Source organism: Streptomyces sp. NPDC002896, assembly GCF_040295225.1.
Lineage (GTDB): Bacteria > Actinomycetota > Actinomycetes > Streptomycetales > Streptomycetaceae > Streptomyces.
Genome location: NZ_JBEOVA010000050.1, coordinates 1 through 41,983, shown reverse-complemented (window position 1 = coordinate 41,983; position 41,983 = coordinate 1). Strand labels below are relative to the sequence as shown.

Here is a 41,983-nt window from a genome sequence, read left to right as displayed (position 1 = left end):
CCACCACACAGTTGTGGCCGCCCCCCCCCTCGGGGTTTGGGGGGGGGGGGGGCCCCCCCCCCCCCGCAACGGGGCCGCGCGCCTACGGCGCGCTCGGCCACACCAGCAACATGTACGCACCGCAGTACGCCGACCCGAGCACCGCACAGGCGATCGCCACCGCTGCCCGGCGCCGGCTGGTGCGGGCGACGGCGAGCGCGAGCGGCAGCAGCAGGGGAAAGCCGGGCAGCAGGAAGCGGCCGCGCGGGAAGTAGACGCCGCCGCTGCCGACCACGATCACCAGCAGCACGCCGGTGAAGACCAGCAGCGGGAGCGGCTGCCGGTCCCGCACCGACAGCGCGAACAGCACGACGGACGCGACCAGCGTCAGCGAGACCATGACCAGGAACAGCTCGGGCGTCGAGTCGTACACGAACAGCTGGCGCAGCCGCTGCAACGTCTCGAGGCCGCCGTCCCACTGGTTGTGCCACAGCGCCTGTACGGCGAAGTAGCCGTCCCAGCGGCCGAGGCGCAGGCCCACCCACCCGACGTACGCGAGCCAGCCGAGGGGCGCGAGGACCGCGCCGGCGAGGACGCGTGCGGAGAAGCGCGGGCGGAGCGCGCACAGGGCCGACAGCGAGACCGCGGCCGCGAGCGCGATACCGGTCGGCCGCGTCAGCCCCGACAGCGCCGCGAGCGCACCGGCCCACACCCAGCGGCCGGTGAGCACCGCATACAGCGACCAGGCGACGAAGGCCGTGAACAGCGACTCCGTGTAGCCCATCCACTGCACGAGCCCGACCGGCAGCGCCGCCCACGCCACCGTGAGCAGCACGCCGACGCGGCTGCCGTGCAGCCGGTCGCCGACGGCGAAGATCCCCCACGCGGCGACGAACGAGGAAAGCACGGCGATGACGAGGCCGACGCTCGCGCGCGTTCCGGGCGTCACCCCGGCGACCGCCTTCACCAGCACGGGATACAGCGGGAAGAAGGCGAGATTGTTCGAGTCGTACTTGGTGCCCAGCTCGTGCACGTACCCGTGGTCGGCGATCCCCAGGTACCAGATGGAGTCCCAGTCCGCGGCGAGCATGTGCCAGACGTCCTGGTTCGCGGCGCGCGCCCACACGGTCAGCAGGACGAGTCCCGTGGCGCGGACCCCGGCGTACGCGAGCAGGGCGGGGGCCGCGCGCCGCAGGGACCGGCGCAGGCGAGCGCGGAGCCCGGCGGCGGACGGCGGTGCCGACCGCGGGCGCCGGGACCCCGGAAGGATCCCGCCGGACGGCTGGGTGATCGCTTCGGGCGGCACCGGGGAAGCGGTCGAGGACACTGCGGCAGCTCCAGAGACTTGTACGTGCGCTACCGGTCAACCGTCCCTCGGTCGACCGGGCGCGCGACATGTCGCTGCGTCAACTGCCGTGGGTAAATCACACTTCGGGGCTACTTCGGTTTGGGATCCGGGCCCGGGTTGGGATCCGGCCCCGGGCTTCGAGTATGTGCCCGTCAGATGCCCGCAGCCGCCGACAGATCCGTCCTGATGGCGCCGAGCAGCTCCGCGGCCCTCGCCCGCGCCGCGCCCAGCTCATCGCGGGAGCCCACCGGCACGACGACCTCCAGATAGCACTTGAGCTTCGGCTCGGTGCCGCTGGGCCGGACGATGACGCGGGCGCCCTCGAGCGTGTACCGCAGCCCGTCCGTCGGCGGCAGCGTCTCCGTGCCCTTCGTCAGGTCCTCGGTGCGCGTCACCGCCAGCCCGCCGAGCCGCGTCGGCGGCTGCTCCCGGAGCCGGTGCATGGCCTCCGCGATCAGCGACAGGTCCTGGACGCGCACGGACAGCTGGTCGGTCGCGTGCAACCCGTGCTCGACGGCGAGATCGTCCAGCACGTCCAGCAGCGTCCGCCCCTGCTCCTTCACCTCGGACGCCAGCTCGGCGACCAGCAGGGCGGCGGTGATGCCGTCCTTGTCGCGTACGCCCTCGGGGTCGACGCAGTAGCCGAGCGCCTCCTCGTACCCGTACCGCAGGCCGTCGACGCGGGCGATCCACTTGAAGCCGGTCAGCGTCTCCTCGTACGGCAGACCGGCCGCCTCGGCGATCCGGCCGAGCAGCGACGACGACACGATCGACTCGGCGAAGGTGCCCCGCGCGCCGCGCCTTACGAGGTGCGCGCCGAGCAGCGCGCCCACCTCGTCGCCGCGCAGCATGCGCCACGCGTCGCCGGCGCGCTCGGGCACGGCCATGGCGCAGCGGTCGGCGTCCGGGTCGTTGGCGATGACGACGTCGGGCCGGGCCTCGCGCGCCTTCGCGAAGGCGAGGTCCATGGCGCCCGGCTCCTCCGGGTTGGGGAAGGCGACCGTCGGGAAGTCCGGATCGGGCTCGGCCTGCTCCTCGACGAGCACGGGCTCGGGGAACCCGGCGCGCGCGAAGGCGGCGAGCAGGGTGTCCTTGCCGACGCCGTGCATCGCCGTGTAGACGACGCGCGCGGTCCTCGGTGAACCGGGGGCCAGTACGGCGTCCGTACGGGCGAGGTACGCCTCGAGCACCTCGTCCCCGAGCACGTCCCAGCCGGCCTCCGGGCGTGGCACGTCGTCGAGGCCGCCCACCGCGGCGATCTCGGCCGCGATCTCGCCGTCGGCCGGCGGCACGATCTGGGAGCCGTCCCCCAGGTAGACCTTGTAGCCGTTGTCGCGCGGCGGATTGTGGCTGGCCGTCACCTCCACGCCCGCGACCGCGCCCAGATGCCGGATCGCGAACGCGAGCACCGGGGTGGGCAGGGGGCGGGGGAGCAGCGCGGCGCGCAGGCCGGCGCCGGTCATCACGGCCGCCGTGTCGCGGGCGAAGTCGGCGGACTTGTGGCGGGCGTCGTAGCCGACGACCACGAGGCCGTCGCCCTGGCCCTTCCCCTTGAGATACGCGGCGAGGCCCGCCGCCGCGCGGATGACCACGGAGCGGTTCATACGCATCGGTCCCGCGCCCAGCTCGCCGCGGAGGCCCGCGGTGCCGAACTGAAGGGTGCCGCTGAAGCGGGCGGCGAGCTCGTCGAACGCCTTGCCGTCGATGAGCTCGCCGAGCTCCGCACGGGTCTCCGGGTCCGGGTCCTCGGCGAGCCAGGCCTGGGCCCGGGCGATGAGTTCGTCGTGCACGTTCTCTCTTGCCTCTCCGTGTCGAAAACGCGGAACTGTGGCGCGCCGCCTTGCTGTGGGCAGGCGTTCCGCAGGGGCGATGGGGGTCCCCCTTGCTCGATTGGAGCCGAGAGCTTGGGGCAGGGTGGGCACAGCCCACGACGGCGGGTGTCTCTCAGACTGCGGCCGGTCCGACTGCGACCGGTCGGGACGTGACCAGTCTGACGGCGGTCGGTCTGACCACCGTCAGATACGCCCCAGCACCTGCGCCAGCAACGCCCCCATGCGAGTCGCCGAGTCCCGCCCCGCCTGGAGTACCTCCTCGTGGTTGAGCGGCTCGCCCGTCATGCCCGCTGCCAGATTGGTGACCAGCGAGATGCCGAGCACCTCGGCGCCCGCCTCGCGCGCCGCGATCGCCTCGAGCACGGTGGACATGCCCACCAGGTCAGCCCCGATCGTGCGCGCCATCCGGATCTCGGCCGGCGTCTCGTAGTGCGGCCCGGGGAACTGCGCGTACACGCCCTCCTCGAGCGTGGGGTCGATCTCCTTGCAGAGCGCCCGCAGCCGCGGCGAGTACAGATCCGTCAGGTCCACGAAGTTCGCGCCGACGATCGGCGACGCGGCCGTCAGATTGATGTGGTCGCTGATCAGGACCGGCTGCCCGGGCCGCATGCCCTCGCGCAGACCGCCGCAGCCGTTCGTCAGCACGACAGTCTTGCAACCCGCGGCCACGGCCGTACGCACACCGTGGGCGACGGCGGCGACCCCGCGGCCCTCGTAGAAGTGGGTACGGCCCAGGAAGACGAGTGCCCGCTTCTCACCGATCCGGTACGAACGGATCGTGCCGCCGTGCCCCTCGACGACCGGCGGCGGAAAGCCGGGCAGGTCGGTGACGGGCAGCTCGTGCTCGGGTTCCCCGAGCGCGTCGACGGCCGGCGCCCAGCCGGAGCCCATCACGAGGGCGACGTCGTGGGTGTCGGCACCGGTGAGCGCGCGCAGGCGCGCGGCGGCGTCGTCGGCGGCGGCGTTCGGGTCGCCCTGGATGTCCGGATTAACAGAAGCGTTCACGCGATGAGCGTAGCCGGTCAAGCCCTACGCGCGTAGATGCTGATGCCAAGGAGCTGTGATCGTTGCCGTGTCGTTTCCAACCGCACGGTGTCTTTCCCGCCGGAGGGAGGTGGGCGACGGCCCCAGAAGCTTCAGCAGGGCCGCTTACGCAGCTCCATGACGTAGTCGTGGGGCGCCCCGGCCGACTCCGCCGCGTCCGCGATCTCGCCGAGGTAGCGCGCGGACGGCAGCCCGCCCTCGTATCCGTTGAGGACGTACACCCATGTGGGTTCCTCGCCGTCCAGCGTGTGCACCCGCACCCGCATGCGGCGGTATATGTCGAGCCCCACGCCCTCCCACCGGTCCATGGAGTCCTCGTCCATCGGCGCGATGTCGTACAGCGCGACGAAGACCTGTGAACGCGGTGCCTCCACGATGGTGGCGAGTGCGCCCTCCCAGCCCAGGTGCTCGCCCCCGAAGGTCAGCCGCCAGCCGTTGAGCCAGCCGGTTGCGCGCAGCGGCGAGTGAGGGGCGCGGCGGGACATGAGCCGCGCGTCGAGATTGCCGGCGTACGCGGCGTAGAGCGACATGGTCCGAGAGTACGGCAGTGGGCACCTTGCGCCCCGTGATGGACGTCATGCCTCATAAGGCCCCATGTGCCACGCAAAGACGGCCCCGGGGGAGAGGCCGACGAGGCGGTGCGGGACAATGGGGTACGTGACTCGGATCGTGATCATCGGTGGCGGACCCGGCGGATACGAGGCGGCCCTGGTGGCGGCCCAGCTCGGCGCGGAGGTGACCGTCGTCGACTGCGACGGCCTGGGCGGTGCGTCGGTGCTGACCGACTGCGTACCGTCCAAGACGCTGATCGCCACGGCCGAGGTCATGACGACCTTCGACTCCTCGTACGAGGAGCTGGGCATCATCGTCGCCGACGACACGCCCCACATCGACACCCCCGCGCGCGTGGTGGGCGTCGACCTCGGCAAGGTCAACCGCCGTGTGAAGCGGCTCGCACTCGCCCAGTCGCACGACATCACGGCGTCCGTCACGCGTGCGGGCGCGCGCGTGCTGCGCGGCCGCGGCCGCCTGGAGGGCGGGCAGTCGATCGACGGCTCCCGCAAGGTGATCGTCCGTGCCGCCGACGGTACGGAGGAGACGCTCATCGCCGACGCCGTGCTGATAGCCACGGGCGGCCACCCGCGCGAGCTGCCGGACGCCCAGCCCGACGGCGAGCGGATCCTGAACTGGACGCAGGTCTACGACCTGGAGGAGCTCCCTGAGGAGCTCATCGTGGTCGGCTCCGGTGTGACCGGTGCCGAGTTCGCCGGCGCCTACCAGGCGCTCGGCTCGCGCGTCACGCTCGTCTCCAGCCGCGACCGCGTGCTGCCGGGCGAGGACCCGGACGCGGCGGCCGTCCTGGAGGACGTGTTCCGGCGCCGCGGCATGAACGTCATGTCGCGCTCGCGCGCCCAGTCCGCCAAGCGCGTGGGCGACCGCGTCGAGGTGACGCTCGCCGACGGCCGTGTCATCTCCGGTACGCACTGCCTGATGGCCGTCGGCGCGATCCCCAACACCTCCGGCATGGGCCTCGAGGAGGCCGGGATCAAGCTCAAGGAGTCGGGCCACATCTGGACCGACCGGGTCTCGCGCACCAGCGCCCCCGGCGTGTACGCGGCCGGTGACGTGACGGGCATCTTCGCGCTCGCCTCGGTCGCCGCCATGCAGGGCCGTATCGCGATGTACCACTTCCTGGGCGACGCCGTCGCGCCGCTCAACCTCAAGACGGTCTCGGCGAACGTCTTCACCGACCCCGAGATCGCGACCGTCGGCTACTCGCAGGCCGACGTCGACGCCGGCAAGATCGACGCCCGCGTCGTCAAGCTGCCGCTGCTGCGCAACCCGCGCGCCAAGATGCAGGGCATCCGCGACGGCTTCGTCAAGATCTTCTGCCGCCCGGGTACGGGCATCGTGGTCGGCGGTGTGGTCGTATCGCCGCGCGCCTCGGAACTGATCCACCCCATCTCGATCGCCGTCGACAACAATCTGACGGTCGAGCAGATCGCGAACGCCTTCACTGTGTACCCGTCCCTGTCGGGCTCGATCGCCGAGGTGGCACGTCAGCTGCACACCCGGAAGGCCACGGGCGAGGGCTGAGCGGAGGGATCGGGCCGCTGTCCGGACGCCGGGCGGCGGCCCGACCGCACAGTGCGCAGCGGTCTGACCACGTCCAACTGCGCGAGGCAAGCCGTCGATTGCCGTCGCCGGCCGTCAATTCAGCGCGCTCGCGCGGGCGTCCCAGCGGCGACGGGCCGTATACCACTTTCCGTCCCGTCGTGCGAACAACTTCTGTTATTCGGCGCAAACTGCTGAAAGCAGACGGTCGTTGGGGTTACTGTCAGTTTCGTGTTCGCTGCAGAACGTCGCCAATTGATCCTCGAAATGGTGCGGGCCAACGGGGCGGTTTCCCTCCGTGAGCTCGCCCGCGTCGTCCAGACCTCCGAAGTGACCGTACGGCGGGACGTGCGGGCACTGGAGGCAGAAGGACTCCTCGACCGCCGGCACGGCGGTGCGGTCTTGCCGGGCGGGTTCACGCGAGAGTCCGGCTTTCCGCAGAAATCGCATCTCGCGACCGCCGAGAAGACGGCCATCGCGGACCTCGCCGCGAGCTTCGTCGAAGAGGGCGAGGCCATCGTCGTCGGGGCGGGGACCACCACGCAGGAGCTGGCCCGCCGGCTCGCGCGCGTGCCCGGCCTCACCGTCGTCACCAACTCACTCCTGGTGGCCCAGGCACTGGCGCACGCCAACCGTGTCGAGGTGGTGATGACCGGGGGCACCCTCCGCGGCTCCAACTACGCCCTCGTGGGGTCCGGCGCCGAGCAGTCCCTCCACGGACTGCGTGTCTCGCGTGCCTTCCTCTCCGGCAGCGGGCTCACCGCCGAGCGGGGCCTCTCCACCTCCAACATGCTGTCGGCCAGCGTCGACCGTGCCCTCGTGCAGGCGGCGGGGGAGGTCGTCGTCCTCGCCGACCACACCAAGCTCGGCACCGACACGATGTTCCAGACGGTGCCCACGGACGTGATCACTCGCCTGGTCACGGACGAGCCGCCCGCCCACGACGACCGTGCGGCCACGGAACTCCACTCCCTGGCCGACCAGGGCGTGCAGATCGCGGTGGCCGGAGCGTCCCCGGGGACCGACACCGTTCCGGCACCGGCTCGGCAACCGCGCCCCCTGCCCGGCCCTCGCCGGGGCCAGCACCACCCGGGCGGCGGCGGACCGGGGACGGCGTTCCGCGGCGCGACCGTCCTCGGCGGCGATCAGACGGGGACGGCGGCGGGGGACCGGGCCCGGGTGGCGGACCTCCGCCGCCGGTAGCCGACCGACGGTAGCCGGACGAGCAAGTGTGACGGCAGTCTCACCAGCGTGTCCCCTGTGTCCGCAATTGGTACGGGTGCTGGTGAGACGCAGACGTCAGTTACTGCCGCTCGGCGGCGGGGCCTGGTTCGGCTTCAGGCCTCGTAGCGTCAGATTCAGGAGGCGGTCGGCCAGTTGGGGGTCGTTCGGGGTTTCCTCCGCGGCGAGGGCGATCGCGTTGGTCAGCTGGAGAAGGTCGCCGATCGACACGTCGCGCCGCACGTCGCCGGCCTCCTGGGCGCGGACGAGCAACGCGCTGCCGGCCTCGCGCAGCGGCCGGCTGCAGCGGGCGAGTGCCGAACTCTCGTCGCGGGAGGCCGACATCAGCGCCCGCGACACGCCGCGGTACTCGCTCGCGTGCGTGATGACCGCGCGTAGCCACGTCACGAGCGCCGCGCACGGCTGCGGAGCGTCGAGCAGTTCCCGCGAGCGGGCCAGCAGGTCGGCGAGCGCATCCTCGAAGACCGCGCTCACCAGGGCGTGCCGGTTGGGGAAGTGGCGGTACAGCGTGCCGATGCCGACCTCCGCGCGGCGCGCGATGTCCTCCAGCGAGGCGCCGGTGCCGTGTTCGGCGAAGACGGTCCTGGCCTCGGTCAGCAGCCGCTCGTAGTTGCGGCGCGCGTCCGCCCGCAGGGGGCGCGGAGGAATCGTCGTCCCGGGCCGCTCCGGCCTCGCGCCCGCCATGGCATCCACCTGCCTTCTCCCACTGCGCCGGCTCGCCTCAACCAGCATGCCACCGCGCCCTGTGGCCGAGGGGGCCGCATGCCTTCGCGGCAGAGAAACGCCGGGCCGAAACGCTCGGGCCCGCCGAACGGTTCACGTTCGGCGGGCCCAGAGGCGTACTGATGCGGGGCGTCAGTCCATTGCTGATGCGGGCGTCAGTCCTTGATCTCGCAGATGACCGCGCCGGAGGTGATGGACGCGCCGACCTCGGCGTTGAGGTCCTTGATGGTGCCGCTGCGGTGGGCGTTGAGGGGCTGCTCCATCTTCATGGCCTCGAGGACGACGACGAGGTCGCCTTCCTTGACCTCCTGGCCCTCCTCGACCGCCACCTTCACGATCGTGCCCTGCATCGGCGAGGCGAGCGTGTCACCCGAGGCGACCGGGCCGGACTTCTTCGCCGCGCGGCGCTTGGGCTTGGCGCCGGCCGCGAGCCCGGTGCGGGCCAGCGACATGCCCAGGCTGGCGGGCAGGGAGACCTCGAGGCGCTTGCCGCCGACCTCGACGACGACGGTCTCGCGGCCCGGCTCCTCATCGGACTCCGCGTCGGCAGGGGCCGCGAAGGGCTTGATCTCGTTGACGAACTCGGTCTCGATCCAGCGGGTGTGGATCGTGAACGGGCCGGTGGAGCCGGTCAGTTCGGGACCGAAGGCCGGGTCGGTGACCACCGCGCGGTGGAACGGGATGGCGGTGGCCATGCCCTCGACCTGGAACTCGGCCAGGGCGCGGGCGGCACGCTGCAGGGCCTGCTGCCGCGTGGCACCGGTGACGATCAGCTTGGCGAGGAGCGAGTCCCACGCCGGGCCGATGACCGAGCCGGACTCCACGCCCGCGTCCAGGCGGACGCCGGGGCCGGTGGGCGGCGTGAAGGTCGTGACGGTGCCGGGGGCGGGCAGGAAGTTGCGGCCCGGGTCCTCACCGTTGATACGGAACTCGAACGAGTGGCCGCGCACCGCCGGGTCGTCGTAGCCGAGCTTCTCGCCGTCGGCGATACGGAACATCTCGCGGACCAGGTCGATGCCGGTGACCTCCTCGGTGACCGGGTGCTCGACCTGGAGGCGGGTGTTGACCTCGAGGAAGGAGATCGTGCCGTCGTTGCCGACGAGGAACTCCACGGTGCCGGCGCCGACGTAGCCGGCCTCCTTGAGGATGGCCTTGGAGGCGGCGTACAGCTGCGCGTTCTGCTCCTCGCTGAGGAACGGCGCCGGGGCCTCCTCGACGAGCTTCTGGTGGCGGCGCTGCAGGGAGCAGTCACGGGTGGAGACCACGACGACGTTGCCGTGCTGGTCGGCCAGGCACTGGGTCTCGACGTGGCGCGGCTTGTCCAGGTAGCGCTCGACGAAGCACTCGCCGCGGCCGAAGGCGGCCACCGCCTCGCGGACGGCGGAGTCGTACAGCTCGGGGACTTCCTCGAGGGTGCGTGCGACCTTCAGGCCGCGGCCGCCGCCGCCGAAGGCGGCCTTGATCGCGATCGGCAGGCCGTGCTCCTCGGCGAAGGCGACGACCTCCTCCGCCCCGGAGACCGGGTCGGGGGTGCCGGCGACCAGCGGGGCGCCGGCGCGCTGGGCGATGTGCCGGGCTGCGACCTTGTCGCCCAGGTCGCGGATGGCCTGCGGCGGCGGGCCGATCCAGATCAGGCCCGCGTCCAGGACCGCCTGGGCGAACTCGGCGTTCTCGGAGAGGAAGCCGTAGCCGGGGTGGATCGCGTCCGCGCCGGAGTCCTCAGCTGCCTGCAGCACCTTGGCGATGTCCAGATAACTGGACGCCGGGGTGTCACCGCCCAGAGCGAACGCCTCGTCGGCCGCACGGACATGTACCGCATCCCGGTCCGGATCCGCGTATACGGCCACGCTCGCGATCCCCGCATCCCGGCACGCCCGGGCAACGCGGACAGCGATTTCGCCACGGTTGGCGATGAGCACCTTGCGCACGATGGCTCCCTCCTTGAAACAAGCCGAGTTTAGGGACTGCCGACACGGCCTTTCGACCCGTCCCCAATGGTGAGCTTGCCCACACGGAGCGTGATCCGAGGCTCGCCCCGACCGCGAAACCCCACGTCGCACCGTGGTACGCAGGACTCCTTCACGGCACCCTAGTCCTCCTGTGTGGTCAAGGTCTCTGTGAGAGCGTGCCGCGCTGAATCCTGATTCTTTGTGGAGTCCCTACGAATGGCCCAATGAATCTTTGCTCTCCGACGAACTCTTGTCCCGGGCTTTACCCGTTAGTAGCGTTGGCGACCCGTAGGCGTACTAGCGGTAACAGCGGCTGGGAAGAGGGGTGGGGCGCCGTGGTGCGCAGAACGGTGGCGTGGGTGGCCGCGATAGTGCTCTTCGTGGAGGCGGTCGGTGTCGCCCTGCTGAACTGGTTCCTCGGCCACGTCGTCGACCGCCAGGAGATGTCGCTGGCCGGACTCGACCCGCATGTGATGTCGGTGTCCGCCTGGATCGCGGGCGGCGTCTTCGGCCTCTACCTCGCCCTGTGCGGCCTCGCGGCGCTGATTCCCGCCCTGCGCGGCCGCGCCCCCGCCGGCATCGGCCGCCTGCTGCTGATCAGCGCCGCGGTCGTGCACGGGGTGCTGGGGGCCTTCGTCGTCGGTCTCGTCGGGTGGGGCGCCTTCGTCTTCATGATGCTGGTGCTGGGTCTGATCGTGCTGACGCTGATGGCGTACGACGAGCGGGCCGGGGACGGGGCTGGGCCGGCTGCTCCCACTGCTCCTGGGGGCCCGCAGGACGCGGGGCCGGACCACGGCGACGGGGCATCGCCGCAGCCCGCGTGAGCGGTCGACTGAGCTGAAGGCTGAGCTAGTCGGCCCACAGGTCCGTGATGGCGACGCCCAGTTCGGCCAGCAGGCGGCGCAACAGCGGCAGGGAGAGGCCGATGACGTTGCCGTGGTCGCCGTCGATGCCGTCGATGAACGGTGCCGAGCGGCCGTCGAGCGTGAAGGCCCCGGCGACGTACAGCGGTTCGCCGGAGGCCACGTATGCGGCGATCTCCTCGTCGCTGGGGTCGCCGAAGCGGACGACCGTGGAGGCGGTCGCAGAGGCGTAGCGGCCGGTCTTCGTGTCGTACACGCAGTGGCCGGTCTGGAGCGTGCCCGCGCGGCCGCGCATCGACTTCCAGCGGGCCGTGGCCTCCTCGGCGTCGGCGGGCTTGCCGAGGGCCTCGCCGTCGAGTTCGAGGACCGAGTCGCAGCCGATGACCAGGGCGCCACTCATGATCACGTCCGGTCGTGCCGCGACGACGGACGCCTTCGCCTCCGCGAGCGCGAGCGCCAGCTCGGCGGGGGTGGGTGCGGACACGGCGTCCTCGTCGACCCCGCTGACGATGACCTCGGGGCTGAGCCCCGCCTGCCGCAGCAGTCCGAGCCGGGCGGGGGACTGGGAGGCGAGCACGAGACGGCGACGCTGATCACTCATGCGGCAAGCGTAGCGAGCGGCTGCGGGGTGCTTCCCGGGTCCCGCGATACGGGCTCTCCGGGGGATACGGAGGTCTCCGGCGGATACGGAGTCTCCGGGGCGACACGGGGGGCCTGCGGGGCGATACGGAGGCCCGTGGGGCGATACGGGGGTCTCAGAGTCCGATCACGAGCATCGCCAGCACCATCGCCACCGCCAGCAGGAAACCCGCGCGCCGCAGCTTCTGCTGCATGTCGCGGATTTCCTCGGGCGGCTCGTTCTCGGGGTCGGACCACAGCATGAAGCCGATCCTCCGCCGACGGCGGTCCGGGGCGCCTGAGTACGCGTACTCAACTTGGCGGAGGGCCGGGCGGCAGGAGCCGCGCCACAACGGCTGCGGCGCGGCACGGCACTACGCGGGCCAGTACGTGCGGCCCCACGCCTTCGGGCCCGGTGCCGGGAGGCGGCTCTGCGCCACCCGGGCCGGATCGGCCCAGGCGTCGGGTGCGGGGGGCGCGCCGGCCGGCCGGCCGCCCGCGGCCGCGGCGCGCGCCCTGACCACCGCCAGTGCGGCGGCCAGCTCCTCCGGGGTCGGATTGCCCCGTACGACCTTGATCATGACCGCTCCACAGGGTTGCATGGCTTACAGGGGGATGTTGCCGTGCTTCTTCGGAGGCAGGTTTTCCCGCTTCGTACGCAGCTGACGCAGGCCGCGCACGATGTGGCGGCGGGTGTCGGACGGCGTGACCACCGCGTCGATGTAGCCGCGCTCGGCCGCGATGTACGGGTTGAGCAGCGTGTCCTCGTAGTCCTGGATGAGCTGCTGGCGCACCGCCTCCTGCTCGGCCTCCGGCGCGGCCGCGATGGTGCGGCGGTGCAGGATGTTCACCGCGCCCTGCGCGCCCATGACGGCGATCTGGGCGGTGGGCCAGGCGAGGTTGAGGTCGGCGCCGAGGTGCTTGGAGCCCATGACGTCGTACGCGCCGCCGAACGCCTTGCGGGTGATCACCGTGATGAGCGGGACGGTCGCCTCGGCGTAGGCGTAGATCAGCTTGGCGCCGCGGCGGATGATGCCCTCGTGCTCCTGGCCGACGCCCGGCAGGAAGCCCGGCACGTCGACGAAGGTCAGCACCGGCACGTTGAAGGCGTCGCAGGTGCGCACGAAGCGGGCGGCCTTCTCGGAGGCGTCGATGTCCAGGCAGCCGGCGAACTGCATCGGCTGGTTGGCGACGATGCCCACCGGGTGGCCCTCGACCCGGCCGAAGCCGGTGAGGATGTTCGGCGCGAACAGCGGCTGCGTCTCGAAGAACTCGTCGTCGTCGAGGATGTGCTCGATGACCTCGTGCATGTCGTACGGCTGGTTGGCGCTGTCCGGGACTATCGAGTCGAGCTCGCGGTCCTCGTCGGTCACCGCCAGGTCGGCCTCCTCGGGGAAGGCCGGGGGCTCGGACAGGTTGTTGGACGGCAGGTACGACAGCAGCTGCTTGATGTACTCGATGGCGTCCTTCTCGTCGCCCGCCATGTGGTGGGCCACGCCGGATGTCGAGTTGTGGGTGCGGGCGCCGCCCAGCTCCTCGAAGCCGACGTCCTCGCCGGTGACGGTCTTGATGACGTCGGGTCCGGTGATGAACATGTGCGAGGTCTGGTCGACCATGATCGTGAAGTCGGTGATCGCGGGGGAGTAGACCGCGCCGCCCGCGCAGGGGCCGACGATCAGGCTGATCTGCGGGATCACGCCGGAGGCGTGGGTGTTGCGGCGGAAGATCTCGCCGTACATGCCGAGGGCCATGACGCCCTCCTGGATGCGGGCGCCGCCGGAGTCGTTGATGCCGACGACCGGACAGCCGGTCTTCAGCGCGAAGTCCATCACCTTCATGATCTTCTGGCCGAAGACCTCGCCGAGTGCTCCGCCGAAGACGGTGAAGTCCTGCGAGAAGACGGCGACCGGGCGGCCGTCGACCGTGCCGTAGCCGGTCACCACACCGTCGCCGTACGGGCGGTTCTTCTCCAGGCCGAAGTCGGTGGAGCGGTGCCGGGCGAACTCGTCCAGCTCCACGAACGAGCCCTCGTCGAGGAGCAGCTCGATCCGCTCACGCGCCGTCAACTTGCCCTTGGCGTGCTGCTTCTCCACCGCGCGCTCGGAGCCGGCATGCGTCGCCTCCTGGATACGGCGCTGCAGGTCCGCGAGCTTGCCCGCGGTCGTGTGGATGTCGGTCTCCTGTGGCTTCTGCGCCACCTGCGACTCTGCCGGCTCGGACATCGGGATGGGGCTCCCTGCCTGCTCAAAGGGGACGTGTGGGCTGGCTACTGCCTCGTAGCGTATCGGCGCGGCTACCGTTCAGCAGTGCGGTGTTTCCCACACCTAGTGTGGCTTGCATGACGCCGTCAGATGCATCAGACAGCCGCTGGTCCGACCTCGACCGGCCGCCCCTCAACGCCACCGCCCTGCGCCGCGCACTGCTGCGGCCGGGCGGGCTGTGGACCTCCCTCGACGTGGTCGCCTCGACCGGCTCCACGAATACGGACCTCGCGGGGCGGGCCGACGCCCTGGAGGAGGGCGCGATCCTCGTCGCCGAGGAGCAGAGCTCCGGGCGCGGCCGGCTCGACCGCCAGTGGACGGCGCCGGCGCGCTCGGGGCTCTTCTTCTCCGTACTCCTCAAGCCCGCGGAGGTGCCCGTGTCGCGGTGGGGCTGGCTGCCGCTGCTCGCCGGAGTGGCCACGGCGACCGCCGTGTCCGGCGCCGCCGGCGTCGATACGGCCCTCAAATGGCCCAACGACCTGCTCGTGACGGTGGGCGGCGAGGAGCGCAAGACCGGCGGCATCCTCGCCGAACGGGCCGGTGCGGACGGGATCGTCATCGGCATCGGCATCAACGTGACGCTGCGCGCCGACGAACTCCCGGTCCCGACCGCCGGCTCCCTGGCGCTCGCGGGAGCCGCCTCCACCGACCGTGATCCGCTGCTGCGCGCGGTGCTGCGTTCGCTCGAGCGGTGGTACACCGACTGGCGGGCGGCGGGCGGCGACCCGGCCGCGTGCCGACTGCAGGAGACGTACGCGGCCGGGTGCGCCACGCTCGGCCGCAGGGTGCGCGCCGAACTGCCCGGCGACCGCACGCTCAGCGGCGAGGCGGTCGCGATCGACGGCGACGGCCGCCTCGTCCTCGCCACGGAGGACGGGGTGCAGCAGCCGGTGGGGGCGGGGGACATCGTGCATTTGCGGCCGGCGTAGCCGTAGGAGGCCCGATCCTGACCCTCGATCCCGAGCCCCGTGCGAGGCCCCGGTCCCGAGCCCCGTGCGAGGCTCCGGTCCGGCTCCCGAGCCGACTCCGGTCCTGGGGCCCCATCCGCGGGTCAGGGTCTCGGCCCCCGTCCCGGTCCCGGACCCGTCCCTGGTCCTCCGATCCTCGTCCCGGGCCGGGGTCAGGCGGCCGGTACTCGCGACCCGTGCCCGCCTGGTTCAGGGCTCCGCCCGACTCCGTCCGCCGCGGGCACCTGCGAGGGGCGGGCGGCCGGAGGCTCGCCCCGGCCCCGGGGCGCCGGGCTCCGGGCGGCTCCGCACGGAGGCCCTCGGAAGTGGTGGTTCAGGGGGCCGTCGGGCCGAGCGAGTGGGCGCGGGCTCCGGTGGGGGCGGAGACTCGGAAGTGCGGGAAGGCTTCGGAGTGAGCTGCGGCACACCTGCCGTACTGTGTCATCAGTGTCTTCCCGGGGACCGTGACATCGGCGGCTCCACCGCGCGGCCCGGGGCCCCGGCCGGAAAGGCAGGTCGGACGATGCGCCCGGTACGCCCCCGTGAGGTAGATCTCAGTAAAGTTGGGGCCGGTCGTATTGACCGCGGCAGATCGGAAGGGCAGCAGGCGTGAGCGTCGACGACACGGGCTCGGGCGCGGGCGCACACCCCGCCCCCGACGGCGAGCCCGGCCGTATCGCCGGGGGCGCCGCCGCGGACCGGGCCGCGGAGCCTTCGGAAGGGCTGGACGGGGAGCGTTGGCCCCTGGACCCCGGGCTCGCACGGGGCGCGGGCTCCGGAAGTGTCCCCGGTACCGAGCGGGTTCCCGGTACCGAGCAGGGTGACGGCGCCGACCGGGGTGACGGCTCCGAGCGGGTTCCCGGCTCCGACCGGGGTGACGGCTCCGACCGCGGTCCCGGCCCCGACCGTGGTGCCCCTGGCCAGCCCGCCCCCGACCAGGCCGCGGACGGCGACGGAGCTCACGGTGCCGGGGCCGACCGGGATGCCGAACAGGGTGCAGGCCCCGCCTCCGGTGCTGCCTCTGCCTCCGGTCCGGCTTCTGTCCGTGTTCCGGACGCCCCGGATCGTGACGCCGCCCGGGATGCTCGCGGACCCGACCGGGTCGACGGTCGGCCCGGAGCGGCCGGCCGCGGTGAGCGCGCTGAAGACCCGCTCGCGCTCCGGCTCGAGGGCCTCATCCTCGGGGCCGAACGCCGTTACACGCCCTTCCAGGCGGCGCGCAGCGCAGGCGTGTCGATGGAGCTGGCCTCCCGCTTCTGGCGCGCGATGGGCTTCGCCGACATAGGTCAGGCCAAGGCGCTGACGGAGGCGGACGTACTGGCGCTGCGGCGGCTCGCCGGTCTCGTCGAGGCGGGCCTGTTGAGCGAGGCGATGGCGGTCCAGGTGGCCCGCTCCACCGGCCAGACCACCGCCCGCCTCGCGGACTGGCAGATCGACTCGTTCCTCGCGGGCCTGACGGAGCCGCCGGAGCCGGGGATGACGCGCACCGAGGTGACGTACCCCCTGATGGAGCTGCTCCTGCCGGAACTGGAGGAGTTCATCGTCTACGTCTGGCGGCGGCAGCTCGCGGCCGCCACCGGGCGCGTCGTGCAGGTCGCGGACGACGAGGAGATGGTCGACCGCCGGCTCGCCGTCGGCTTCGCCGACCTGGTCGGCTTCACGCGGCTGACGCGACGCCTGGAGGAGGAGGAGCTCGGCGAGCTGGTCGAGGCGTTCGAGACGACGGCGGCCGATCTGGTGGCCGCGCGCGGCGGGCGGCTGATCAAGACGCTGGGCGACGAGGTCCTCTACTCCGCCGACGACGCGGGGACGGCGGCCGAGATCGGGATCCGGCTCATCGAGACGATGGCAAACGACGAGACGATGCCGGAACTGCGCGTCGGTATCGCCTTCGGCACGGTGACGACGCGGATGGGCGACGTTTTCGGTACGACGGTGAACCTGGCGAGCCGGCTCACCTCCATAGCGCCCCGGGACGCCGTACTCGTCGACAACGCCTTCGCGGAGGAGCTCACCCGCACCGGGGAGGCTCCCGCATCCGAGGCGGAGGCGGCGGAGGCCGCGGCCGCCGCCGAGAAGGAGGGCGAGGAACCTCCCACGTACCGCTTCGCGCTCCAGCCGATGTGGCAGCGGCCCGTGCGCGGCCTGGGCGTGGTGGAGCCCTGGCTGCTGACGCGGCGGGACTGAGACCGGAGCTGGGCCTGCGACCCTTGGTGCCCAAGGCCGCTGACGCTCGATCGCACGGCCCACCCGGCCCGCGGCGGGCCCTGGGGGCAAGGCCTCACCGCACATTGCCGTACGACGTGGGTTGTGCCCACCCTCCCCAGCTACCGCTGGGAGGTGCCCCCAGCCCTGAGGAACGATTGCCCACAACGGGATGCCCGCAGGTGCTCCGGCTTACGGGGACGTGCCGGTGTGTCCGCCCGCAGCGGCCGGTGCTTCTTTCCGCTCCCTGGCGACGAACCCCGCGTCGGCCTGCCCCGCCCAGCGCCGCGCGTCCCGTCCTACTCCCCGGGCCACACCGGCGCCCGCTTCTCGTTGAACGCCGCCACACCCTCCGCCCGGTCACCCGAGAAGGCGACCGTGCGCCACGCGGCGTCCTCGATTTCGAGGCCGGCGCGCAGGTCGAGGCCGTGACCCAGCCGCAGGGCCCGTTTGGCCGCGCGCAGGCCGACGGGTGAGTTCGCGGCGATGCGCGCGCCGAGTGCCAGCGCCTCCGTCCGGTCCTGGCCCTCCGCCACCAGCTGGTCGACGAGGCCCAGCTCCCGGGCCTCGGCGGCCTCGACCCGCCGCGCCGAGAAGATCAGCTCCGCGGCCCGCGCCGCCCCCACCCGGCGCGGAAGCAGCTGCGTCCCGCCGCCCCCGGGAATGACCCCCACCGACACCTCGGGCAGCCCCACGACCGCCGTACGGTCGGCCACGATCAGGTCGCAGGCGAGCGCGAGCTCGAAGCCGCCACCCAGCGCGAAGCCGTGGACGGCGGCCACGGTCGGCATCGGCAGTTCCAGTACGCCGGTGTAGGCGGCCCGGGCGACGGGGCGCTGGCGCACCAGCTCCGCGTCGGAGAGCGAGTTCCGCTCCTTGAGGTCGGCGCCGACGCAGAAGGCCCGCTCATGTGTCGACGTCACGACGACCACGCGCGCGTCGCGGTCCGCGGCGAGCGCGTCGCAGGCGGCGCCGATGGACCGCGCCATCTCCGTCGACACGGCGTTCATGGCCTTCGGCCGGTCGAGGACGAGCTCGGCGACGTACTCGTGCCGCCGCACCACGACGAACTCCCCGTACCGCTGCTCATCCATGATCCACACCCCTCGGGACCGCGTAGGTTAACGATCGTTATCGTCCGCCGTACGATCATGCCAGCCCGGCGCCGCAGGGGCCAGGGGCTCCCGCCGCACCGCCCTCGCCCGGACGGCGGGCGGTGATACGGGCCGCGGCCCCTGTTCGTCGTAGCGTTCGCCGTATCAATGTCTCAAATAGGTGCAAAACTCCCTAGCCTGGAGTGATGGGCGAGGACGTGCGGTTGCGTGCAGTGGTGGCGCTGGCGCAGGCGATGGCGGCGGCGCACACCCCGCGGGAGTCCTGGAAGGCCGCCGCGGAGGGCGCCTGCCGCGCGCTGTCGGGCAACTTTGCCGCGCTGTCCGTGTGGGAGCGGGAACGGGGCCGGCTCCGCGTACTAGTGAACGCGGGCGAACGCGCTCCGGGCGAGGCGGAGTTTCCCGAGTGCGAGGCGTATCCCGTACACCAGTTCCCCGAGATCACGGAGTTCCTGCACGAGCGGTGGGTCGGCGGCGGCGAGCCCAACGCCTGGGTGGAGACGGCGGCGGGTCCGGCCGAGGGCTCCGCCCGGGAAGCCGGCTACTGCCACCAGCGGGTGGCCGCACTCCGGCGCCGCGGCCGCGGCTGCTGCGTCGTCGCGCCGATCGTGCTGCACGGCAGGGCCTGGGGCGAGCTGTACGTCGCCCGCCCGGTCGGGGAACCGGTCTTCGACCGGGATGACGCGGACTTCGCGACCGTCCTGGCCGCCGTCGTTGCGGCCGGCATCGACCAGACCGAGCGCCTCGAGGAGGCGCGGCGCCTGGCCTTCACGGACGCCCTCACCGGCCTGGCCAACCGCCGAGCCGTCGACGTACGCCTCGACGAGGCCCTGGAGCGCCACCGCGCGGAAGGCGCCGTGGTCAGCCTCGTCGTCTGCGACCTGAACGGCCTGAAGCGGGTCAACGACACCCACGGCCACGCGGTCGGCGACCGGCTGCTCGAGCGGTTCGGCTCGGTGCTGTCGCTGTGCGGCGCGATGCTGCCGGGCGCGCTCGCCGCGCGGCTCGGCGGGGACGAGTTCTGCCTGCTCGCGGTGGGTCCACCGGCGGACGAGGTGGTACGCGTGGCCGAGGAGCTCTGCAAGCGCGCGGGTGAGTTGGAGCTCGGCGAGGGGGTCGCGTGCGGGGTGGCCTCGACCGGGGAGCCCATCGGTCCCGTGCGGTCGGCGCGCCGGCTGTTCCGGCTGGCCGACGCCGCGCAGTACCGGGCGAAGGCCGCGCGGGCGGTCACCCCGGTGGTCGCGGGGCGCGAAGGGGCCGACGATCCGGTGGTGCGGCTGGTCGACGCACCGACGCCGCCGACGCTTCCGGCGGGGGAGCGGCGGAGGTTCCGGGGACGGGAGGGGTCGTAGGGCCGGGGTGTCCCCTGCGGGCGTAAGAGGTAAGGGGCGAACCCGCCCCCCACTCGTGACATCTTGAGATTCACTGCGTACGCTCCTGAATATGGATATGCACACTGTGGTGGTGGGGACCGCCGGGGCCACCGCGGCCGACGTCCTCGCCGTGGCCCGGGGGAACGCCAGGGTCGAGTTGTCGGAGGAGGCGCTGGGCGCGCTCGCCGCGGCGCGCGAGATCGTGGACGCGCTGGCCGCGAAGCCGGAGCCGGTGTACGGCGTCTCGACGGGGTTCGGCGCCCTGGCGACCCGGCACATCGGCCACGACCTGCGGACCCAGCTGCAGCGCAACATCGTCCGCTCGCACGCCGCCGGCATGGGCCCGCGCGTGGAGCGGGAGGTCGTCCGGGCGCTGATGTTCCTGCGCCTGAAGACGGTCTGCTCCGGCCACACCGGCGTACGGCCGGAGGTCGCGCAGACCATGGCGGACGTCCTGAACGCCGGGATCACCCCGGTCGTCCACGAGTACGGCTCCCTGGGCTGCTCCGGTGACCTGGCCCCGCTGTCGCACTGCGCGCTGACGCTGATGGGCGAGGGCGACGCGGAGGGGCCGGGCGGGACGGTCAGGCCCGCCGGCGAACTGCTCGCCGAACACGGCATCGCGCCCGTCGAGCTGCACGAGAAGGAGGGCTTGGCCCTCCTCAACGGCACCGACGGCATGCTCGGCATGCTGATCATGGCGCTCGCCGACCTCGAGGCGCTCTACAAGTCCGCGGACATCACGGCCGCCCTGTCGCTCGAGGCGCTGCTGGGCACGGACAAGGTCCTCGCCCCCGAGCTGCACGCGATCCGCCCGCACCCGGGGCAGGCCGCGTCGGCCGCCAACATGCTCGCGGTCCTGAAGGGTTCGGGCCTGACGGGCCACCACCAAGGCGACGCTCCGCGCGTCCAGGACGCGTACTCCGTGCGCTGCGCCCCCCAGGTCGCGGGCGCCGGCCGCGACACGATCGCCCACGCGCGCGTGGTGGCCGAACGCGAGCTGGCGTCCGCCGTCGACAACCCGGTGGTGCTCCCCGACGGCCGCGTCGAGTCGAACGGCAACTTCCACGGTGCCCCGGTCGCGTACGTCCTCGACTTCCTCGCCATCGCGGCCGCGGACCTCGGCTCGATCGCCGAACGCCGCACCGACCGCCTGCTGGACAAGAACCGCTCGCACGGCCTGCCCCCGTTCCTCGCGGACGACGCGGGCGTCGACTCGGGCCTCATGATCGCCCAGTACACACAGGCCGCCCTGGTCAGCGAGTTGAAGCGGCTGGCGGTCCCGGCGTCCGCCGACTCCATCCCCTCATCCGCGATGCAGGAGGACCACGTCTCCATGGGCTGGTCGGCCGCCCGCAAGCTCCGCACGGCCGTCGACAACCTCACCCGCATCGTCGCGATCGAGCTCTACGCCGCCACGCGCGCGATCGAACTCCGCGAGGGCGAGGGCCTCACCCCGGCCCCGGCGTCCCGCGCCGCCATCAACGCGGCGCGCGCGGCGGGAGTCGGCGGTCCCGGCCCGGACCGTTTCCTGGCGCCTGACCTCGCGGCCGCGGACGCGTTCGTACGCGGCGGCCACCTGGTCGCGGCGGTGGAGCCGGTGACGGGCCCGCTGGCGTAAACCCCTGCTTCAGGAGAGCGGATTCAGGAGTACGGAGAGGGGCCGCTGTCGCGCGACAGCGGCCCCTCTTACGTATGCCCGTCAGGGTGCCTCTCAGTAGGCCTCCAGTCGCCCCCGACGTACCGAATACGCCACGAACCCGGCCCCGAGGCCCAGGAACAGCGTGCCGCCGATCACGTACGGGGTCGTGTCGACGCCGCCCGTGTCGGCCAACAGTGCGCCGTCGTCGGACCCTTCGACGGACGTGGCGCCGACCGAGGTGCCGGATGAGCCGGTCGACTCCGCGCCCTCGGCTCTGATCGTCGCCGTCGGCTTCCGGTGATGGACCTCGGACACCGCCTTGTCGGCCGTCGCGTTGGCGGACGGGACGAACCACAGGGCGCCCAGAAGGGTGCCTGCGGCGGTGGCGGTGAGCAGCGATCGGCGTGCGGCGGACACGGTATCGATCCCCCTTGTGGCGCTGGCGATTTGGCCGTGTGCGGCGATGTTAGTGAAAGCGGCCGGTCACGGGAAAGTCACGGGGGAGTCGAGGGGCGTCCGGGCCGTACGATCCGGCCTATGAGCACCCCTGAGACATCCCGCTATGTTCGGCTCCGTGTGGAACTGGTCCTTGAGATCGAGGATTCCGGCGCGCTCACCGGCGCCGCACTCCAGCGCATCGCCCAGGACGAGGACATGCCGGCGGACGAGCGCACCCACGCCGAGTCCGCCGTCCAGGAGGACGAGGCCGAGGCCATCGCGTATCTCGTGGACCCGTTCGACCTGGTCGGCGAGGTGGCCGGAGTGGATCTCGCGCAGGCCTCGTGGAGCAGCGAGCACGTCGACTACGACCCCGATGCGCCGGCCTGGGACCTCGGTGACGACGATGACGATGACGATGACGAGGACGACGAGGGCGACCAGGACGACGAGAACGACGCGGATGTCGACCGCTTCAGGTGATCAACTGCTGTAGCAGCGCGGAAAGGTGTCGCATCCCACACCCCGGACGGCAACCGCCGTCCGGGGTTTCTTCGTCTCTCATGGCGCTGCTACAACAGCAGTGGCACAGCAACGATCCGCACCGTCAGTCGCCGAAGCATCTTCAAGTCCCAAAAGTCCCTTGGCAGAGTGGCGTATCCCACACTTCTTCGGGTCGTGGAACGGCACGAATCGGACAGTACGTTGTGAAGGTCTGCGGATAATTTTCTGGGTTCGGGGATTCGGCAACGATGGAGAAGCGTGTGATGACGGACGGTAGGCGGCGCAGGGGTCTCACGACCGTGGCCGCCGTGCTCGGCAGTGTGCTGATGCTCTCGGCGTGCAGCGGAGGCAACAGCAGCGCCGCAGACGACAGCACTGCCGACGGCAGCAGCACCTCGCAGGCCAAGGTCGACGAGGCAGCCGCGAAGAAGACCTCCGAGGCGCAGATCAAGATCACGCCCAAGGACGGCTCCGAGAACGCCTCCATCAACAACGGCACCGCGGTCACGGTGAGCAAGGGCACGCTCACGAACGTCACCATGACCAGCTCCGACGGCGCGGCCGTCGCGGGCCAGATATCCGCGGACAAGAAGAGCTGGAAGCCCAGCGGCCAGCTGGCGCGGGCCACGACCTACAAGATCGCGGCCGCCGCCAAGGACGCCGAAGGTCGCGCCGCGCACGAGAACGCGTCGTTCTCCACCGTCGCCCCGTCCAACAGCTTCATCGGCTACTTCACGCCCGATGCCGGCTCCACCGTCGGCGTCGGCATGCCGGTGTCGATCAACTTCGACAAGGCGATCGCCAACAAGGCGGCCGTCCAGAAGGGCATCACGGTCAACTCCAGCAGCGGCCAGGAGGTCGTCGGCCACTGGTTCGGCGCCAACCGCCTGGACTTCCGCCCCGAGCAGTACTGGCAGGCCGGCTCGACCGTGACCCTCAAGCTGAACCTCGACGGCGTCGAGGGCTCCAGCGGCGTCTACGGCATCCAGCAGAAGACGGTCACCTTCAAGATCGGCCGCAACCAGGTCTCCATCGTCGACGCCCAGACGAAGACCATGAAGGTCACCCGGGACGGCAAGACGATCAAGACCATCCCGATCTCGGCCGGTTCGCCCGAGAACAAGACGTACCAAGGCCAGATGGTGATCTCCGAGAAGTTCAAGGAGACCCGGATGAACGGCGCGACCGTGGGCTTCAAGGACGACGACGGCAAGGGCGAGTACGACATCAAGGACGTGCCGCACGCCATGCGCCTGTCGAGCTCCGGCACGTTCATCCACGGCAACTACTGGGGTGCCAAGTCCATCTTCGGCAGCGTGAACACCAGCCACGGCTGTGTGGGCCTGTCGGACACGAAGGGCGCCAACGACCCGAACACCCCGGCCGCGTGGTTCTACAACAACTCGATCATCGGTGACGTCGTGGTCGTCCAGAACACCGGTGACAAGACCATCGCCGCGGACAACGGCCTCAACGGCTGGAACATGAACTGGACCGAGTGGAAGGCCGGCTCGGCGGTCTGATCCCGAGCCCTCACCGGCCCCTCTGCTCCGCGTACGCCGATGGCCCGCACCCCCCGCCGGGGGTGCGGGCCATCGCCGTGTGCTCAGCCGTCTCACATCCGTTCTCATCCTTCTCTTATCCCGGGCTTATCGCGTCATCACGGTGCGCCCCTACCGTCGCGCCATGTTCTTCACCTACCTGAGGCGCGAACTGCGCCGCCGCAGAAAGGCGGCCCTCGTCGTCGCCTCCGGGCTCGCGCTCGGTATCGCGCTGGTCATCGTGGTCAGCTCCGTGTCGTCCGGTATGAAGCAGGCGCAGGGGAAGGTCCTCGAGTCGCTGTACGGCCTCGGGACCGACATGACCGTCACGAAGGCCGCCACGCCGCCCTCGGGCAGCGGCAGCGACAGCAACGGCAACGACCGCCCGCGCTTCCAGTTCGACGCCAAGGACAACGACTCCGACACCGAGCAGTCCAGCGACCGTGTCATGGTCCAGGGGTTCCAGACCCTGTCGAAGACCACCGTCACCAAGGTCGCCAAGCAGGACGGGGTCTCCGACGCGGTCGGCGGACTGAGCCTCACCGTGGTGAAGGTCAGCGGCCAGTTCAAGCAGGGCGAGTTCCAGCAGGACCAGAGCAGCGGCAGCGGCAACAGCAGCCAGCAGGGCGGCCCCGGCGGCGAAGGCGGCAGCAGCGGCCAGCCGCAGGGACGCGTCCAGGGCGGCGGCGCCGAGTTCGACGTGAACAACTTCACCGTCTACGGCACCGACGTCACCAACCTCGACCTCGGCCCGCTCACCTCCTCCAAGATCACCAAGGGTCGTACGCTCAAGAGCTCCGAGACGAACGCCAAGGTCGCGGTCGTCGACAGCTCGTACGCCAAGGAGAAGAAGCTCGCCCTCGGCGACACCGTCAAGATCTCCGGCACCAAGTTCAAGATCGTCGGTATCGCGACGGCGGACAGCGGTGACGCGGCGGCCAACCTCTACATCCCGCTCAAGCAGGCGCAGACCCTGTCGGACTCGAAGAACAAGGTCACCACGGTCTACGTCAAGGCGACCGACTCGCAGCAGATCGACGCCGTCAAGAGCACCATCCAGAAGAACATCTCCGGTACGACCGTGACCACCTCGGCCGACCTCGCCGACACCGTCTCGGGTTCGCTGTCCACCGCCTCCAACCTCGCCTCGAACGTGGGCAAGTGGCTGTCCATCGCGGTGCTGGTGGCCGCGTTCCTGGTCGCCGGCCTGCTCACCATGTCGGCCGTCTCCCGCCGCGTACGCGAGTTCGGCACCCTGAAGGCGCTGGGCTGGAAGTCCGGACGCGTCACCCGTCAGGTCGTCGGCGAGGCCGTCGTCAACGGGCTCCTCGGCGGTGTCCTCGGTATCGCCCTGGGCCTCGCGGGCGCGTACGCCGTCACCGCGGTCAGCCCGACCCTCCAGGCGCAGCTCGGCTCCACCGGCGGCGGTGGCGGCACGGGCGGTCCCGGCGGCATGGGCGGCGGAATGGGCGGCCCCGGCCGGCAGACCGCGTCCAAGGCCCTCGAGGTCGCGCTGACCGCGCCGATCAGCCTCAGCACCGTCGGCATCGCCGTCGGCCTCGCCGTCGCCGGCGGGCTCATCGCGGGCGCCTTCGGCGGCTGGCGCGCCTCCCGGCTGCGGCCCGCGGACGCGCTGCGCCGCGTCGAGTAGACGGAGCAGGCCCGACGGTCGACGACCCGAGCGGCCGCGTCCGTGTCCGCGTCCCAGCGCGCGCCTACCCCCCTTACTTCTCGCAGGAGTTGCACCCACCATGTATGACCTCAGAGGCGTCACCAAGCAGTACCGCCGGGGCAAGGAAACGGTCCATGCGCTCGCCGGCATCGACCTGACCATCGCCGACGGCGACCGGCTCGTCATCCAGGGCCCGACCGGAGGCGGCAAGTCCACGCTCCTCCAGATGCTCGGCGGACTCGACCGTCCCACCTCGGGCAGCATCGAGCTCGACGGCACCGACCTGGCCAAGCTGTCCGAGGCCAGGCTCACGAAGGTGCGGTCCGAGTCCATCGGCTTCGTCTTCCAGAGCTTCAACCTGATCCCCACGCTGAACGCCCAGGAGAACGTCGAGACGGCGCTCGTACCGCTCGGCATCAAGGCCTCGGAGCGCCGCGAGCGGGCCGCCGAGGCGCTGAAGTCCGTGGGCCTCGGCGAGCGCCTCGGACATCTGCCGTCCGAGATGTCCGGCGGCCAGCAGCAGCGCGTGGCCATCGCGCGGGCCCTGGTCAAGCAGCCGAAGGTGCTGCTCGCCGACGAACCGACCGGAAACCTCGACGAGTCCATGCGCGACGAGATCATGGACGTGCTGGAGACCATGTGGAAGGAGCTCGGACTGACCTTCATCATGGTCACCCACGACTCCTCCATCGCGAAGAAGGCGCCGCGCGTGGCGACCATCCGCAAGGGAACCATCACGGTCACCGAAAGGGCGTGAGTCCGCGCCGGAGGGCTTATTTCCAATGGACCGAGGTCTTTCTGGATCGAAGCCTTTCGAATTTGGCTTGATCGTGGCCAACCACCCCGTCGCCAACTCTTCACACACGCCTCACTATTGAGCAGTTGTTCGCCCCCCGGCATACTCCGTATTCCGGGGGGCGTACGGGCATACGTGCGTGACAACCCCCGGCCGGATGAACCAGGTTCATCCGGCACATTTCGTCTCATGGGGGAGACTTGCGCAGACAAGTGAAAAGAGCGTGCGCAACCACCGTCGCCGCGGCAGCCGCCGTGGCGCTGGCGGCGGGCATGACCAACCCGGCGTCCGCGAACGGTGAGAACAGCAGCACGTCCCGGGCCGCGGGCGCCGACCTCGGGCCCAAGCACCGCATCACGCTGATCACCGGTGACCGTGTCCTCGTCGACGCGAAGGGTCGCGTCGCCGGGCTCGAACGGGCCAAGGGCCGCGAGCACATACCCGTGACCACGCGGACGGCGGACGGGCACACCTACGTGGTGCCGTTCGACGCACAGCGCCTGATCGCCGCAGGCAAGATCGACCGGCGTCTTTTCGACGTCACCGAGCTGAACAAGGCCGCCAACCGCAAGGCCCAGAAGAAGGGCCTCAAGCTGATCGTCGGCTACAAGGGCGCATCGGCCTCCGCTGCCAGGGCGGAGGTGCGCGACGCGGGCGACACCCAGGTCCGCAGGACCCTCAAGACGCTGAACGCCGACGCGGTCACGACGCCCAAGGACGACGCCACCGAGCTGTGGGACGCCGTCACCCGGGAGCAGAGCAACGGCTCCCTCACCACCGCCGCCGGTGTCGGCACCGTCTGGCTGGACGGCATCCGTAAGGCGAGCCTCGACAAGAGCGTCCCGCAGATCGGTGCGCCCAAGGCGTGGGCGGCAGGCTACGACGGCAAGGGCGTGAAGATCGCCGTCCTGGACACCGGCATCGACGCGACCCACCCGGACCTCAAGGACCAGGTGGTCGCCGAGAAGAACTTCTCCACCGCGGCCGACGCTGTGGACCGGTTCGGGCACGGCACGCACGTCGCGTCCATCGCGGCCGGTACGGGCGCCAAGTCCGGCGGGAAGTACAAGGGCGTCGCCCCCGGTGCCGAGCTGCTCAACGGCAAGGTGCTCGGCGACGACGGCTCCGGTGACGACTCCGGCATCATCGCGGGCATGGAGTGGGCGGCCGAGCAGGGCGCCGACGTCGTCAACCTCAGCCTGGGCGGCCAGGACACCCCCGAGGTGGACCCGCTCGAGGCCGAGATCAACAAGCTGTCGGCCGAGAAGGGCATCCTGTTCGCCGTCGCTGCGGGCAACTCCGGCCCCAACTCGATCGGTTCGCCGGGCAGCGCGGACGCCGCGCTCACCGTCGGCGCGGTCGACGACAACGACAAGCTGGCCGACTTCTCCAGCACCGGCCCGCGCGTCGGCGACGGCGCGATCAAGCCGGATGTCACCGCGCCGGGTGTGGACATCACCGCGGCCGCGGCCCCGGGCAGCGTCATCGACCAGGAGGTCGGCCAGAACCCCGACGGGTACCTGACCATCTCCGGTACGTCGATGGCGACCCCGCACGTCGCCGGTGCCGCCGCGATCCTCAAGCAGGAGCACCCGGACTGGACGTACGCCGAGCTGAAGGGCGCGCTGACCGCGTCCACGAAGGGCGGCAAGTACACGCCGTTCCAGCAGGGTTCGGGCCGTATCCAGGTCGACAAGGCCATCACGCAGAGCGTCATCGCCGACCCGGTGTCGGTGAGCTTCGGTGTGCAGCAGTGGCCGCACACGGACGACACCCCGGTGACCAAGCAGGTCGTCTACCGCAACCTGGGCACCAAGGACGTCACCCTCGACCTGACGGCGACGGCCACCAACCCCAAGGGCGCGGCGGCCCCGGCCGGTTTCTTCACGCTCGGCGCGAAGCAGGTCACGGTCCCGGCGGGCGGCAAGGCCTCGGTCGATCTGACGGCCAACAGCAAGCTGGGCGGCACGGTCGACGGCACATACTCCGCGTATGTCGTGGCGACCGGCGGCGGCCAGTCCGTGCGCACGGCCGCGGCGGTCGAGCGCGAGGTCGAGTCGTACGACGTGACGTTCAACCACATCGGCCGTGACGGGAAGCCGTCCGAGACGTACTTCACCGACCTGTCCGGGATCTCGGGTCTCGCCGAGAACACCTGGTTCATGCCGTACGACGCTTCCGGCACGGTCACGGTCCGCGTCCCCAAGGGCGGCTACATCCTGAACTCCTCCATGGTCGTCGACCCGGAGGACGCCGCCACGGGCATCGACTGGCTCGCCCAGCCGAAGCTGAGCATCACCAAGAACACGACGATCACCCTCGACGCCCGGACCGCCAAGCCGGTGGACATCACCGTGCCGGACGCGGCCGCCGAGTCGGCGTTCGCTTCGCCGTCCTACACGGTCGACACGGACGACGGCAGCTACGGGTACGGCTGGTGGCTCGACACGTACGACAACTTCCACACCCGCGGCCTCGGTCCGCAGATCACCGACGGCTCGCTGCAGCAGCAGTGGGACGGGCACTGGGTCAAGGGCGACGACGCCCAGTACGACACCACGGCCGGCGCCCGCGTGAAGCAGCTCGCCACCGGTTACACCAAGCACTACAAGGCGAGCGAACTCGCCACCGTGAAGGTCGGCCTCGGCGCCTCGGCCAAGGGCAAGACGGGCGCGGTCACCGCTTGGGGCTACCTGCCCGACAGCTTCGGCGGCTCGGCGATCTCCTTCCCGCAAGCGCTGCCCGGCACGCGGACGCTGTACCTGTCCACGGCGAACAAGGTGCAGTGGTCCTTCGACGTCGAGCAGTACGGCGGCAAGGACGAGGACGGCTGGCCGATCACGGAGGCATTCTACACGCTCGGCACCCCGCAGACCTTCAAGGCGGGCACGACCTCCACGAAGACGTTCAACACCGGCGTCTTCGGGCCGCGCCTGAGCACCACCTACGGGGTCTTCCGGGACGGCAACAGCATCGCGGGCTACCTGCCGATGTACGCCGACGGCAAGAACCACGCCGGTTCCTCGGTGTACCTGTCGGTGAAGACGACGCTGTACCGCAACGGCACCAAGATCGCCGAGACCGAGGACCCGCTTGACGGCTCCGGCGAGTTCAAGGTCCCGTCCGCGGACGCCGCGTACAAGCTGACCTCGTCCATCAAGCGCAGCGTCAAGGTCGGCACGGCCTCCACCCGCGTCGACACCAGCTGGACCTTCCGCTCCAAGAAGACCACCGACACCAAGCAGCTGCCGCTCTCCACGGCGCGCTTCGGCCCGGCCCTCGGCCTGGACAGCACGGCTACCGCCGGCAAGACCCAGTCCGTCCCGGTGACCGTCCAGGGCGCTGCCAAGGGCAGCAACCTGAAGTCGCTGTCGGTGTACGTGTCGTACGACTACGGCCAGACCTGGAAGAAGCTGACCGTGAAGAACGGCAAGGTCACCGTGAAGAACCCGGCGAAGGGCAAGGGCATCTCCTTCCACGCCAAGATCACGGACAAGAAGGGCAACAAGTCGACGGTGTCGATCTACAACGCGTACTACGGCAAGTGACGCGTAGTACGGGAGGGCGTTACGCCCAGCGCTGACACGCACGAACGGCCCGCCGGAACCTCATGGTCCGGCGGGCCTTCCGTGTTTCCCTGGGGACATGACCGCCCATACCGTCGAATACATCCGCTACCGCATTCCCGAGGAGCGGTCCGCGGAGTTCCTCGCCGCCTACACCCGCGCCGCCTCGTACCTCGCGGAGGCGCCCCAGTGCGTCGACTACGAACTCGCCCGCTGCGAGGACGACTTCGAGCACTACATCCTGCGCATCACCTGGACATCGACGAAGGACCACCTGGAGGGTTTCCGGGGATCGGAACTCTTCACGGAGTTCTTCGCCGAGATCCGGCCGTACGTCTCGAACATCGAGGAGATGCGCCACTACACCCCCACCACGGTGCGCGGCACGGGCGCCTCCGTCCCGACCCTCTACGCCTGGGCGGGCGGAGCCGAGGCCTTCTCACGGCTCACCGAGGTCTTCTACGAGAAGGTGCTCGCCGACGACCTCCTGGCGCCCCTCTTCGAGGGCCTCGCGCCCGAGCACGCCGAGCATGTCGCGCTCTGGCTCGGCGAGGTCTTCGGCGGCCCGCCCGCCTACTCGGAACAGCAGGGCGGCCACGGCCACATGGTCGCCAAACACCTGGGCAAGGGCATCACCGAACCGCAGCGCCGCCGCTGGGTGAACCTCATCCAGGACGCGGCGGACGAGGCGGGCCTCCCCACGGACGCGGAGTTCCGCTCGGCGTTTCTGGCGTACATCGAGTGGGGCACCCGGCTCGCGGTGTACTTCTCGGGCCCGGACGCGGTCCCGCCGGGGGAGCAGCCGGTGCCGAGGTGGAATTGGGGGGCGGTGCCGCCGTATCAGCCGTAGTGGCTGCCCACACTCGCATCGACGCCCCAGCTGCCGAGCAGCCGCAACGCCTCGGCAGACGCAGACCCCGGCTCCGCGTGGTACACGACGACCGACTGCTCATGGTCGTCAGGAAGCCTGAACGTCTCGAAGGACAGGGTCAGTTCCCCGACAAGCGGATGCCGCATCCGCTTGACCCCATGGCTCTTCTCCTTCACGTCGTGCGTGGCCCACAGCCGCCGGAAGTCCTCGCTCTTCACCGACAGCTCGCCGACCAGGGCGGACAGCCGCGGGTCGTCGGGATGGCAACCCGCGTCCATACGCAGATAGCTGACCATGTCGGCCGCCTTGGTGTCCCAGTCCACGAACAGGTCGCGGTAGGCGGGGGACAGGAACACCATCCGCGCCCAGTTCCGCTCCTGCGGCGGCAGCTCCGACCAGTCGCCGAAGAGCGCCGCGGCCATCCGGTTCCAGGCGAGGATCTCCGACCGCCGCCCCACCACGTACGCGGGCACGCCGTCCAGCGTGTCGATGAGCTGCCGCAGTGCGCCCCGTACCTGCTGGGTCCGGGCGGACGTCTTCTTCTTGTGCTGCTTCGGCTTGGCGAGATGCGTCAGATGGGCGTACTCGGCGTCGGTCAGGCGCAGGGCGCGCGCGATCGCGTCCAGGACCTCCGCCGACACGTTGCGGCCGTTGCCCTGCTCGAGCCGTGTGTAGTACGCCACGGAGACCCCGGCGAGCTGCGCGAGCTCCTCGCGGCGCAGCCCCGGGACCCGCCGGTGCCGCCCGAAGTCCGGCAGCCCGACGTCCTCCGGCTTCAGCCGGGCCCGGCGGGTGCGCAGGAACTCGCTGAGCTCGGCACGCCGGTCGAGAGGCTGCTCGGGGGCGGGGCCGACCACGCTCTCCTCGCCAGGCTGTATGTCCATGCCTCCCAGTATTCATGGTCGTACGCACAGGAACCTGACCCCGCCAGTGGTAGGACCGCTGGTCATAGGCAGAGCCGTGGTCTGGGCGGCATCGGGGTGGTCCGGCAGGATTGCCGTCGTGCCCGGGTGAGAAGCCGGACGAGAAGGCAGCCGGGCACGGTACCCCCCGAGGAGACCCGGCATGACCACCGCTTCCGCCGCTTCCGATCTTTCTGCTGTTTCCGCCGTTCCCGCATACGCCGCGCCCGCGCCCAAGGCCCCGCTGGAGCGCACCACGATCGCGCGCCGTCCGGTCGGCGAGTTCGACGTGCTGATCGACATCAGGTTCGCGGGCATCTGCCACTCGGACATCCACCAGGCCCGTGAGGGCTGGGGCGAGGCGATCTTCCCGATGGTGCCCGGCCACGAGATCGCGGGCGTCGTCGCCGAGGTCGGCCCGGGCGTCACCAAGTACACCGTCGGCGACCGCGTGGGCGTCGGCTGCATGGTCGACTCGTGCCGCGAGTGCGAGAACTGCAAGGCCGGCCTCGAGCAGTACTGCCTCAAGGGCAACGTCGGCACGTACAACGCCATCGGCAAGGACGGCGAGCCCACCTACGGCGGCTACTCCACCCGCATCGTCGTCGACGAGAACTTCGTCGTGCGCATCCCCGACGGCCTCGGCCTCGACGAGGCCGCGCCGCTGCTCTGCGCCGGCATCACCACGTACTCCCCGCTCAGGCACTGGAACGCGGGCCGCGGCAAGAAGGTCGCCGTCCTCGGCATGGGCGGCCTCGGACACATGGGTGTCAAGATCGCACACGCTTTGGGCGCCGAGGTGACCGTCCTGTCGCAGTCGCTGCGCAAGAAGGACGACGGGCTGAAGCTGGGCGCCGACCACTACTACGCGACCAGCGACCCGGAGACCTTCGAGAAGCTGCGCGGAACCTTCGACCTGATCCTCTCCACGGTCTCCGCGCCGCTGGACTTCGGCGCTTTCCTGTCGCTGCTGAAGACGGACGGCGCGCTGGTGAACGTGGGCGCGCCGGAGGAGCCGATCTCGATCAACCTGTTCTCGCTGATCGGCGGCCGCAAGACCCTCGCCGGCTCGGGCATCGGCGGCATCCAGGAGACCCAGGAGATGCTCGACTTCTGTGCGGAGCACGGCCTCGGCGCCGAGATCGAGCTGATCCGCGCCGACCAGATCAACGAGGCGTACGAGCGGGTGCTCGCCAGCGACGTGCGGTACCGCTTCGTGATCGACACGGCGACGATCTGAGTCGTGAGCACGGGCTGAGCCGTTGGGGGCGCCTGGTGGGCGCCCCCTACGGCGTGTTCTGGGGCCGGGGGCCCAGGGCGAGCGGCGGACCGGAACTCGGCCGATCGACGGATGCCACGGCCGATGGCGGCTGCCTAGCGTGGAAGGTGCCGAAGGCGACGGCACGCCACGGCGTACCGCGCACCGGAAACGTCAAGGTCAACCGCACCACACCCGGGGAGGCCTGCACGATGTCCGTCGAGCTGAACCACACCATCGTCGCCGCGCACGACAAGAAGGCATCGGCGCAGTTCCTCGCCGGCCTCCTGGGCCTCGAGACGAGCGCGCCGTTCGGCCCGTTCATCCCGGTCAACACCCACAACGGCGTCACCCTGGACTACATGGAGGCCGAGGGCGAGATCACTCCGCAGCACTACGCGTTCCTCGTCTCCGAGGCCGACTTCGACGCCATCTTCGCCCGCATCCGCGCCGCGGGACTCACGTACTGGGCGGACCCGTACCACCGCCGCGTCAACGAGATCAACACGAACGACGGCGGCCGCGGCACGTACTTCGACGACCCGAACGGGCACAACATGGAGATACTGACGCGCCCGTACGGCAGCGGCAGCGCCGACTGACGCAGCGGCCGTCGCGGACCGCGGACGCAGCGCTACTGCGAACGGCGCCGCGCGGATGCTTCTCCCGGAGGCCCCGGGAGAAGATCGACAGTTGTGGTCGACGATGCGCAGCCCAAGGGTGCCGAGCGGCTGGCGGCGCTGTCGGACGGGGTCTTCGCGGCCTCGCCCTGATCGCCCTGTTGCCGTTCCCGTCGTCGCTGCTGGCCGAATACACCGGCCAGGCCCTGGCCGTCGCCGTCTACTCGGCAGCGTCGCCACAACCAACGCCGTCCATGTGGCGCTGGTCTTCGCGGTCCAGAAGCTCCTGCGTGCGCGGCCGCCGGAGCGGGCCGCCTTACTCAGAACGAGGCACCTCGCCATGGACGCGGGCTCCAGCGTCCTCGTGTTCGGTGTCGCCGTGCCGCTCGCCTTCGTCTCGCCGACCGCGGCCATGTGCTTCTGGATCACCCTGGCGCCCCTGAAATTCGCCGTGAAACACCGGAAATGGACGCGGAAACGGAGTCCGAAACGGCGCACGTCGGATGCGGGCGGTTCGGGCGGTCAAGTATAGGGCGCGTGGGATGCAGGGGCCCGTCGCGCTAGGCGAAAGCCGGATCGTCCCCTGAAGTCCCGCATTCCCTGGCATTTCCATGATTCAGGGAATTTCCATGATTCGCGGCAATCCCACCACCGTGGCAATCCCATGCTCCGCAATCCCGCGACAGTCGTGCAATCCCGCGACAGTCCTGCAATCCCGGAATCCTGCAACCTCGACGGAATCCCGGCTCGGCCCGGCTGGGATCCGCCGCCGGACGGGTGGCAGGGGAGCCGGTCCGTACGAACGTCGAGCGAGCCGGTCGGCCCAGTTCCGGGAGCCGGAGCGGCGCCCGCCGAGTGGAACCCGAGACCGGCCTTTCGTGCAGGTGGATGGGGGGACATGAACTTTCGAGCCCATGGAACTGGTTGCGGGCGGGCGGAAGTCGAGGACAGCCCTTTCTGGCGCCTGGAACCGGCTTAAGCCGTTTCGGGCTCGTCGAAGTTGTTTCGAGAAGCGGAACCCGAGGGCTAGATCAAAAAGTCGTCCCGAGGTCGCCCCGAAGGCGTGGTTCCGCTGCCGCTGCTGATGCGTTCGGTGGATGACGCGGTGATCCGGACGGGTGGCTTTTCCCGGTGTGCGGGACGCGTCGGTCCGATTGCGGCGCCGCCGCGCTCGATCTACCGTTCAAATGCCACGAGAATCCGACAAAACGCCTGCGGGTCTGGGTGCTTGCCCCCGGTCTTATGCCCGTGGCCTTTCGCCCTGGTCTTTTACCCGAGGCTTTTTCTGTGTTGGATTTTCATCACATTCATCCCGCGGAGGATTCATGTCCGTAATGACCGGTACTCAGCCGCAGCAGCAGCAGCAGTTCGGCCAGCAAATGGGTCAGCAGCCGATCGCGCAGGCGGTTCAGCAGGCAGTCCAGCAGGCCTGTCAGCAGGCTGCGCAGCAGGTCGCGCAGCGAGTACAGCAGACGTTCCAGCAGATCCAGCAGATCCAGCAGCAGCTCCAGCAGCAGGGCCTCGCCCAGCAGGCGCACCCGTACCTGGCACTCGCGTTGCACCGCTCGCTGCACAGCGGCATCCGGCACGCCGTTGAGCAGTCCGTGCAGCAGGCGCTGCCGACGGCGATCGTGACGCTGCTCCAGCAGTCGCAGCAGTCCCAGCAGGGTGGCGGCCAGCAGTGGGGCGGCGGCCAGCAGGGCATGGGCCAGCAGTGGGGCGGCGGGTTCGGCCAGCAGCCGTACCAGCAGTACCAGCAGCCCGGCTTCGGCTTCGGCCAGATGACGCAGCAGCCCTTCGGCATCGGCTGACGCCTGGGCGGCAGGGTGCGGTGTGCCCCGGAGACGTCCGGGCACACCGCATCACCGTGGGAGGACGGGCCACGTGGGAGCACGTGCCATCACCGCGGGAGCACGGGCCGCCCGCTCGCCGGATCAGGAGCACGCGGGTTCAGGGAACGCGGATTCAGGAGCACGCGGATCAGGAGCACCCCGGATCAGGAGCACAGGGAACGACAGAGGCGTGGTGAAGGTGGACGTGATGGTCAAGAACAGGCCCGAAAACGGAAGCGAAAAGGAGTCCGGGGGTGCGGGGGCGGCCGGATCCGGACGCGCCGGCAAGGAGGAGGAGCCCGGCAGGAAGGGCGCCCGGTCGCAGGTGTCGGTGCGGCCGCGCCGTGAGCGGTACCTGGTGACGCCGCTGCCCCAGTACATGCTCCCGCCGGCGGTCGCCGAGCTCGGCATGGACGCGGTCTGCGACCGGCTGGAGCGGATGCCCGAGGTCAGAGTCATCCGCAGGCTCCGGCCCTCGGCGAAGCTCGAGGGGGCCGGGCTGCGCCCCAACTGCCCAGAGATCGCCGTGGTCGAAGCGGCCGAGGACCAGGTGCCGGCGATGCGGTCGGTACACGTCCACGTCGAGCCGGACCTGCTCCTGGGAGGGACCGGCCCGGCCCCAACGGCGAACGCCGGCGTCCTCCCGCTCAGCGATCCCGGGATGGTCGTGCCGCTGGAGCACGCGGTGGAGATCTCGTTGCGTGTCTGCGGCCCGGACGGCGAACCGCTGGCCGGGGCCGGGGTGTTCCTGATCGGCGCGTCGTGGCCTGTCCAGGGCATCACCGGCGACGACGGAACGGCCACCATCGTGCTGGCCACGGAGACCCCGCAGTCCATCCAGGCCCTGTACGTCCGTCCAGCGGGCGGCTACGTGGACCGCTGGATCAACCGCCCGGACCTGTCGGTGACCGAGGAGAACCTGGTCACCCTCACCCCGCTGACGAAGGTGTACCCGGGGCTCGACGAACGGCAGCAGTACGGCTGGGGCCAGCAGGCCATGCGGGTGGACCGGCTGCCGCCCACCTTCCGCGCCTTCGGCATCAAGATCGCGGTCATCGGCTCGGGCATCGCCACGGACCACGCCGATCTCAAGGACCGGGTGCGCTCCGGCGTCGACATCGTCGGCGGTACGGAGCGCGGCTGGGCCCACGACATGGTGGGCACCGGCACCCATGCGGCGGGCATCATCGCCGCGGCCGACACCGGCACAGGGGTTATCGGCATCGCCGTCGACGCCCAGATCGAGGCGTGCCGGGTACTGCCCGGCGGCTGTTTCAGCGACTTGATCGCGGCGCTCGACCACTGCATCGAGAACGAGATCGACATCGCCCACATCGGCGTGGCCACCCCGTACCCGTCGGCACTGGTCTCGCGGAAACTCGCCGATGCCCACGCCGCTGGGATCGCGTGCATCGCCCCCGCGGGCGACATGGCCGGCCCGGTCGCCTTCCCGGGTTCGCTGCCCACCGTCTTCACCGTCGGCGCGCTGGGCGCCTTGGGCTCGTATCCGCCCGACACCTCACAGGCCACCCACGCGGCCCCGCCCCTGACCCCCGAAGGCCTGTTCGCCGCGCGCTTCAGCTGCTTCGGTCCCGAGGTCGACGTGGCGGCCCCCGGCGTGGCGGTCCTGTCGTGCTCGCCGCACGGCGGATACGCGGCGCTGGACGGCACCAGCACCGCCACCGCCCACGTCGTCGGCCTCGCCGCCCTCGTCCTCGCCCACCACGAGGACTTCCGCGGCGACCTGCCGCCGCGGGGACCCGTCCGTGTGCAGCACCTCTTCGACATCATCGCGTCGAGCTGCCGCCCCCTGGCCGCCCCCGGCACCCTCGAGGGCGCCCGCACCGGCCGCGGCCTCCCCGACGCCCTGGTCGCCCTCGGCCTGACCCCGGGGGTGCAACTCGCTCCGACGATGTCGCCTTACGCGCCTTCCATGGCCGGTTACGGGCCTTCCTCCATGGCGGGGTACGGTCCTGCGCCGTACTGACGGAACCGTACCGATACACCCGAATTGAGACAGCCGAGCGGTGTCCGTCCCAGGGATCACTGGAGACGGGCACCGCTCAGCGGAGATGGCCACTGCTCGGCGTCGCGGGGAAGCGCCTGCGGGGCACGCAAAAGTTCTACGAAGTCACGTACAACCCTCGAGCCCCCGTACATGTCTCCTGTTTCGCCAACCGCCACGCGACGTCCAGGACAACTTCTGGCAAACACAGGCGGTCCGCGCACTGTCGACCGCGGATGCCCCGCCGGGCATCGCCGCCTGCAGCCAGGAGAGCCGTATGGCCAAGCACAAGCGCATCCCGGAGCCGAGCCCGAGCCGCATGCGGCTTGCCGCCGCGACGGCGGCCGCCGCCGCGCTCACCGGCGGACTCGTCTCGCTGTCCGCGGGTACGGCCACGGCCGCCGCGGGTGCTTCCGCGACCCAGCCGCACGAGGCCGACTTCAACCTCGACGGCTACCCGGACATCGCCGTCTCCGCGCCCGAGGCATCCGTCGGCGGTCACGAGGGCGCCGGGCAGATCACCGTGTTCTACGGCTCGGCAAGCGGCATCAGCGCGAGCAAGCGCACCACCATCACACAGAACTCCACGGGCGTGCCCGGCACAGCCGAGGCGGGCGACATGTTCGGCATGTCCACCTCACCCGGGGACTTCAACGGGGACGGGTACACCGACCTCGCCGTCGGCGCCCCGGAGGAAGACGTGTCCGGTGACGCCGGCGCCGGAACCGTCGCCGTGATCTGGGGCTCCTCCTCCGGCCTGCGCGGCGGCACCACCGTCGCCGACCCGGCCGCGAGCAGCCACGACCATTTCGGCCACGACGTGGCCGCGGGCGACTTCGACGGGGACGGCAAGACCGACCTCGTGACCGGCGACACCTCTAATGTGGTCCGTGTCTTCAAGGGCGGCATCGCCAAGTCGGGCACGGTGGGCTCCCGCTCCTCCGTCACCACCCCGGTACGCGGCGGCAACCTGTACGGCGTGGAGAAGCTCACCGCGGGCGACGTGAACGCCGACGGCAAGGACGATGTCGTGGTCAGCGGCTGGTCCGCCACCGGCACGGCCTACAGCACCAACTACTTCCTGCCCGGCACCCCCGCGGGCCCCGGCTCCAGCACCGCCGAACTCAGCGGCGGCATCGTCAGCGACATCGGCGACATCAACGGTGACGGCTTCGGCGACGTGGTGACCGGCATGACCTTCGACGCCTCGAACTCCGAGGAGCAGCCCGGCACTTCCATCGGCGGCAACATCCACATCACCTACGGCACGGCCACCGGGCCGGACGGCGGTACCACCACGGTCTTCCAGGACACCGAAGGCGTACCCGGCACCGCCGAGGGGGCGGACGGCTTCGGCTGGGAGGTCACCGTCGGCGACATCAACGGCGACGGTCACGCGGATGTCGCCATCGGCACGCCCTTCGAGGACGGGACGGCCTCGGGCACGGGCGACAGCGGCGCGGTGACGGTCCTGTACGGCTCCGGCTCCGGCCTGAATACGGCCTCCGGAGCCCAGCAGTTCACCCAGGACACGGCTGGCGTCCCCGGCAGCAGCGAGCTCAGGGACATGTTCGGCGGAGACGTCCTGCTCTCGGACCTCAACGCGGACGGCAAGTCCGACCTCACCATCGGCGTGATGGGCGAGAACACGGGCAACGGAGCGGTCACGGTCCTGAAGTCCAACGGCACCAAGATCACCACTACGGGCGCGGTGTCGCTCTCCCCGTCCGCCGTGGGCGTCTCGACAGCGGGTTATCCGCAGTTCGGCGGCATTCTCGGAGGCTGATCCGACCGGCGACTGTCCAGATGCTCGGCTCGCTCAGCGAGGCCGAGGACGCGGTGTAGGAGGCCTGGCTGCGCGCCGGCCGCGCCGACATCGACGGCGTGGAGAACCTCACCGGGTGGCTGACCACGGTGGTGGCCCGGGCGTGCCCATCGAGCGCTCGCTGGCCGCGGCGAGACAACTTGCAAGCCGCGCCCGCCGACGCGTCAAGGGCGACGCCTCGGCGCCCGCCGCCGATCAGACCCGCGAGATCGTCGACGCGTTCCTGGCCGCCACCCGCGGCAAGGACTTCGACGCGCTGGTCGCGCTGCTGCACCCGGACGTCGTCCTCACCGCCGAAAAGTGGGTCATCCCCACGCCCGAACCCGTCGTGGTCAGCGGCGCTCACACGGTCGCCAAGGGCGCGATGGCCGCCACGTGCCGGGCCCGCTTCACCGGCCTGGCGCTCCGGACGGAAGGGTCGGCCTCGCGATGGCGCCGTACGGCAGACTGTCCCTGATCCTCACCTTCACGATCGCCGAGGACGGCATCACGGGGATCGACGTCATCGCGGACCGGGGCCGGCTGGACCGGATCGAACTCGCCGTTCTCGACGACTGAGCGACAGCCATTCGTCTCGAACCGGGGTATGCGGTCTGGGGTATGCGGTCTGGGTCCGGGGAGGATGCCCGCGCCGTGGCCCAGCCGCGAACTCAGACGAGGGCTCCGACCAGATCTCGGTCGGAGCCCTCGCAATCCAGGGCCACTGAAAGCCACTCAGGACTCCGCGCGTCCAAAAGGAGCTGGCAGCAGGACCCACTCTGATGTGCGGAGCCCGCTACAGCGCGGCGAGGAACGTGCGGACCTCGGCGGCGAACTCGTCCGGGGCGCTGGTCGGGATCAGGTGGTCGGCGTCCAGTTCCGCCGTCCTGGTGCCAGGGCGGCGTTCCGCCATGGCGACGGCCTGCTCGGACGGGATGACACCCTTTGTGCCACGGATCAGCAGAGCGGGGCAGGTGGTGGCGGTCCAGTCGTCCCAGTGGTCTCCATGCACCTGGTCCTCCGACTGGTACATGTCCTGGGGGTGGAACGGCAACCGCCAACCGCCGTCCCGGTTTTCACGCAGGCGGTCGGAGAAGTACGGCGCGGCAGGGCCCATGCCCGCGAGGAGTGCCTCACGAGTGGGGGCCTCGTACGGCAGGTTCAGCAGGAAGCCGAAGGGGTTCGAGCCGTCGAGGCCGAGCGCGGCGGCTCCCTCGACGTTGATCAGCGCGCTGACGCGCTCGGGGTGCCGGGCGGCGAACTGGTAGGCGTTGATGGCTCCGAGGGAGTGGCCGAGGAGGACGACCTGGTCCAGCCCCAGGTGGTCGAGCAGGGCCAGCACATCGGCGAGGTACCCCTCGCGCGAGTAGTCGGCGGCGCGGTCCGACTCGCCCTGGCCGCGCTGGTCCGGTGCGATCAGGCGCCACGCGGGGCCGAGTGCCTGCGCGAGAGGGGCGAAGGTGGCCCCTTCGGACAGATGGCCGTGGAGTGCGACCAAGGGACGGCCCGTGCCGCCGAAGTCCAGGTAGGACAGCCGGCGTTCGTCGAGGAGCAGGGTGGCACGGGTGGCGGTGTCGGTCATCGAGGTCCCCCATTCTCATGTCGCCCGGTTGCGACGAGAAAACCGTACTCACGACTTGGGCAATCGCGCAAGACGTTTGTATAAGACGGCTGTATAGGATGCGCCCAGGTGTCTGCTCCAGCCGACGGGTACCGTCTCCGACGTGGGAAACCGTGAGGACCTGCTGGCCGGAGCCAGACGCTGTCTGGAGGAGAAGGGATGGGCTCGTACCTCGGTACGCGACATCTCAGCGGCCTCGGGAGGCGTGAGCATGGCGGCCATCGGCTACCACTTCGGTTCCCGGGAGGCGCTGCTGACCGCCGCGCTCATCGAGGCGATCGACGAGTGGGGAAACCGGCTCGGCCGTACGCTCGGGGCCTTCGGCGAGGCCGGGAACAGCCCGCGCGAGCGGTACGAGGCCATGTGGGCCGCCATCATCGGGTCCTTCTCCTCCGAGCGCATGCTGTGGCTGGCCACGCTCGAGGCGCTGCTCCAGGCCGAACACTCCCAGGAGCTACGGCACTACCTCGCCGGCGGACAGGCGCAGGGGCGACGGGGGCTGGCGGCCGTCCTGTGCGGCACGTCGGAGGACGAGGTCGACGAGGCGATCGCCCGTACTCTCGGAGCGGCGCAAATGGCGTTGTTCACGGGCGTGATGACGCAATGGCTCACCGATCCCGACCAGGCCCCCACCGCGGCCGAGGTGGTCGGAGGACTGCACGCCCTCACCTCTCTGGTCGAAGACCGCGCGTCGAGCGGGCCCGACGGCAACAGCGCCTGATAACGAGATTTGCCACGAGTTGGCCGTGGCGCCGCGTGAACGACGAGCAGCACCACAGCGGGTGGGCCGACCTCAGGCTGGTTCGGCTACTTCTCCGACGACTCGGACGCCAGGGCGACGCCGGTCGGACACGACGCTCCCCGGGTCGTCTCGAACGATTCGCTTGGCTTTCCCCGTCCCTGCGAGGGTCTTCTGCGGAAGTAACCCCCGGCGAGGTCGACGAGCTGGCCGGTCAAACGTTCCACTTCCGCCACCACGTGAACGGGGATGCCGCCCGCCATGTGGTCGTGGTCGGGATCGTACTCCCAGCGCCAGTCCGTGCTCACCGGACCGGGAGGCCGATGGCCGGGTGGGCTTCGTCCAGGAGCCGTCCGATCTCAGAGGCGGCCTGCCGTGCCTGGGCGGCATCGCCCAACTCCGCCATGTCTTCCCAGCGGCGGAGGTCTGCTGCCACGTCAGCTGGATGTGGACGTAGACGGCCCACTGAAGCCGTAAAGAATCAAGGTGCTGCTTTACAGGTGCGGGCTCGTTGTCAGGGTATGGCCGTTCCGAAGGAGATCTGTTCCCAACTCCACTGCA

Annotated in this window: 36 protein-coding genes; 20 read left to right on the top strand and 16 right to left on the bottom strand. The window is 70.8% G+C overall.

What is annotated here, in order from left to right; translation table 11 throughout:
* Positions 1-82: 82 nt before the first annotated feature.
* From ABT009_RS43485 to ABT009_RS43470, 4 genes are all read right to left on the bottom strand, one after another.
* Positions 83-1,285 (bottom strand): putative hexosyltransferase, encoded by a 1,203-nt coding sequence (locus ABT009_RS43485; RefSeq protein WP_502990076.1) that lies wholly within the window; start codon positions 1,283-1,285, stop codon positions 83-85.
* A gap of 194 nt (positions 1,286-1,479) precedes the next feature.
* The gene (locus ABT009_RS43480; RefSeq protein ID WP_351307653.1) at positions 1,480-3,117 is read right to left on the bottom strand and encodes a phospho-sugar mutase; all 1,638 of its coding nucleotides are present in this window, start codon (positions 3,115-3,117) and stop codon (positions 1,480-1,482) included.
* A 225-nt stretch (positions 3,118-3,342) separates the two neighbouring features.
* Positions 3,343-4,164: a purine-nucleoside phosphorylase gene (locus tag ABT009_RS43475; RefSeq protein ID WP_351307650.1), complete on the bottom strand. Its 822-nt coding sequence runs from the start codon at positions 4,162-4,164 to the stop codon at positions 3,343-3,345.
* A 131-nt stretch (positions 4,165-4,295) separates the two neighbouring features.
* Positions 4,296-4,733: a gamma-glutamylcyclotransferase family protein gene (locus ABT009_RS43470; RefSeq protein WP_351307648.1), complete on the bottom strand. Its 438-nt coding sequence runs from the start codon at positions 4,731-4,733 to the stop codon at positions 4,296-4,298.
* 118 nt (positions 4,734-4,851) lie between these two features.
* On the opposite strand from ABT009_RS43470, the gene ABT009_RS43465 reads away from it, so the two are divergent.
* Both ABT009_RS43465 and ABT009_RS43460 read left to right on the top strand, forming a co-directional pair.
* On the top strand, positions 4,852-6,300 hold the full coding sequence (locus ABT009_RS43465) for an NAD(P)H-quinone dehydrogenase (protein ID WP_351307645.1): 1,449 nt from the start codon (positions 4,852-4,854) through the stop codon (positions 6,298-6,300).
* A 249-nt stretch (positions 6,301-6,549) separates the two neighbouring features.
* Positions 6,550-7,521, top strand: coding sequence for a DeoR/GlpR family DNA-binding transcription regulator (locus ABT009_RS43460; RefSeq protein WP_351307642.1), 972 nt, complete (start codon positions 6,550-6,552; stop codon positions 7,519-7,521).
* Between the two features lie 96 nt (positions 7,522-7,617).
* Here the strand turns inward: ABT009_RS43460 and ABT009_RS43455 are convergent, their stop codons facing one another.
* The gene (locus tag ABT009_RS43455) at positions 7,618-8,244 is read right to left on the bottom strand and encodes a TetR/AcrR family transcriptional regulator (protein ID WP_351307639.1); all 627 of its coding nucleotides are present in this window, start codon (positions 8,242-8,244) and stop codon (positions 7,618-7,620) included.
* 194 nt (positions 8,245-8,438) lie between these two features.
* Positions 8,439-10,211, bottom strand: a complete 1,773-nt coding sequence (locus ABT009_RS43450) for an acetyl/propionyl/methylcrotonyl-CoA carboxylase subunit alpha (RefSeq protein ID WP_351307636.1) — start codon at positions 10,209-10,211, stop codon at positions 8,439-8,441.
* 356 nt (positions 10,212-10,567) lie between these two features.
* Here ABT009_RS43450 and ABT009_RS43445 point away from each other — a divergent pair, with 356 nt between their 5' ends.
* Entirely contained in the window at positions 10,568-11,056 is a 489-nt protein-coding gene (locus ABT009_RS43445; RefSeq protein WP_351307633.1) for a hypothetical protein, read from the top strand.
* A gap of 25 nt (positions 11,057-11,081) precedes the next feature.
* Here ABT009_RS43445 and ABT009_RS43440 read toward each other — a convergent pair whose 3' ends face one another.
* The 4 genes from ABT009_RS43440 to ABT009_RS43425 all read right to left on the bottom strand — a co-directional run bounded on the left by ABT009_RS43440 (position 11,082) and on the right by ABT009_RS43425 (position 13,935).
* Positions 11,082-11,696: a nucleoside triphosphate pyrophosphatase gene (locus ABT009_RS43440; protein ID WP_067276884.1), complete on the bottom strand. Its 615-nt coding sequence runs from the start codon at positions 11,694-11,696 to the stop codon at positions 11,082-11,084.
* A gap of 154 nt (positions 11,697-11,850) precedes the next feature.
* Positions 11,851-11,976 (bottom strand): morphogenic membrane protein MmpB, encoded by a 126-nt coding sequence (mmpB, locus tag ABT009_RS43435; protein WP_351307630.1) that lies wholly within the window; start codon positions 11,974-11,976, stop codon positions 11,851-11,853.
* Between the two features lie 111 nt (positions 11,977-12,087).
* Positions 12,088-12,294, bottom strand: coding sequence for an acyl-CoA carboxylase epsilon subunit (locus ABT009_RS43430; protein WP_351307627.1), 207 nt, complete (start codon positions 12,292-12,294; stop codon positions 12,088-12,090).
* Positions 12,295-12,318: 24 nt separating this feature from the next.
* A complete protein-coding gene (locus tag ABT009_RS43425) occupies positions 12,319-13,935 on the bottom strand; it encodes an acyl-CoA carboxylase subunit beta (protein WP_351307624.1) in 1,617 nt (538 codons plus the stop codon).
* Positions 13,936-14,051: 116 nt separating this feature from the next.
* On the opposite strand from ABT009_RS43425, the gene ABT009_RS43420 reads away from it, so the two are divergent.
* Positions 14,052-14,903, top strand: a complete 852-nt coding sequence (locus ABT009_RS43420) for a biotin--[acetyl-CoA-carboxylase] ligase (protein WP_351307621.1) — start codon at positions 14,052-14,054, stop codon at positions 14,901-14,903.
* A gap of 762 nt (positions 14,904-15,665) precedes the next feature.
* Positions 15,666-17,108 carry an adenylate/guanylate cyclase domain-containing protein gene (locus ABT009_RS43415; protein ID WP_502990075.1) on the top strand — a complete coding sequence of 481 codons (1,443 nt, stop codon included), beginning with the start codon at positions 15,666-15,668 and terminating at the stop codon, positions 17,106-17,108.
* Positions 17,109-17,425: 317 nt separating this feature from the next.
* Here ABT009_RS43415 and ABT009_RS43410 read toward each other — a convergent pair whose 3' ends face one another.
* On the bottom strand, positions 17,426-18,220 hold the full coding sequence (locus ABT009_RS43410) for an enoyl-CoA hydratase/isomerase family protein (protein ID WP_351307618.1): 795 nt from the start codon (positions 18,218-18,220) through the stop codon (positions 17,426-17,428).
* Positions 18,221-18,426: 206 nt separating this feature from the next.
* Between ABT009_RS43410 and ABT009_RS43405 the strand changes: the two genes are divergently transcribed.
* The gene (locus ABT009_RS43405) at positions 18,427-19,590 is read left to right on the top strand and encodes a GGDEF domain-containing protein (RefSeq protein WP_351307615.1); all 1,164 of its coding nucleotides are present in this window, start codon (positions 18,427-18,429) and stop codon (positions 19,588-19,590) included.
* 97 nt (positions 19,591-19,687) lie between these two features.
* Entirely contained in the window at positions 19,688-21,232 is a 1,545-nt protein-coding gene (gene hutH, locus ABT009_RS43400) for a histidine ammonia-lyase (RefSeq protein ID WP_351307661.1), read from the top strand.
* A 93-nt stretch (positions 21,233-21,325) separates the two neighbouring features.
* Here hutH and ABT009_RS43395 read toward each other — a convergent pair whose 3' ends face one another.
* Positions 21,326-21,670, bottom strand: a complete 345-nt coding sequence (locus tag ABT009_RS43395; RefSeq protein ID WP_351307612.1) for a hypothetical protein — start codon at positions 21,668-21,670, stop codon at positions 21,326-21,328.
* 120 nt (positions 21,671-21,790) lie between these two features.
* Between ABT009_RS43395 and ABT009_RS43390 the strand changes: the two genes are divergently transcribed.
* From ABT009_RS43390 to ABT009_RS43365, 6 genes are all read left to right on the top strand, one after another.
* Positions 21,791-22,174, top strand: a complete 384-nt coding sequence (locus ABT009_RS43390; protein WP_351307610.1) for a hypothetical protein — start codon at positions 21,791-21,793, stop codon at positions 22,172-22,174.
* Between the two features lie 284 nt (positions 22,175-22,458).
* Positions 22,459-23,718 carry a L,D-transpeptidase gene (locus tag ABT009_RS43385; protein ID WP_351307607.1) on the top strand — a complete coding sequence of 420 codons (1,260 nt, stop codon included), beginning with the start codon at positions 22,459-22,461 and terminating at the stop codon, positions 23,716-23,718.
* Positions 23,719-23,881: 163 nt separating this feature from the next.
* On the top strand, positions 23,882-25,387 hold the full coding sequence (locus ABT009_RS43380; protein WP_351307604.1) for an ABC transporter permease: 1,506 nt from the start codon (positions 23,882-23,884) through the stop codon (positions 25,385-25,387).
* A gap of 100 nt (positions 25,388-25,487) precedes the next feature.
* A complete protein-coding gene (locus ABT009_RS43375; RefSeq protein WP_351307601.1) occupies positions 25,488-26,165 on the top strand; it encodes an ABC transporter ATP-binding protein in 678 nt (225 codons plus the stop codon).
* Positions 26,166-26,416: 251 nt separating this feature from the next.
* On the top strand, positions 26,417-29,752 hold the full coding sequence (locus ABT009_RS43370; RefSeq protein ID WP_351307598.1) for a S8 family peptidase: 3,336 nt from the start codon (positions 26,417-26,419) through the stop codon (positions 29,750-29,752).
* 97 nt (positions 29,753-29,849) lie between these two features.
* A complete protein-coding gene (locus tag ABT009_RS43365; protein ID WP_351307595.1) occupies positions 29,850-30,620 on the top strand; it encodes a group II truncated hemoglobin in 771 nt (256 codons plus the stop codon).
* On the opposite strand, the gene ABT009_RS43360 is transcribed toward ABT009_RS43365, so the two are convergent.
* Positions 30,611-31,525 (bottom strand): helix-turn-helix domain-containing protein, encoded by a 915-nt coding sequence (locus tag ABT009_RS43360; RefSeq protein WP_351307592.1) that lies wholly within the window; start codon positions 31,523-31,525, stop codon positions 30,611-30,613. The genes ABT009_RS43365 and ABT009_RS43360 overlap by 10 nt on opposite strands.
* Positions 31,526-31,706: 181 nt before the next feature.
* Here ABT009_RS43360 and ABT009_RS43355 point away from each other — a divergent pair, with 181 nt between their 5' ends.
* Together ABT009_RS43355 and ABT009_RS43350 are read left to right on the top strand one after the other, a co-directional pair.
* Positions 31,707-32,783, top strand: a complete 1,077-nt coding sequence (locus ABT009_RS43355) for an NAD(P)-dependent alcohol dehydrogenase (RefSeq protein WP_351307589.1) — start codon at positions 31,707-31,709, stop codon at positions 32,781-32,783.
* Positions 32,784-33,013: 230 nt separating this feature from the next.
* A complete protein-coding gene (locus tag ABT009_RS43350; protein ID WP_351307659.1) occupies positions 33,014-33,403 on the top strand; it encodes a VOC family protein in 390 nt (129 codons plus the stop codon).
* A 1,325-nt stretch (positions 33,404-34,728) separates the two neighbouring features.
* Here the strand turns inward: ABT009_RS43350 and ABT009_RS43345 are convergent.
* Positions 34,729-35,277, bottom strand: a complete 549-nt coding sequence (locus ABT009_RS43345) for a hypothetical protein (protein WP_351307586.1) — start codon at positions 35,275-35,277, stop codon at positions 34,729-34,731.
* Positions 35,278-35,461: 184 nt separating this feature from the next.
* On the opposite strand from ABT009_RS43345, the gene ABT009_RS43340 reads away from it, so the two are divergent.
* The 4 genes from ABT009_RS43340 (at position 35,462) to ABT009_RS47630 (ending at position 39,641) form a co-directional block, all read left to right on the top strand.
* The gene (locus ABT009_RS43340; protein ID WP_351307584.1) at positions 35,462-37,240 is read left to right on the top strand and encodes a S8 family serine peptidase; all 1,779 of its coding nucleotides are present in this window, start codon (positions 35,462-35,464) and stop codon (positions 37,238-37,240) included.
* Positions 37,241-37,535: 295 nt separating this feature from the next.
* Complete coding sequence (locus ABT009_RS43335; protein WP_351307581.1) at positions 37,536-39,044, top strand: FG-GAP-like repeat-containing protein; 1,509 nt, start codon at positions 37,536-37,538, stop codon at positions 39,042-39,044.
* A 115-nt stretch (positions 39,045-39,159) separates the two neighbouring features.
* The gene (locus tag ABT009_RS43330; RefSeq protein WP_502990074.1) at positions 39,160-39,540 is read left to right on the top strand and encodes a hypothetical protein; all 381 of its coding nucleotides are present in this window, start codon (positions 39,160-39,162) and stop codon (positions 39,538-39,540) included.
* Positions 39,513-39,641 (top strand): hypothetical protein, encoded by a 129-nt coding sequence (locus tag ABT009_RS47630; RefSeq protein WP_502990073.1) that lies wholly within the window; start codon positions 39,513-39,515, stop codon positions 39,639-39,641. The genes ABT009_RS43330 and ABT009_RS47630 overlap by 28 nt, the downstream gene beginning before the upstream one ends.
* Positions 39,642-39,858: 217 nt before the next feature.
* Here ABT009_RS47630 and ABT009_RS43325 read toward each other — a convergent pair whose 3' ends face one another.
* Positions 39,859-40,644: an alpha/beta fold hydrolase gene (locus tag ABT009_RS43325; RefSeq protein ID WP_351307578.1), complete on the bottom strand. Its 786-nt coding sequence runs from the start codon at positions 40,642-40,644 to the stop codon at positions 39,859-39,861.
* Between the two features lie 142 nt (positions 40,645-40,786).
* Between ABT009_RS43325 and ABT009_RS43320 the strand changes: the two genes are divergently transcribed.
* A complete protein-coding gene (locus ABT009_RS43320; RefSeq protein ID WP_351307575.1) occupies positions 40,787-41,404 on the top strand; it encodes a TetR/AcrR family transcriptional regulator in 618 nt (205 codons plus the stop codon).
* Between the two features lie 322 nt (positions 41,405-41,726).
* Here the strand turns inward: ABT009_RS43320 and ABT009_RS43315 are convergent, their stop codons facing one another.
* The gene (locus tag ABT009_RS43315; protein ID WP_351307572.1) at positions 41,727-41,858 is read right to left on the bottom strand and encodes a hypothetical protein; all 132 of its coding nucleotides are present in this window, start codon (positions 41,856-41,858) and stop codon (positions 41,727-41,729) included.
* Positions 41,859-41,983: the final 125 nt, after the last annotated feature.

Bases quoted from the DNA above. Each gene is read 5' to 3' on its own strand.
- ABT009_RS43380 (WP_351307604.1), top strand. From the start codon at position 23,882: ATGTTCTTCACCTACCTGAGGCGCGAACTGCGCCGCCGCAGAAAGGCG.
- ABT009_RS43465 (WP_351307645.1), top strand. From the start codon at position 4,852: ATGGGGTACGTGACTCGGATCGTGATCATCGGTGGCGGACCCGGCGGA.
- ABT009_RS43335 (WP_351307581.1), top strand. From the start codon at position 37,536: ATGGCCAAGCACAAGCGCATCCCGGAGCCGAGCCCGAGCCGCATGCGG.
- ABT009_RS43340 (WP_351307584.1), top strand. From the start codon at position 35,462: ATGGTCAAGAACAGGCCCGAAAACGGAAGCGAAAAGGAGTCCGGGGGT.
- ABT009_RS43455 (WP_351307639.1), bottom strand. From the start codon at position 8,244: ATGGCGGGCGCGAGGCCGGAGCGGCCCGGGACGACGATTCCTCCGCGC.
- ABT009_RS43325 (WP_351307578.1), bottom strand. From the start codon at position 40,644: ATGACCGACACCGCCACCCGTGCCACCCTGCTCCTCGACGAACGCCGG.
- mmpB (WP_351307630.1), bottom strand. From the start codon at position 11,976: ATGCTGTGGTCCGACCCCGAGAACGAGCCGCCCGAGGAAATCCGCGAC.
- ABT009_RS43390 (WP_351307610.1), top strand. From the start codon at position 21,791: ATGAGCACCCCTGAGACATCCCGCTATGTTCGGCTCCGTGTGGAACTG.
- ABT009_RS43350 (WP_351307659.1), top strand. From the start codon at position 33,014: ATGTCCGTCGAGCTGAACCACACCATCGTCGCCGCGCACGACAAGAAG.
- ABT009_RS47630 (WP_502990073.1), top strand. From the start codon at position 39,513: ATGGCGCCGTACGGCAGACTGTCCCTGATCCTCACCTTCACGATCGCC.
- ABT009_RS43420 (WP_351307621.1), top strand. From the start codon at position 14,052: ATGACGCCGTCAGATGCATCAGACAGCCGCTGGTCCGACCTCGACCGG.
- ABT009_RS43405 (WP_351307615.1), top strand. From the start codon at position 18,427: ATGGGCGAGGACGTGCGGTTGCGTGCAGTGGTGGCGCTGGCGCAGGCG.
- ABT009_RS43425 (WP_351307624.1), bottom strand. From the start codon at position 13,935: ATGTCCGAGCCGGCAGAGTCGCAGGTGGCGCAGAAGCCACAGGAGACC.
- ABT009_RS43440 (WP_067276884.1), bottom strand. From the start codon at position 11,696: ATGAGTGATCAGCGTCGCCGTCTCGTGCTCGCCTCCCAGTCCCCCGCC.
- hutH (WP_351307661.1), top strand. From the start codon at position 19,688: ATGCACACTGTGGTGGTGGGGACCGCCGGGGCCACCGCGGCCGACGTC.
- ABT009_RS43375 (WP_351307601.1), top strand. From the start codon at position 25,488: ATGTATGACCTCAGAGGCGTCACCAAGCAGTACCGCCGGGGCAAGGAA.
- ABT009_RS43355 (WP_351307589.1), top strand. From the start codon at position 31,707: ATGACCACCGCTTCCGCCGCTTCCGATCTTTCTGCTGTTTCCGCCGTT.
- ABT009_RS43470 (WP_351307648.1), bottom strand. From the start codon at position 4,733: ATGTCGCTCTACGCCGCGTACGCCGGCAATCTCGACGCGCGGCTCATG.
- ABT009_RS43360 (WP_351307592.1), bottom strand. From the start codon at position 31,525: ATGGACATACAGCCTGGCGAGGAGAGCGTGGTCGGCCCCGCCCCCGAG.
- ABT009_RS43430 (WP_351307627.1), bottom strand. From the start codon at position 12,294: ATGATCAAGGTCGTACGGGGCAATCCGACCCCGGAGGAGCTGGCCGCC.
- ABT009_RS43410 (WP_351307618.1), bottom strand. From the start codon at position 18,220: ATGGATGAGCAGCGGTACGGGGAGTTCGTCGTGGTGCGGCGGCACGAG.
- ABT009_RS43365 (WP_351307595.1), top strand. From the start codon at position 29,850: ATGACCGCCCATACCGTCGAATACATCCGCTACCGCATTCCCGAGGAG.
- ABT009_RS43385 (WP_351307607.1), top strand. From the start codon at position 22,459: ATGACGGACGGTAGGCGGCGCAGGGGTCTCACGACCGTGGCCGCCGTG.